Origin of the sequence: Pseudanabaena minima str. Chao 2107, from assembly GCF_051131155.1 — a bacterium.
GTDB lineage: Bacteria > Cyanobacteriota > Cyanobacteriia > Pseudanabaenales > Pseudanabaenaceae > Pseudanabaena > Pseudanabaena minima.
In genome coordinates, this window is sequence record NZ_CP159508.1 from 1,210,505 (window position 1) to 1,268,175 (window position 57,671).

46 protein-coding genes and 1 pseudogene (1 of these 47 cut by a window edge) are annotated in these 57,671 nt (G+C 43.1%); 24 read left to right on the plus strand and 23 right to left on the minus strand.

What is annotated here, in order from left to right:
- A protein-coding gene (locus ABM313_RS05250) for a thioredoxin domain-containing protein (protein ID WP_434686627.1) crosses the window boundary here: on the plus strand, positions 1-1,816 show its 3' portion. The gene continues 218 nt to the left of window position 1, outside the view; the window shows 1,816 of its 2,034 coding nt (coding positions 219-2,034); its start codon lies off the left edge, out of view; its stop codon occupies positions 1,814-1,816.
- Between the two features lie 32 nt (positions 1,817-1,848).
- Here ABM313_RS05250 and ABM313_RS05255 read toward each other — a convergent pair whose 3' ends face one another.
- The 3 genes from ABM313_RS05255 to cobS form a co-directional block, all read right to left on the minus strand.
- Positions 1,849-3,234: a cation:proton antiporter gene (locus ABM313_RS05255; protein ID WP_434686628.1), complete on the minus strand. Its 1,386-nt coding sequence runs from the start codon at positions 3,232-3,234 to the stop codon at positions 1,849-1,851.
- Between the two features lie 201 nt (positions 3,235-3,435).
- The gene (gene bicA, locus ABM313_RS05260; RefSeq protein ID WP_434686629.1) at positions 3,436-5,115 is read right to left on the minus strand and encodes a bicarbonate transporter BicA; all 1,680 of its coding nucleotides are present in this window, start codon (positions 5,113-5,115) and stop codon (positions 3,436-3,438) included.
- 212 nt (positions 5,116-5,327) lie between these two features.
- Positions 5,328-6,080: an adenosylcobinamide-GDP ribazoletransferase gene (gene cobS, locus ABM313_RS05265; protein WP_434686630.1), complete on the minus strand. Its 753-nt coding sequence runs from the start codon at positions 6,078-6,080 to the stop codon at positions 5,328-5,330.
- Between the two features lie 162 nt (positions 6,081-6,242).
- Between cobS and ABM313_RS05270 the strand changes: the two genes are divergently transcribed.
- The 4 genes from ABM313_RS05270 to ABM313_RS05285 all read left to right on the plus strand — a co-directional run bounded on the left by ABM313_RS05270 (position 6,243) and on the right by ABM313_RS05285 (position 17,746).
- Positions 6,243-7,517, plus strand: a complete 1,275-nt coding sequence (locus tag ABM313_RS05270; RefSeq protein WP_434686631.1) for a S41 family peptidase — start codon at positions 6,243-6,245, stop codon at positions 7,515-7,517.
- 278 nt (positions 7,518-7,795) lie between these two features.
- On the plus strand, positions 7,796-11,047 hold the full coding sequence (gene carB, locus ABM313_RS05275) for a carbamoyl-phosphate synthase large subunit (RefSeq protein ID WP_434686632.1): 3,252 nt from the start codon (positions 7,796-7,798) through the stop codon (positions 11,045-11,047).
- A gap of 413 nt (positions 11,048-11,460) precedes the next feature.
- Positions 11,461-15,066, plus strand: a complete 3,606-nt coding sequence (locus ABM313_RS05280) for a tetratricopeptide repeat protein (protein ID WP_434686633.1) — start codon at positions 11,461-11,463, stop codon at positions 15,064-15,066.
- Positions 15,067-15,217: 151 nt separating this feature from the next.
- Positions 15,218-17,746 (plus strand): CHAT domain-containing protein, encoded by a 2,529-nt coding sequence (locus ABM313_RS05285; RefSeq protein ID WP_434686634.1) that lies wholly within the window; start codon positions 15,218-15,220, stop codon positions 17,744-17,746.
- 154 nt (positions 17,747-17,900) lie between these two features.
- On the opposite strand, the gene ABM313_RS05290 is transcribed toward ABM313_RS05285, so the two are convergent.
- Together ABM313_RS05290 and ABM313_RS05295 are read right to left on the minus strand one after the other, a co-directional pair.
- Complete coding sequence (locus ABM313_RS05290) at positions 17,901-18,851, minus strand: methyltransferase domain-containing protein (protein ID WP_434686635.1); 951 nt, start codon at positions 18,849-18,851, stop codon at positions 17,901-17,903.
- A gap of 99 nt (positions 18,852-18,950) precedes the next feature.
- Positions 18,951-20,693 carry a carbamoyltransferase family protein gene (locus tag ABM313_RS05295; RefSeq protein ID WP_434686636.1) on the minus strand — a complete coding sequence of 581 codons (1,743 nt, stop codon included), beginning with the start codon at positions 20,691-20,693 and terminating at the stop codon, positions 18,951-18,953.
- Positions 20,694-20,961: 268 nt separating this feature from the next.
- Between ABM313_RS05295 and ABM313_RS05300 the strand changes: the two genes are divergently transcribed.
- The 4 genes from ABM313_RS05300 to ABM313_RS05315 all read left to right on the plus strand — a co-directional run bounded on the left by ABM313_RS05300 (position 20,962) and on the right by ABM313_RS05315 (position 26,020).
- Positions 20,962-21,345, plus strand: a complete 384-nt coding sequence (locus tag ABM313_RS05300; RefSeq protein ID WP_434686637.1) for a DUF3110 domain-containing protein — start codon at positions 20,962-20,964, stop codon at positions 21,343-21,345.
- A gap of 58 nt (positions 21,346-21,403) precedes the next feature.
- Positions 21,404-21,880 carry an acyl-CoA thioesterase gene (locus tag ABM313_RS05305; protein ID WP_434686638.1) on the plus strand — a complete coding sequence of 159 codons (477 nt, stop codon included), beginning with the start codon at positions 21,404-21,406 and terminating at the stop codon, positions 21,878-21,880.
- Positions 21,881-21,939: 59 nt separating this feature from the next.
- Positions 21,940-23,151, plus strand: coding sequence for a bifunctional ornithine acetyltransferase/N-acetylglutamate synthase (gene argJ, locus ABM313_RS05310; protein WP_434686640.1), 1,212 nt, complete (start codon positions 21,940-21,942; stop codon positions 23,149-23,151).
- Positions 23,152-23,224: 73 nt separating this feature from the next.
- Entirely contained in the window at positions 23,225-26,020 is a 2,796-nt protein-coding gene (locus tag ABM313_RS05315; protein WP_434686642.1) for a DEAD/DEAH box helicase family protein, read from the plus strand.
- A 178-nt stretch (positions 26,021-26,198) separates the two neighbouring features.
- Here ABM313_RS05315 and ABM313_RS05320 read toward each other — a convergent pair whose 3' ends face one another.
- On the minus strand, positions 26,199-26,441 hold the full coding sequence (locus tag ABM313_RS05320; RefSeq protein WP_434686644.1) for a hypothetical protein: 243 nt from the start codon (positions 26,439-26,441) through the stop codon (positions 26,199-26,201).
- A 101-nt stretch (positions 26,442-26,542) separates the two neighbouring features.
- On the opposite strand from ABM313_RS05320, the gene ABM313_RS05325 reads away from it, so the two are divergent.
- From ABM313_RS05325 to ABM313_RS05350, 6 genes are all read left to right on the plus strand, one after another.
- A complete protein-coding gene (locus tag ABM313_RS05325; RefSeq protein ID WP_434686645.1) occupies positions 26,543-27,841 on the plus strand; it encodes a restriction endonuclease subunit S in 1,299 nt (432 codons plus the stop codon).
- The gene (gene rhuM / locus ABM313_RS05330) at positions 27,838-28,800 is read left to right on the plus strand and encodes a RhuM family protein (protein ID WP_434686646.1); all 963 of its coding nucleotides are present in this window, start codon (positions 27,838-27,840) and stop codon (positions 28,798-28,800) included. The genes ABM313_RS05325 and rhuM overlap by 4 nt, the downstream gene beginning before the upstream one ends.
- Positions 28,801-28,937: 137 nt before the next feature.
- The gene (locus tag ABM313_RS05335) at positions 28,938-29,228 is read left to right on the plus strand and encodes a nucleotidyltransferase family protein (RefSeq protein WP_434688370.1); all 291 of its coding nucleotides are present in this window, start codon (positions 28,938-28,940) and stop codon (positions 29,226-29,228) included.
- Positions 29,225-29,515 carry a nucleotidyltransferase family protein gene (locus ABM313_RS05340; protein WP_434686647.1) on the plus strand — a complete coding sequence of 97 codons (291 nt, stop codon included), beginning with the start codon at positions 29,225-29,227 and terminating at the stop codon, positions 29,513-29,515. Before ABM313_RS05335 ends, ABM313_RS05340 begins: the two co-directional genes overlap by 4 nt.
- Positions 29,508-29,873 (plus strand): HepT-like ribonuclease domain-containing protein, encoded by a 366-nt coding sequence (locus tag ABM313_RS05345; RefSeq protein ID WP_434686649.1) that lies wholly within the window; start codon positions 29,508-29,510, stop codon positions 29,871-29,873. The genes ABM313_RS05340 and ABM313_RS05345 overlap by 8 nt, the downstream gene beginning before the upstream one ends.
- The gene (locus ABM313_RS05350) at positions 29,866-31,389 is read left to right on the plus strand and encodes a type I restriction-modification system subunit M (RefSeq protein WP_434686650.1); all 1,524 of its coding nucleotides are present in this window, start codon (positions 29,866-29,868) and stop codon (positions 31,387-31,389) included. Before ABM313_RS05345 ends, ABM313_RS05350 begins: the two co-directional genes overlap by 8 nt.
- On the opposite strand, the gene ABM313_RS05355 is transcribed toward ABM313_RS05350, so the two are convergent.
- Complete coding sequence (locus ABM313_RS05355) at positions 31,381-31,545, minus strand: hypothetical protein (protein WP_434686652.1); 165 nt, start codon at positions 31,543-31,545, stop codon at positions 31,381-31,383. The genes ABM313_RS05350 and ABM313_RS05355 overlap by 9 nt on opposite strands.
- 76 nt (positions 31,546-31,621) lie before the next feature.
- Here ABM313_RS05355 and ABM313_RS05360 point away from each other — a divergent pair, with 76 nt between their 5' ends.
- The 3 genes from ABM313_RS05360 to ABM313_RS05370 all read left to right on the plus strand — a co-directional run bounded on the left by ABM313_RS05360 (position 31,622) and on the right by ABM313_RS05370 (position 36,390).
- Positions 31,622-32,896 (plus strand): ABC exporter membrane fusion protein, encoded by a 1,275-nt coding sequence (locus ABM313_RS05360; RefSeq protein WP_434686653.1) that lies wholly within the window; start codon positions 31,622-31,624, stop codon positions 32,894-32,896.
- A 56-nt stretch (positions 32,897-32,952) separates the two neighbouring features.
- Entirely contained in the window at positions 32,953-34,338 is a 1,386-nt protein-coding gene (locus tag ABM313_RS05365; protein WP_434686655.1) for an FtsX-like permease family protein, read from the plus strand.
- Between the two features lie 141 nt (positions 34,339-34,479).
- The gene (locus ABM313_RS05370) at positions 34,480-36,390 is read left to right on the plus strand and encodes a DUF2779 domain-containing protein (protein ID WP_434686656.1); all 1,911 of its coding nucleotides are present in this window, start codon (positions 34,480-34,482) and stop codon (positions 36,388-36,390) included.
- 151 nt (positions 36,391-36,541) lie between these two features.
- Here the strand turns inward: ABM313_RS05370 and ABM313_RS05375 are convergent, their stop codons facing one another.
- The 8 genes from ABM313_RS05375 to ABM313_RS05410 form a co-directional block, all read right to left on the minus strand.
- Positions 36,542-38,179 (minus strand): hypothetical protein, encoded by a 1,638-nt coding sequence (locus tag ABM313_RS05375; RefSeq protein WP_434686658.1) that lies wholly within the window; start codon positions 38,177-38,179, stop codon positions 36,542-36,544.
- A 217-nt stretch (positions 38,180-38,396) separates the two neighbouring features.
- Positions 38,397-40,310: an SPFH domain-containing protein gene (locus ABM313_RS05380; protein WP_434688372.1), complete on the minus strand. Its 1,914-nt coding sequence runs from the start codon at positions 40,308-40,310 to the stop codon at positions 38,397-38,399.
- Between the two features lie 276 nt (positions 40,311-40,586).
- Positions 40,587-41,873, minus strand: coding sequence for an ABC transporter substrate-binding protein (locus tag ABM313_RS05385; RefSeq protein ID WP_434686660.1), 1,287 nt, complete (start codon positions 41,871-41,873; stop codon positions 40,587-40,589).
- A gap of 136 nt (positions 41,874-42,009) precedes the next feature.
- On the minus strand, positions 42,010-42,324 hold the full coding sequence (locus ABM313_RS05390; RefSeq protein ID WP_434686662.1) for a HigA family addiction module antitoxin: 315 nt from the start codon (positions 42,322-42,324) through the stop codon (positions 42,010-42,012).
- Positions 42,325-42,338: 14 nt separating this feature from the next.
- Positions 42,339-42,623 (minus strand): type II toxin-antitoxin system RelE/ParE family toxin, encoded by a 285-nt coding sequence (locus tag ABM313_RS05395; RefSeq protein WP_434686663.1) that lies wholly within the window; start codon positions 42,621-42,623, stop codon positions 42,339-42,341.
- Positions 42,624-42,752: 129 nt separating this feature from the next.
- Positions 42,753-42,968, minus strand: coding sequence for a hypothetical protein (locus tag ABM313_RS05400; protein ID WP_434686665.1), 216 nt, complete (start codon positions 42,966-42,968; stop codon positions 42,753-42,755).
- Between the two features lie 204 nt (positions 42,969-43,172).
- Positions 43,173-44,474 carry a serine/threonine protein kinase gene (locus ABM313_RS05405; protein WP_434686666.1) on the minus strand — a complete coding sequence of 434 codons (1,302 nt, stop codon included), beginning with the start codon at positions 44,472-44,474 and terminating at the stop codon, positions 43,173-43,175.
- A 47-nt stretch (positions 44,475-44,521) separates the two neighbouring features.
- Complete coding sequence (locus ABM313_RS05410) at positions 44,522-44,929, minus strand: ChuX/HutX family heme-like substrate-binding protein (protein WP_434686667.1); 408 nt, start codon at positions 44,927-44,929, stop codon at positions 44,522-44,524.
- A 218-nt stretch (positions 44,930-45,147) separates the two neighbouring features.
- On the opposite strand from ABM313_RS05410, the gene cysK reads away from it, so the two are divergent.
- The 3 genes and pseudogenes from cysK to ABM313_RS05425 form a co-directional block, all read left to right on the plus strand.
- Entirely contained in the window at positions 45,148-46,101 is a 954-nt protein-coding gene (cysK, locus tag ABM313_RS05415) for a cysteine synthase A (protein WP_434686668.1), read from the plus strand.
- Positions 46,102-46,237: 136 nt separating this feature from the next.
- Positions 46,238-46,855 (plus strand): ISAs1 family transposase, encoded by a 618-nt coding sequence (locus ABM313_RS05420; RefSeq protein ID WP_434686669.1) that lies wholly within the window; start codon positions 46,238-46,240, stop codon positions 46,853-46,855.
- Positions 46,856-46,882: 27 nt separating this feature from the next.
- A pseudogene (locus ABM313_RS05425) lies at positions 46,883-47,047 on the plus strand (IS5/IS1182 family transposase); the annotation flags it as partial.
- A 210-nt stretch (positions 47,048-47,257) separates the two neighbouring features.
- Here ABM313_RS05425 and ABM313_RS05430 read toward each other — a convergent pair.
- The 5 genes from ABM313_RS05430 to ABM313_RS05450 all read right to left on the minus strand — a co-directional run bounded on the left by ABM313_RS05430 (position 47,258) and on the right by ABM313_RS05450 (position 52,270).
- The gene (locus tag ABM313_RS05430; RefSeq protein WP_434686670.1) at positions 47,258-49,153 is read right to left on the minus strand and encodes a ribonuclease J; all 1,896 of its coding nucleotides are present in this window, start codon (positions 49,151-49,153) and stop codon (positions 47,258-47,260) included.
- Positions 49,154-49,368: 215 nt separating this feature from the next.
- Positions 49,369-50,262 (minus strand): 4-hydroxy-tetrahydrodipicolinate synthase, encoded by an 894-nt coding sequence (dapA, locus tag ABM313_RS05435; protein WP_434686671.1) that lies wholly within the window; start codon positions 50,260-50,262, stop codon positions 49,369-49,371.
- A gap of 72 nt (positions 50,263-50,334) precedes the next feature.
- Entirely contained in the window at positions 50,335-51,351 is a 1,017-nt protein-coding gene (locus ABM313_RS05440; protein ID WP_434686672.1) for an aspartate-semialdehyde dehydrogenase, read from the minus strand.
- A 138-nt stretch (positions 51,352-51,489) separates the two neighbouring features.
- On the minus strand, positions 51,490-51,762 hold the full coding sequence (locus ABM313_RS05445; RefSeq protein ID WP_094533689.1) for a DUF3143 domain-containing protein: 273 nt from the start codon (positions 51,760-51,762) through the stop codon (positions 51,490-51,492).
- Between the two features lie 34 nt (positions 51,763-51,796).
- Complete coding sequence (locus ABM313_RS05450; RefSeq protein ID WP_434686673.1) at positions 51,797-52,270, minus strand: J domain-containing protein; 474 nt, start codon at positions 52,268-52,270, stop codon at positions 51,797-51,799.
- 207 nt (positions 52,271-52,477) lie between these two features.
- Between ABM313_RS05450 and ABM313_RS05455 the strand changes: the two genes are divergently transcribed.
- Positions 52,478-53,389, plus strand: a complete 912-nt coding sequence (locus tag ABM313_RS05455; RefSeq protein ID WP_434686674.1) for a phosphatidate cytidylyltransferase — start codon at positions 52,478-52,480, stop codon at positions 53,387-53,389.
- A gap of 68 nt (positions 53,390-53,457) precedes the next feature.
- Here ABM313_RS05455 and ABM313_RS05460 read toward each other — a convergent pair whose 3' ends face one another.
- On the minus strand, positions 53,458-54,285 hold the full coding sequence (locus tag ABM313_RS05460) for a prepilin peptidase (protein ID WP_434686675.1): 828 nt from the start codon (positions 54,283-54,285) through the stop codon (positions 53,458-53,460).
- Positions 54,286-54,370: 85 nt separating this feature from the next.
- Entirely contained in the window at positions 54,371-54,769 is a 399-nt protein-coding gene (locus ABM313_RS05465) for a DUF4189 domain-containing protein (protein ID WP_434686676.1), read from the minus strand.
- 460 nt (positions 54,770-55,229) lie between these two features.
- Between ABM313_RS05465 and ABM313_RS05470 the strand changes: the two genes are divergently transcribed.
- Together ABM313_RS05470 and ABM313_RS05475 are read left to right on the plus strand one after the other, a co-directional pair.
- A complete protein-coding gene (locus tag ABM313_RS05470) occupies positions 55,230-56,057 on the plus strand; it encodes a TrmH family RNA methyltransferase (RefSeq protein WP_434686677.1) in 828 nt (275 codons plus the stop codon).
- 370 nt (positions 56,058-56,427) lie between these two features.
- Complete coding sequence (locus tag ABM313_RS05475; protein WP_434686678.1) at positions 56,428-57,072, plus strand: GAF domain-containing protein; 645 nt, start codon at positions 56,428-56,430, stop codon at positions 57,070-57,072.
- Here ABM313_RS05475 and ABM313_RS05480 read toward each other — a convergent pair.
- Positions 57,069-57,608: a hypothetical protein gene (locus tag ABM313_RS05480; protein ID WP_323262922.1), complete on the minus strand. Its 540-nt coding sequence runs from the start codon at positions 57,606-57,608 to the stop codon at positions 57,069-57,071. The genes ABM313_RS05475 and ABM313_RS05480 overlap by 4 nt on opposite strands.
- Positions 57,609-57,671: the final 63 nt, after the last annotated feature.

Below are 57,671 nucleotides of genomic sequence, written 5' to 3' on the forward strand. Positions count from 1 at the left end.
CTTTGTGGCGATTAAAGTAGATCGTGAAGAACGACCAGACTTAGACAGCATTTATATGCAAGCAGTGCAGATCATGGGGGAAAGTGGCGGCTGGCCTCTGAATTTGTTTCTTGCTCCCGATGATTTAGTTCCTTTTTATGGTGGGACATATTTCCCCATTGAGCCACGCTATGGAAGGCCAGGATTCTTGCGAGTACTCCAATCAATTCTGGAAATCTATCACGATCGCAATCAAGATATTCAAGATTATAAAGATCAGATTGTTCGGAATCTGCACCAAGTTAATAAACTGATTCCCGTACCAATTATTAGTGATGAAGTATTAGCAAATGGAATCGCTAAATGTGCTGAAGTTGTCACTAATCGCGATTATGGAACTTGTTTCCCGATGATTCCCTATGCCAATTTTTTGCTAAGGACTAGTCGCTTTGAAACTAACAGTACAGAACTTAAGGATAAAGCGCAACAGCGTGGTTTAGCTCTGGCTTTGGGCGGTATTTTTGATCATGTTGCAGGGGGATGGCATCGCTACACTGTCGATCATACTTGGACAGTCCCGCACTTTGAGAAGATGCTCTATGATAATGGCTTAATCATGGAATATCTAGCGCATCTCTGGCTATCAGGATTACATGAACCTGCGATCGCTCGTAGTTGTGAACTAACTGCCACATGGCTCCAGCGTGAAATGTTAGCAGAAGAAGGTTGCTTTTATGCTTCGCAGGATGCGGATAGTGAAGGAAGAGAAGGAAAGTTTTGGGTATGGAGCTATGCCGAACTAAAAAAGATTTTTAGTCCCTCAGAGCTTGATTTATTAACTCAAGAATTCACAATTTCCATAGCTGGTAACTTTGAAGAGACTAATGTCTTGCAACGTAAACAGACAGGGGAACTATCCCCAGAGATAGAATCTTGTTTAACCAAGCTATTTCGTCGTCGCTATGGCGAATATTCGCGTCCCACGGATGCTTTCCCTGTAGCTCGCAGTCAAGATGATATTCGGGAAATTGATTGGGAAGGGCGCGTACCGCCTGTAACTGACACTAAGGCGATTACGGCTTGGAATGCTCTGATGATTTCAGGTTTAGCCAATGCCTATCGAGCATTTCAGCAGCCGATTTATAAACAACTTGCGGTTAATGCTGCTAAGTTTATTTTGGAAAACCAATGGATTGAAGGCAGGTTGCAACGAATTAATTATGAAGGACAAGCGGCCGTAGCAGCACAATCTGAAGACTATGCTTTATTGATTAAGGCGCTTCTCGATCTGCATCAAGCAATTCCTGAGGAAGCAGATTTTTATCTACAACAGGCGATCGCCATTCAAGCCGAGTTTGATCGTGACTTCTGGGATGCTCTGTCAGGCGGCTATTTCAACACTACGAGCGAGTCTAGTCAACATTTACTACTGCGAGAGCGCAATTATCAAGATAATGCTACGCCTTCACCTAATGGAGTCGCGATCGCCAATTTGGTGCGTCTGGCAAGTGTAACTGGGAAATTAGAATATCTAGATCGTGCAGAGTTATCGCTCAAGCGCTTTGGACATGTAATTACGAATAGCCCTGTTGCCTGTCCTAGTCTATTGGCTGCCTTTGACTGGTTCCGCAATCATACGTTGGTTCGCACAAATCCTGATCACTATGCCTATCTCAGTCGTCAATATTTACCTGTAGTTATGCTACGAGTCGATAAACATTTACCAAATCCTGAAGCGATCGCTATGGTTTGTCAGGGTTTTGCTTGTCTAGAACCTGCGATGAGTGTAGAAATATGCGATCGGCAGTTATTACGAAGTACAACTAGGGTCAGGTAAAAAGAAAAGCGGCTCCTTGAGCCGCTTTTCTTTTAAGCTAATTCTGCATTAGCTGGTGGTTCTTCAGTCTTGCCAAAGGCAATTCTCAAAAATGGAGGAGCGAGGAACGTGGTCATGATCACCATGATGATAATGGCTACTTCTAGAGGCTTGTCGATCGCACCGCTAGCCGTACCAATCCCTGCAAATACAAGACCAACTTCACCACGGGGAACCATGCCTACACCGATCGCTAAGCGATTGATATTAGGTATTCCGAAAACTACCCAACCTGTGATGACTTTGCCGACGATTGCTACGGCGAGCATAAATACCGCGATTAATAAACCACTCCGATTTTCGGGAATCATCGGATTGAGGACACTGAGATCGGCTCTTGCACCGACAGTCACAAAGAACACTGGTACGAGTAAATCAGCAACAGGTTTAATCAGTTCATCTAGTTCATTGCGAGCATCGGTTTCATCAAGTACCAATCCTGCGGCAAAGGCTCCTAAAATTGCTTCTAAATGAATCGCATTACCGATAAATGCCATCACATAGGCAAAGATAAACGCAGGGATGACGATATTGCCGCGAGTTTTGAGCTTGGAAACCAAAGCCACAAAACTTTTGTTAAAAAAGCCACCTAAGAGGATGGAACCAAACAGGAAGGCGATCGCGCTAACTAATAGAATTGCAACGTTAGTAATATCTACTTCACCTGTTTTTGCCAAACTGGCGACCACGGCAAGAACGATGATTCCTAATACGTCATCAATGACAGCTGCACCAACAATGATTTGTCCTTCCTTGGATTTTAGCTGACCAATTTCTGCCAAGACCTTAGAAGTAATCCCAATACTGGTTGCTGTAAGAGCGGCTCCTGCAAAAATGGCGGGAATCGCGGCAACATGGAAAAAGTACATTAGTCCCAATGTCCCTGCTGCAAAGGGAGCCGTTACACCGATAAAAGCTACTACAAAGGCTTGGATACCAACTTCCTTAAGTTGGCGAATATCTGACTCTAACCCAATCTCAAACAGGAGGACAATTACTCCCAGTTCAGCTATTACCGAAATTACTTCACTTTGCTGGGCAAATACGCTGTTAACGGCTTCGGGTGACAATTGATTTAGCCACTGCAATAAGGACATTACTACAGAGTCTGACGCGACAAATCCACCTTCAGGAAAAATGACTAAGCGCAATGCGGATACACCGATAATTACACCAGCAACTAATTCTCCTAAAACAGGAGGTAAATCTAAGCGTCTAGCAATTTCACTGCCAACTTTGCTAGCAAGATAAACTATGACTAGGGTGAGCAATACCCCTGAAAGAATAATTGGCGCATTTTCTGACTCGGCGGTTGCCAGTAAAGGTTGCGGCATCTGAAATCCAGATAGATAATTGGCGATCGCAGTGATCGAAAACATAGGCTATTTTCCTTTATATTTTGGGGTGATCCAAGAAACCCAAGTTTCACATTATTACGGTTTAAGTTATCTGTCTCTAGTACGACTAGTTACATTTTTAAGAACGTAGAGCAGTAATTGTGGGGTTCGTTAGTGCAATGTAACGCATCAATTTAGTTATCAATGATGGATTAGCAATCGCTAACCCTTCCTCCGCTCCTATTAGACAGCCTTGCTGTAAACCAAATCAACGGCTTTGCGTAAAGCTTCAGTGCGATCGCTTTGAACATGTTCAACCGAAATCAACTCAAAAATACCAAGTTTGTCTAAACGCTTCGACACCTTTTGGCTAGCTCCGACCACATAGACCTCCAAGCCTTTATCATGGGCATCACGAATTGCATTTTCGATCGCGAGGGAAGCCGTCACACCCATTGAAGGAACATCGGTAAGATCCATTACTAAGACATCAGCTTCTCGCATGGCGTTATGTTCACGAGCGATCGCCTTTGATAGTCCAAAAATCATCGAACCACTGAGATAAAACAGCAATACGCGACCACCTGCTTTGTCTAGTAAATCCTTTTGTTCTTTGGTCAATCTTGCATCATCATCGGTATCGGAAATCAACTTCACTTCCTTAGATTGCAATTCGCTCAAGCGTTCAATCGTGAGGATATTCGCGATAAATACACCAATACCAACGGCGACAATCAAATCCACAAATACAGTCAGTAACAACACGCCATACATGATCAAAGAGCCTTTGACCGAAATTTTGTGCGATCGCTTCAAGAAGCTCCAATCAAGAATATCCAGACCAACCTTGAGGGCAATACCTGCGAGAACTGCCATCGGAATTGGCTCAGTATATTTTGCTGCGCCCAAGACAACTACTAGCAACACTAACGCACGGGTCAAACCAGAAAGCGCTGAAGTGGCTCCTGTTTGAATATTGACCACTGTTCCCATGGTTGCACCAGCACCTGGAAGACCACCGCAAATACCTGAGACGATATTGGCAATACCTTGACCAATTAATTCCTTATCAGATTTATGCTCAGTGCGAGTGATGCTATCAGCAACTACGGCGGTCAACAAAGTATCAATACATCCGAGAATCCCTAGCATGAAGCCATCAATTAGCATGATAGTGACTTCGTTCGCACCAAATACTGGTAAACGGAACTGAGGTAAACCTACGGGAATTGGACCAACATCACTGATGCGACGAATACCTTCGACACCATTAAATACTGTTACTGAGATGACCGTACCGACAATTAGAGCTATTAATTGTGGTGGAACTAATTTCTTGATTTTTTTAGGAGTTAAGAAAATAATTGCAAGGGTTACTATACTCAGAATTACTTCAGGCAAATTATCGGGAGAGGCTGCTTTAGAGATTAAATCGGGAATAGATAAGAAAGTCCCTAAAACACCACCTTTAGGGGGAGCCTGACCTAAAAATGGGGCAATTTGTAAAATCACCAAAATCACGCCAATCCCTGACATAAAGCCAGAAATAACGCTGTAGGGCATCAGGGTGATGTATTTACCGAGTTTGAAATAGCCGAATACGATTTGGCATAGTCCCGCGATCATCACCACGGTAAAAGCCATCGCCAAACCATTTTCAGGATTTTTGGCAACCAAACTTGCCACAATAGTGGTCATGACTACGGTCATTGGACCAGTTGGCTCAGAAATCAAAGTGGGCGTACCACCAAACAAAGCTGCAAAGAAGCCAACACAAACTGCACCATACAACCCTGCGATCGGTCCTGCGCCAGAGGCAACACCGAAGGCAAGCGCTAGGGGTAATGAGACGATCGCGGCAGTTAAACCACCAAACATATCGCCACGGAGATTATCAAATGTAATTTTGTTAGTTATTGCCATTGGTAAGTAGATTAACCTGAATCATGAATGAATTTTTAAAGAGTGATAGGAGTGATAGAAGTTTTTTATAGCTCTGCCATAAACTTTACAGGATGATATGCATTGATGTAAATCGATTATTTGTGGGTATATCATAGTATTTTATCTATGATGTGCCTATATTAATAATTCGGAGTGCTCGCTTAGAGATAAGTCTTCAATAATTAGAGGTTTTATAAAAAAGCGATCGCGCATAAACTTAGTGCCTCAGTCCACTCAACGATCGCCCCATAGGTATCGCCAGTCTGTCCACCAAGTTGACGATTTAGCCATGCACCGATGAGCCATGCAAAGCTAAACCCAATTACGGTTAAACCGATTCCTAAATAAAGTGAGTTGCAAAAATAGGCGATCGCGCAATTACCAACCGTTAATAAAATCGTCACTAGCCACACTTGCCAATGATGCAAATCCTCTTGATGAAATTTGCCTTTGCCAATCGCTTTGAGATAGGGATAAGCCATAATGGCGCGGAGTTGACCCCATCTTGCCCATGCCCAAACACTAGATAAAATCCACAAGCGCTGATCCTTAATGACAGCAAGCGCGATAACTTTTAAAAGTAAAATTGCAATTCCTGCGATCGCACCAAAAGCGCCAGTATTACTATCTGCCATCACCTCAAGACGACGCTGCGGATCGGTAACAGATAGCCCATCGGCAGTATCCATCGCGCCATCAAGATGTAATCCGCCTGTAATTAATAGTCCTAATAAAATCGTCAGTAGCGATCGCAGATATATAAACTCTGGGGCTGGTTTAATTAGTTCTAAGCAAAGGTCAAAAGAGGCGATCGCCGCGCCGATAAAAATGCCGATTAATGGCGCATAGAGAGCAATTCCTCGAAAGTCGAGCGTTCCCTGCGGACGCAAAGGCAAACAAGTATAAAAAATTAGTGCTGCTTGAAATTTTCGCCAATGCTGCATTTGAGAAAACCCATAAATTGAGAGAGGACGCTTTGCGCCCTCTCTCAATTTATGGGTTTTGGGTATCTTAGATACTAAAAATCGGGAAATTGGGTGTGATGAAAGCTAGATTTAGTTAGGATAGAGAAATATTTTTATTTAAAAAAGTTTGTTATAGAGAGCATGATAAAACAGCGTCGTCTTTGGTCTTGGCTCGTAATTAGTTTAGTCGCGATCGCCTTGCAGTTTTTCTGGATCGGTGGTGTAAATGCTGCGGTTACGGACTCTTTGCAAGAACAAAAATTTCTAACTAATGTTTGGCAAATCGTCAACCGTTCCTATGTTGACGCTGATTTTAATCATCAAAACTGGTACAAAGTCCGCCGCCAATTTGTCAATCGCAAATTTAATAGCCGAGAAGATACCTATCAAGCGATTCGGGAAATGCTTGCTACTCTGGACGATCCTTTTACGCGCTTGCTAGAACCTGACAAGTTTAAAAGTATGCAAACCAGCACATCGGGAGCATTAACAGGTGTAGGGCTGCAAATTGCCGTTGATGAACCTGATAACAATGTCACCGTGATTGCCCCAATCGAAGGTTCGCCTGCGGATACGGCGGGTGTGCGATCGCGCGATCGCATTGTTGCCATCGATAACATTCCTACTAAAGGCTTGAGCCTTGATGAATGTGCGACGAGAATGCGCGGTGCGATCGGCTCTGAAGTTAAGCTGAGTCTAGAGCGTCCACTAGCTGATAGTAAAGGTTTTGAGAAGCTTGATGTGGTGATTAAACGCGATCGGATTGCGGTTACACCAATCATTGCCAAGCTCAATCAAGAAGAGAATCATAAAGTTGGCTATATCCGTTTAAATCAGTTCAACGGTAATGCTTCAGCAGATATGGAAAAGACTATCAAAAAGTTTAAAGCTGAAGGAGCCGATCGCTATGTTCTCGATCTACGTGGTAATCCCGGGGGACTCTTTGATGCGGGGTTACAGATTGCTCGGATGTGGATTCCTGAAGGAACTGTCGTTTATACAGTTGATCGTCATGGCATCCAAGAGAGTTTTGAAGCTAAAGGTGAGGCGATTACCACAGATCCGTTAGTAGTTCTCACCGATGGCGGTAGCGCTAGCGCTAGTGAAATCCTCGCTGGTGCATTACAGGAGAATGATCGCGCTCAACTCGTTGGTACAAAGACCTATGGTAAAGGCTTAATTCAATCGCTGTATGAATTGGAAGATGGCGCAGGCTTGGCGGTAACGATCGCTAAGTACGAAACTCCATTACACCACAACATCCATAAGCGCGGTATTATTCCTGATGTGGAAGTTGCGCTGACAGAGCCAATTACTCGTAAGCAGCTTGGTACTAAGGAAGATCCTCAATATATTGCCGCTTTATCAGTTCTAGATGGAACATTTAAGAGCTTAATTGCGAAGTCTGCTAATTAACCCCCTTTCCCCCTTCCTTGCAAAGGTAGGGCTATTTCAAGAAATAGTTTAGAGAGATTTTAAGCAAACAAAGATAACATTGCGGGTAAATTATGGGCAAAATAGTCAATCGTCCAGATTTCCAACCCACAGACTTACCACGAGGTTTAGGAGAACAGGCAGGAGATCCAAGACTCACTAGGTAGCCAACAAACTAATTAGCATCATGTGCTACATACTAAGAGATCACCATGACGCTATAAAATGTATTGCGAGTTACCTAAGAAATACAAGATTTTATGCCCCGCCGTAATGACATCCAAAAGATTTTGCTGATTGGCGCTGGCCCAATTGTGATCGGGCAAGCCTGCGAATTCGACTATTCGGGAACCCAAGCCTGTAAAGTTTTACGGGACGAAGGCTATTACGTGATCCTAGTTAACTCCAATCCCGCTACGATCATGACCGATCCTGCTACAGCCGATCGCACTTACATTGAGCCAATTACGCCCGAAGTAGTCGCGCAGATTATCGAAAAAGAGCGTCCTGATGCCATCTTGCCGACGATGGGTGGACAAACAGCCCTAAATACGGCGGTTTCCCTCGCTAAAATGGGGGTTTTAGAAAAATATGGCGTGGAGCTAATTGGTGCAAAACTAGAAGCGATCGAAATGGCAGAGGATCGCAAGCTATTTAAGGAAGCAATGGAGCGGATCGGTGTTGCCATGTGTCCATCTGGCTTGGGGACAACTATGGAAGAATCCCGTGCGATCGCCAATGAAATTGGTTCCTATCCTTTAATTATCCGTCCTGCCTTCACAATGGGTGGTACTGGCGGCGGCATTGCCTACAACCAAGAAGAATTTGAAGAAATCTGTGCCTCTGGACTTGAAGCTAGTCCTGTATCGCAAATATTGATCGAGCGATCGCTAATTGGTTGGAAGGAGTACGAGCTAGAGGTGATGCGCGATCTCGCCGATAACGTGGTGATCATTTGTAGTATCGAAAATATTGATCCCATGGGCATCCATACAGGTGATTCGATTACGGTTGCACCTGCTCAAACCCTGACTGATAAGGAATATCAGCGTTTGCGTGACTACGCGATCAAAATCATTCGCGAAATCGGCGTAGAAACTGGCGGCTCGAATATTCAGTTCTCGATCAATCCTGAAAATGGCGATGTCGTCGTGATCGAGATGAATCCTCGCGTGTCGCGTAGTTCGGCGCTTGCATCAAAAGCTACAGGTTTCCCGATCGCTAAATTTGCGGCAAAACTTGCTGTGGGCTATACCCTTGATGAAATTTCTAATGACATCACTAAGAAAACGCCTGCGAGCTTTGAACCAACGATCGATTATGTGGTTACCAAGATTCCTCGCTTTGCCTTTGAGAAATTCCCAGGGTCAGAGGCAGTGCTAACTACACAGATGAAGTCTGTCGGTGAAGCGATGGCGATTGGGCGCACTTTCCAAGAGTCGTTTCAGAAAGCATTGCGATCACTGGAAGTTGGTCGTTTTGGGTTCGGTGGCGATCGCGAAGAAACCTTGCCTGACCTCGATAAGATCAAGTACAGTTTGCGGGTTCCTAACCCTGATCGCATTTTCTCGATCCGCGATGGATTTTTGTCAGGGCTATCTGTTCAAGCCATTTTTGAACTAACCAATATCGATCCTTGGTTCCTGCAAAAAATGCGCGAGATCACCGATGTCGAGCTTTCGATCAAGGGTCGGAAGCTAGATAGCATCAAAAAAGACGAGATGCTGGAAACCAAGCGCATAGGTTTTAGCGATCGCCAGATTGCCTATCTCACTGGCACAAACGAAGATGCTGTTCGTACTTATCGCAAATCCCTCGGCGTGATTCCCTCCTACAAGACTGTTGATACTTGTGCGGCTGAGTTTGAAGCGCTCACTCCCTATCACTACTCTACTTACGAAGAAGAATCAGAAATCCTCCCTTCCACAAAGCGCAAGGTCATGATTCTTGGTGGTGGTCCAAACCGCATTGGACAAGGGATTGAATTTGACTATTGTTGTTGTCATGCTAGCTATGCATTACGTGCCGCAGGGTTTGAGACAATCATGGTTAACTCCAATCCTGAAACCGTTTCCACGGATTACGACACTAGCGATCGCTTGTATTTTGAGCCATTAACCCGTGAAGATGTCTTAAACATCATTGAAGCGGAACAGCCTGAAGGTGTGATCATTCAGTTCGGTGGACAAACTCCACTTAAGCTTTCAGTTCCGCTACTGCGTTATCTAGAAGAGAATAACTCTAATACTAAAATTTGGGGTACTTCGCCAGATTCTATTGATATTGCTGAAGATCGTGAACGCTTTGAAGCTATCTGTCAACAACTAGGAATCCTGCAACCTAATAATGGTTTGGCGCGTTCTGAAGAAGAGGCGGTGGTAATCGCCCAACGTGTTGGCTATCCCGTCGTAGTCCGTCCTAGCTATGTTCTTGGCGGTCGTGGTATGGAAGTGGTTTACTCTGATGCTGAACTCGAAGACTATATGCGTCGGGCGATTATCATCGAGCCTGAACACCCCGTACTGATTGATCATTTCCTTGAAGGGGCGATCGAAGTGGATGTGGATGCGATCGCTGATCAACTTGGCAATGTCACCATCGGCGGCATTATGGAGCATATCGAAGAAGCAGGGATTCACTCTGGTGACTCCGCTTGTTCAATTCCTACTTTCTCTTTGCCTCCTGAAGTTCTCACCACCATTCGCACATGGACGATCAGTCTCGCCAAGTCTCTGAATGTAATTGGCTTGATGAATATCCAATATGCTGTCCAGTTGAATAATAGCAATCTCAAAGAGAGCAAGGTCTTCATCCTTGAAGCCAATCCTCGCGCCTCGCGTACTGTTCCCTATGTCAGCAAAGCAATTAACGTGCCCCTCGTTAATTATGCCTCGCGCATCATGTCAGGATCTACCCTTGCAGAACTTGGCTTAACGGAAGAGGTGATCCCCAAACATATTTCGATTAAGGAAGCTGTGCTTCCCTTTGCGAAGTTTGCAGGAACCGATACGATTTTAGGTCCTGAAATGCGATCAACTGGTGAAGTCATGGGGATCGATACTGAGTTTGGACGTGCCTTTGCCAAAGCTCAAATCGCCGCAGGAACTCATTTGCCTCTTGAGGGAACTGTATTCCTATCGGTTAACGATCGCGATAAAAGCGGCATCCCCTCGGTTGCGGAAGCCTTTGTTGAATTGGGCTTTAAAATTGTGGCTACGGAAGGAACTTATAAAATCCTGCGTCGTAACAATATTGAGTCCAAGCAAGTTCTCAAAGTCCATGAGGGTCGTCCCCACATTGGTGACTCGATGAAGAATGGTCAAATTCAATTGATTGTCAATTCTCCTAGTGGTGAAGAGGCGAAAACCGATGGCAAGATGATTCGACGCACGGCGCTTGCTTATAAGATTCCTGTAATTACCACCCTTGCTGGTGCAAAAGCAGCGATCGCGGCGATTCGTTCTCTCCAAACTGGAGCGATTTCTGTAACTGCGCTTCAGGATTACGCTTAAAGTCCTAACTAAAGAATACCCTCCGCATTGCGGCTACTCTGTACCCACAAGTCCTAAAACCCAGCTACATCAAGAATCAATCGCCCCATAGCCCCAAATTCTGGGAGAATAAGATAGTAACATTATTTCAAAGTCCCCCAGAATTGGGGGATTTAGGGGGCTTAGATAGATTGAAACGAAGATAGGGAGACTTGAATATACAGGCTAGCGATTTGCGGGGGGTATTTTTTGTTGCGCTTAGAGAATATTCACTCAGATCTTGTACCTGTTTGAGAGGGTTGAAGGACAATAGATAGGATGTTGCTAAGATCTCAGTTATCTTTTTTGTAACGAATACCATATTTCTTAGAATATCGTTTTATGCTGGCTGGTAGGCGACTATGGGCTTTGATGTAAATGTGAGGATGTCGGCGATGAATAAGGTTGTTGGTATTGCGATGTTGACTTTTTTTGCTTGTTGGCAAGTGCAGATAGTGATGAGTGAAAGCGTCCAAGCGCAAACAACTAAAGATCGCGAAGCAGAAGCAGATCGGTTATTGGATTTAGGAATTGACGCAAGACGCACCAGTCAATACCAAAATGCAATAGATTCCGATCTTAAGGCTCTTGCCATTTGCCGTGAACTCAAAGACCGTGAATGTGAAGGTCGTGCTTATAACGGATTAGGACTTGGATACTACTATTTAGGACAGTATGACAAAGCGATCGAGTTCCAACTGCAAAGATTAGCGATCGCGCGGGAAATCAAAGACCGTCTCGGTGAGGGACAGTCGCTGGGAGGTCTGGGAAACGCTTACTATTCCCTCGGCAAATATGACAAAGCGATCGAGTTCTATCTGCAATGGTTAGCGATCGCGCGGGAAATCAAAGACCGTCTCGGTGAGGGACAGTCGCTGGGAGGTCTGGGAAACGCTTACTATTCCCTCGGCAAATATGACAAAGCGATCGAGTTCCATCTGCAAGGATTAGCGATCGCGCGGGAAATCAAAGACCGTCTCGGTGAGGGACAGTCGCTGGGAGGTCTGGGAATCGATTACTATTCCCTCGGCAAATATGACAAAGCGATCGAGTTCCAACTGCAAAGCTTAGAGATCGCGCGGGAAATTAAAGACCGTCTCGGTGAGGGAAAGGCTCTGGGAAATCTGGGAGGCGTTTACTATTCCCTCGGCAAATATGACAAAGCGATCGAGTTCCATCTGCAAGGATTAGCGATCGCGCGGGAAATCAAAGACCGTCTCGGTGAGGGACAGTCGCTGGGAGGTCTGGGAAACGCTTACTATTCCCTCGGCAAATATGACAAAGCGATCGAGTTCCAACTGCAAAGCTTAGAGATCGCGCGGGAAATTAAAGACCGTCTCGGTGAGGGAAAGGCTCTGGGAAATCTGGGAGGCGTTTACTATTCCCTCGGCAAATATGACAAAGCGATCGAGTTCCAACTGCAAAGCTTAGCGATCGCGCGGGAAATCAAAGACCGTCTCGGTGAGGGACAGTCGCTGGGAGGTCTGGGAAACGCTTACGATTCCCTCGGCAAATATGACAAAGCGATCGAGTTCTATCTGCAATGGTTAGCGATCGCGCGGGAAATCAAAGACCGTAGCGGTGAGGGACAGTCGCTGCAAGGTCTGGGAAACGCTTACTATTCCCTCGGCAAATATGACAAAGCGATCGAGTTCCATCTGCAAGGATTAGTGATCGCGCGGGAAATCAAAGACCGTCTCGGTGAGGGACAGTCGCTGGGAGGTCTGGGAATCGATTACTATTCCCTCGGCAAATATGACAAAGCGATCGAGTTCCAACTGCAAAGCTTAGAGATCGCGCGGGAAATTAAAGACCGTCTCGGTGAGGGAAAGGCTCTGGGAAATCTGGGAGGCGTTTACTATTCCCTCGGCAAATATGACAAAGCGATCGAGTTCCATCTGCAAGGATTAGCGATCGCGCGGGAAATCAAAGACCGTCTCGGTGAGGGACAGTCGCTGGGAGGTCTGGGAAACGCTTACTATTCCCTCGGCAAATATGACAAAGCGATCGAGTTCTATCTGCAATGGTTAGCGATCGCGCGGGAAATCAAAGACCGTAGCGGTGAGGGACAGTCGCTGCAAGGTCTGGGAAACGCTTACTATTCCCTCGGCAAATATGACAAAGCGATCGAGTTCCAACTGCAAAGATTAGCGATCGCGCGGGAAATTAAAGACCGTCTCGGTGAGGGACAGTCGCTGGGAAATCTGGGAATCGATTACTATTCCCTCGGCAAATATGACAAAGCGATCGAGTTCCAACTGCAAAGCTTAGAGATCGCGCGGGAAATTAAAGACCGTCTCGGTGAGGGAAAGGCTCTGGGAAATCTGGGAATCGCTTACTATTCCCTCGGCAAATATGACAAAGCGATCGAGTTCCATCTGCAAGGATTAGCGATCGCACGGGAAATCAAAGACCGTCTCGGTGAGGGAAAGGCGCTGAATAATTTAGCCGTTACTTATGAGAGACTGAATCAAGATCGCGAAGCGATGATTTCTTATCAGCAAGCATTGAGCATTGCTAGAGAGATCGGCAATCGCGGAAGTGAAGGTTTAACTCTCGCAAATTTAGGAGATGTATTATCCAAAGCAAAACGCCCCGAACTAGCGATTCTCTTTTACAAACAATCGATCAACGTCCACGAAGCGATCCGTAAAGATATCCGTAAACTCGATAAAGACATCCAAAAATCCTATTTAGAAACTGTCTCTAGCAGCTATAAAAGTCTTGCCGACCTCCTAATTCAGCAAGGACGTATTATCGAAGCATTACAAGTCCTCGACCTCCTCAAAGTCCAAGAACTTGAAGACTACCTCAAAAACATCAAAGGCAGTGACAGATCGGCTCAAGGTGTCCGACTTTTAGAACCAGAGAAAGCTATTAGCGATAAGCTGTTAGCGGTTAGCTTTGAGAATAGTCCTGAAATTAACAGCCAACTAGCAAACAAAATCCAACAACTTCCCAAAACAGAAATCAACAAAGTACCCGACTATCTCCAAAAAATCCCTCAAGGAACAGCTTTACTTTATCCCTTGATTTTAAGCGATCGCCTCGAAATTATCCTCTTCTCCCCCAACACCACCCCCATCAGCCGCACCGTCAAAATCTCTCAAAAAGAACTAGAAACCCTAGTCATTGATTTTAAAGCTGCACTCCTTGACCCTAGCAACGAAGATGCCAAAGAGACTGCGACAACACTCTACAAATTGCTGATTAAACCCATAGAAGCTGAACTTGTCCAAGCCAAAGCCACAACGATCCTCTATGCACCCGATGGACAACTACGCTACATTCCCATCGCCGCACTCTATGACGGCAAACAATGGCTAGCAGAGAAATATCAAATTAGTAACCTGATCGCCTACAGCCTCTTTGATTTTGCATCAAATCCCAAAACTCAACCCAACATCCTCGCAGGAGCATTTGGTGGTAAAGCTGGCGATAAAAAGTTTGGACAAGATGGTTTACCTGCCACACTTACAGAAGTCCAAATGATCGCCAACTCATTCAATAACTCAGTCACCCTCATCGAAGATCAATTTAGTCGGCAAGCGATCGAAACCAAATTCAAAAATCATAATCTTCTTCATCTCGCCACCCATGCCGAATTTAACAAAGGTACTCCCGATCAGTCCTTCATTATCTTCGGCAATGGCGACAAAATATTTCTCAATGAGATTGCGGATTGGCAGATTCCGAATATCGATTTGATCGTCCTTAGTGCCTGTCAGACAGGCTTAGGCGACCTCGGTGATGGGGTAGAAATTTTAGGATTTGGCTATCAAGTCCAAAAAGCAGGAGCAAAAAATGCGATCGCCTCACTCTGGAAAGTTAATGACATCGGTACACAGGCTCTGATGGCAGCATTTTATAGGGAGTTACAAAAAGGTGATGTCACGGTTACTGAAGCATTACAACGAGCGCAAGTTTCTCTAATTAAATCATCGGAATTTAATCATCCAAATTATTGGTCAGCATTTTTTGCGATCGGTAATGGATTGTAGTCATTTGTTAAGTATCTCAGCATAGTTATAAAATAAACCCAAATTGCTGTTCCGCCAGCGTAGCTGGCGGAACAGCAATTTGGGTTTAAAGTTTAGATGGACTATTGTGAGGCGCAATCAAATTTTGTGATTTAGGAGAGCAGTTTTTGCCATGAATAAAAGTTTGGGCGCGATCGCATTGGTCACTCTTTTGTCTTGCTTGTCCGTACCAACATTAGGTAGCGATCGCCTATGGGCGCAAGAAGCATCTGACCGCAGAGCAGAAGCAGGTAGATTGCTAAACCAAGGATTGCAGCAGTACCGCAACAACCAGACTCAAGCGGCTCTTCAGTCATGGCAGAAGACATTGCAAATTTATCGAGAAATCAAAGACCGTGCAGGCGAAGGAAAAGTACTGAACAATTTCGGCATTGCATACTACATGCTGGGACAGTACGACAAATCAGTTAACTTTTTTCAACAGCGTTTAGCGATCGCCCGTGAACTCAATGATCGCAAAGGTGAAGCCAATGCCCTCGACAGTCTTGGACTTAACTACATCCTCCTAGGACAGTACGAAAAAGCGATCGCCTTCTACCAACAAGCAGTGGCGATCTTCCAAGAACTTAACGATCGCCAGAATGAAGGAAATGCCGTCGGAAATCTTGGCATCGCTTACCGTGAACTAGGTAAATATCAGCAAGCAATCAATTTCCATCAACAACAGTTAGCCATTACTCGCGAAATCAAAGACCGTGCAGGGGAGGGCAGAGCGCTCGGTGGGCTTGGTATTGTTTATCGGGAATTAGGTCAGTACCAAAAAGCAATTACCTTTTACGAACAGGACTTGGCGATCGCTCGTGAATTTAAAGACCTTAATAGTCAAGGCAGGGCTTTCAACAACCTTGGTATCGCCTATGGTGATTTACAGAAATACAAAGAAGCCGTTACCTTTTATCAACAGGCTCTAGAAATATTCCGCGATATCGAAAATCGCAAGGAGGAAGGAAGTACTCTCGGTAATCTTGGCATCGCGTATCGCGAACTAGGTCAGTACCAAAAAGCCCTCACCTTCCACCAGCAACAACTAGCGATCGCCTATGCCATCAAAGATCGCGTCACTGAGGGCAGAGCCGTTGGTGGGCTTGGCATTATTTACAACAAACTCAGACAGTACGACAAAGCGCTCCCCTTTTATCTGCGAGACTTAGCGATCGCGCTCGAACTTGGCGATCGGCGTGGAGAAGGAAGAGTATTCAATAACTTGGGAGTAATCTTTGCCGATCTTGACCAAACAACTTTGTCCATCCTTGCTTACAAACAATCAGTAAATATCCAAGAATCGATCCGCAAAGATCTGCGCGGACTAAGCAAAGAAGAACAGAAATCTTTTTTGGATACAGTAGCCCGCACCTATCGTCATCTTGCTAGTCTACTGCTAATGCAAGGAAGAATAATAGAAGCCTTACAAGTCCTCGATCTCCTGAAAGTGCAAGAACTCGAAGACTATCTCAAAAATGTGAAAGGGAACGATAGAACAGCCCAAGGAGTAAAACTCTTAGAACCAGAGCAAGTGATTGGTCGTCAGTTGTCACTTTTAAAGCTAGAGAATAGCGCAGAAATCAATCGTCAACTTGCTAATCAGATCCGCCAAATCCCGATATCAGAGCTAAACAAAATTCCCGACTATCTACAACAAATTCCTCAAGGCACAGTCCTACTTTATCCATTGATTTTAAGCGATCGCCTTGAGCTAATCCTTTTCTCTCCCAACTCCCCACCCCTCAACCACACTGTCAAAATATCCCAACAAAAGTTAGAAGAATTAATTAATAATTACAGAACAGGACTGATTGATACAAGTTCTGAAGATTATAAAGCGTCAGCTATTACCCTTTACAATCTACTGATCAAACCTATCGAAGCAGAACTCATCCAAACTAAAGCCCAGAAGATTCTCTACGCACCTGATGGACAAATGCGATACGTTCCCCTTGCCGCCCTCTATGATGGCAAAAAATGGCTGATTGAAAAATATCAAATCAGCTACCTCATCGCCTATAGCCTATCTGACTTTTCTCAAAAGCCTAAAGCTCAGCCCAATATCCTCGCAGGAGCATTTGGTGGGAAAGCAGGGGAGAAAAGATTTGGACAATTGGGATTACCTGCTACGCTCATAGAAGTCCAAGCGATCGCCAATTCATTTCAAAATTCCGTTACCTTGACCGAAGATCAGTTTAGTCGCCAAGCCCTCGAATCTAGGTTCAAAGACCATAATATTCTCCATCTCGCATCCCATGCCGAATTCAATACTGGCGTACCAGACAACTCCTTCATTATCTTTGGTAATGGCGATAAAATCCGCTTAAATGAAATCAGCGATTGGCAAATCCCCAATATAGATTTAGTTATACTCAGCGCTTGCCAAACTGGGATTGGCAAACTCGGTGATGGAGTCGAAGTTTTAGGATTTGGTTATCAAGTCCAAAAAGCAGGAGCAAAAAATGCGATCGCCTCACTCTGGAAAGTTGATGATGCAGGCACACAGGCTCTCATGGAAGCGTTTTACCAAGAACTCAAGAAAGGTAATATCACCCCCACCGAAGCATTACAACGCGCCCAAATATCCCTGATTAAATCTCCAAATTACAATCATCCAAATTATTGGTCAGCATTTTTTGCGATCGGCAATGGGCTGTAAGGGCAATTCGCAAATTGCCCTTACAACATGATTTAACGTCAGTTCGATGAAAGCGGAAAATGGTAAAAATCGCTAAGCGATTTTTACCATTTTCCGCCATTTACGGCGTGCTTCGCACGCCGTAAATGGCTATATCGAACTCACGTTGATTTATTTAAGCTGCTTTCGCAATTACAGTGCGATGACGTGGCGAATTCGCAGTGATACTAGGAGTTTCAAACCCTGCGGCAACTAGTTCAGAAGCTAGATCAAAGGAGAAGTATTGATCGAGATAGGGTTCTGTACTTTTGAGTAGAGTCAAAATATAGGGAGGCATCTTGACATAAATATCTGAATAGGGATTCATATCCATGAGAGTGAAGTAACCATTAGGACGCAAAACACGGCGAATTTCACGGAGAATTTGGCGAGTTGCATCTTGAGGTAACTCATGAAATAGCAGAAAACAGGATACAAAATCAAATGAACTATCAGGTAAGCCCGTATGTTCAGCAGTGGCATGAATCCATTGCACTTGTCCATTTTCGGCTAATTCAGGATGTTTGGTGCGCGTATTGTAATTAGCGATCGCTAAAAAATGTGGCGATAAATCCAAACCCGTAATTTTAGCTTGAGGATAAGCGTTATGGAGCGCGAAAGTACTCATGCCCACGCTGCAACCAATATCGAGAATATCCTGAGGCGGATTGGTAATATTTGCTTTCACAATATCAAAATAGCTCTGACGCAACCTCGCATCACCTTCAATTGGAGGCGTTTCATCCTTCCAAATCCGAGAATGAACAGCATAGGCAGCAACTTCCACTTCTGTCGCAGGCAACCAACCAAGATTCCCTTCTTCATAGGCATGGAAAGGCTTGAGGTAATATTCGGGATATTTTAAATTAGGATTTTGAACTTGAGCTAATTCTGCATCAAGATCTTGTTTTTGCAAATCAGCAGCAATTTGGAGCCAGTTTACACCCATCGACTCAGCACGTTCGATCATCATTTTGCGAGCGCGTTGTTTAGCGATGTTAAATAAAGGCGCGATCGCTAAAATGCTATTTACTAAGCGGGAGGCTAGTCCAATTTTTGGAGTAGTGGCTGAAGTGGTAGAAGTCATTTTAAACTTTTTAATTATAATCACAGCCATTATATAACTGTCGCCATTCTTGTAGGAAATATAGTGTGAAGCAGCGCGAATTGCTGCCTCACACTATTGCTAAGGACGTTCGACATAGTACGAGCCAAGTACGATCGCATCCATACTAGTACGCAAAAAACAGGCGATCGCTTCATTAGGAGTCCTGACCACTGGCTCATTTTCGTTTAAGGATGTATTTAAGAGCATGGGTACGCCTGTGCGTTGAGCAAAGGTATTAATCAAGTCCCAGTAAAGTGGATTGGTTCTATAGCTAACGCTTTGTAATCGCCCCGTCCCATCGACATGGGTCACCGCAGGGATTTGCGATCGCTTTTCGGGTTTAATCTTAAAAACCTTTTCCATGAATGGTGTCGGATCATCAATCTCAAAATATTCACCAACTTTTTCCTCAAGAATACTGGGGGCAAAAGGTCGAAATTTTTCGCGAAACTTAATTTTGAGATTAATAATATCGCGCATATCGGAACGGCGAGGGTCAGCCACCAAAGAGCGATTACCTAAGGCTCTTGCCCCAAATTCCATTCTTCCCTGAAACCAACCAATGACCTTACCATCACACATGGCATCAACAACTTTTTCTAGCATCACTTGGCGATCGCTTGGTTGATCTAATGGTAAATAATGCGATCGCAAATTATGTTTAGCGATCGCCTCCAAACATTCAGCATCACTAAATTCGGAACCCCAATAGCCATGTTCAAGCACAAAATTACGAGGATGCTTCAGAACTTGATTCCACACATAAAAAGCTGCACCAAAGCAAGTCCCGTTATCAGCAGCACCAACTGGGATATATACCTGCTTAAAGGGAGTCTTTTGCGTGATTTTCCCGTTAGCGACCGAGTTCATCGCCACACCACCAGCCAGACAAAGATGATCGCTTTTAGTGCGTTCCCATAAACGATTGAGGATATGAAAAATGATTTCTTCAGTAATAACCTGCAATGAGGTAGCAATATTTTGGTGCTTTTCGGTGAGTTCATCTTGAGGCTGGCGAGGTTTACCGAGCAATTTTTCTAATTTTTGGCTATGAAATGGTAAAACTGTGGGTATTCCTCCAGTCCAATTCATCGATATCCCATTTTTATGATGATTGAAGTAGTCAAGATTTAGTTCTAGTCCATCTCCTTGAGGGGAGATAAGTTGGCGCAACTCTTCTAAATACTCAGGCTCTCCATAGGGAGCTAGTCCCATAACTTTATACTCATCTCCATAGTTAGGAAATCCCAGATAAAGAGTAATTGCGTTATAGAGATATCCTAGAGAATGGGGGAAATAAGTTCGCTCAAAATATTGTAATTGATTCCCTTTCCCTACTCCAGAAAGAGTACTCACAAAATCCCCCATGCCATCAATAGATAGAATTGCAGCCTCTTCAAAGGGTGAAACAAAGAATGTACTCGCAAAGTGTGTGGAGTGATGCTCTAGAGTATGAATTGCAGCCTTAATCTTTTCTGGTAATACATTGCAGGCGATCGCTAAATTATCCCGAATCCCTAGGCTTTTGCTTTGCTTACCAAAGCGATCAATTAATGAACTAAGAGAAGGACGTTGCTGTAATGTAACTAGTAACTTGCGGTTGAGATTTGCTTTAGGGTTATAAGAAAGGGCAACGTGATCTAACTGCGTGACATCAACACCACCAACCTGTAGACAATAACGAATTGACTCGGATGGGAATCCTGCCCAATGTTTAATTCTTTGGAATCGCTCTTCTTCAATAGCGGCAACCATTTGACCGTCTTGGATGAGACTCGCAGAACTATCCCCATGATATGCATTGATGCCCAGAATATTCATTAATATTTCATTGGTGCGACAGTAATTGCCGCAATCATAAAGCAATTGCGTAATACCAAAACAGAAAATGGCATAGCCATTTTCTGTTTCAAAAAACCTTAGAGCATGTTTGAAAATTTTTTACCCCATCTAACTCCCCCTTTAAGCCATTTGCGGCGTGCGAAGCACGCCGCAAATGGCGAATTACTGATTTTTTAGGGTCAATATCCTAACTGTAATGTTGATTGCTATACAATATTAGAGCTTTTCTAATGGTCGAGTTTTTTCTATGCAAGTTTGGGTATTGCTGTTTAACGCCAACACCGATAACGAAGGTATCTACACTCTAGAAATTGAGGGCAATAATATTATTGTCGCCTTTGAGCAAGAGGATGATGCAATTCGTTATGCAGGTTTATTGGAAGCACAGGACTTCTTGTCGCCAACAGTAGAAAGCATTGACAGCAAAGATTTAGAAGAGTTTTGTGAAGAAGCAGGCTATGACTTAAACATCGTACCAACCGATGCTTTGTTGGTTCCACCTGAAAAAAATGTTGACAAAACCGATTGGTCGGCTGATCGCGATCAAAATCTACCCGAACTAGAGGACGAAATTGAGGTAGAAGATCCCGTAATTGCCATGATGCGTCGTCGTTTGGAGAATTTACTTTAGCGATATTAAATTTGTCGTCAATAGATTCAATATCCAGAAATTTTTGCAGGTATAAATTATGACGGCTGAACTTACTTCTAATCCTTTAAAAAACGCAATTACCAAATTTGAACCTACCTCTGAAAACGAAGGCTGGTTTAACTATCCTGTACGTGTTTATCCTCACCATACAGACTATGCAGGTGTAGTATGGCACGGCACTTACCTAACTTGGATGGAAGAGGCGCGGGTAGAATGCTTGCGAACTGTGGGCATGAGCTTTGAAGAATTAGTCTCAGCAGGTGTGGACTTGCCAGTTGCCGAGATGAATTTACGCTATCACCGTTCAGCACGGATGGGAGATGATGTCCTTGTCATGACTAGGCTTGTACCAGATAAAGTCCGTCTGAACTGGGAATATCAAATTCGTACTGAAACAGATCTATGTGTAACAGCAGTGGTGACCCTCGTACCTGTAGATTTTGAAAAACGTAAGTTGTTGCGATCGCTACCAAGTTCATTGGAAGGGGCGATCGCCAAATTAACGGGAATTTAAGTTTTGCATCTCGCTTCGCAAGATGCAAATGCATAGTAACTGAGGAAATCAATCAAATCATGGCAAATTGGCAAGTAATAGCAGGCGGTGTGACCGCAGCAAAGGGCTATAAAGCCGCAGGGATTACGGCAGGGCTAAAACCATCGGGCGCACCCGACTTGACTTTAATTGCATCAGATGTACCTGCGATCGCCGCAGGCGTATTTACCAAGTCTTGTGTCAGAGCTGCTTGTGTAGACTTCAATCGTGAAGTATTGGCAAAGGGTGGTCATGTCAGCGCCATCCTCTGTAATGCGGGACAAGCCAATGCTAGTACAGGTGCAGAAGGTTGGCAAAATGCGGTGGAATGTGCCGAACTAGTGCAGAAAGCTTTAAATACTGGTGACGGGGTTTTAGTTGCTTCCACTGGTGTGATCGGCAAGCAATTGCTAATGGACAAAATGCGCGCAGGTATTGCCAAAATTGCCCCACTGATTTCGCCCGATGGTGGTGAAGATGCCTCGCGATCGATCATGACCACGGACACTGTGCCGAAAAGTATAGCCCTAGAAACCGTAATTGATGGCAAGCCCGTGAGAATTGGTGGCATCTGTAAAGGTTCGGGAATGATCCATCCCAACATGGCGACGATGCTGGGTTTTGTGACTTGTGATGCTGGCGTGGAGACAAAGCTATGGCAAAAGATGTTATCTAGCTCCATTGATGCCAGCTTTAACCAAGTTACCGTGGATGGCGACACCAGCACCAATGACATGGTATTGGCGCTAAGCAATGGTCAGTCGGGCGTAATTATCGATAATGAAAATTCTGAAGCAGCGCAACAGGTACAGGCGATGTTGCAAGAAGTCTGTATGAGCTTGGCTAAGGCGATCGCCCGTGATGGTGAAGGGGCAACCTGCATGATCGAGGTGAATGTCACTGGTGCATCTAGTACCGTCGCCGCTCGGCAAATTGCCAAAACCATCGTCGGTTCATCCCTTGTCAAATCTGCCGTCTTTGGTAACGATCCTAACTGGGGTAGAATTGCTGCCGCCGCAGGGCGATCGGGAGTGGATTTTGATCAAGATGTGTTAAATATTCAACTGGGCGATTTTGTGATGATGAAGGACGGCACGCCACAGGAATACGATCGCAACGCTGCTAGCGACTATCTCAAAAATGACACTGTAATCATCAATGTTGGTGTCGGTGATGGTGATGGTGATGGCACAGCTTGGGGCTGTGACCTCAGCTACGATTACGTCAAGATTAACGCTGAATACACAACATAAATTCTAAAAGGTGGCGTTTCACGCCACCTTTTTTGTTTAGCTATAATTTAGGTATTATTTGCCTAAAAATGTGATGGTAAACCAAAATCCAGAACAAATCGCGAGAGATCAAATCGATGGGATGTTGATTGCGGCGGGATGGGTGGTGCAATCAAAAAATAAGATTAATCTGGCAGCTAGTAGAGGTGTGGCGGTTCGGGAATATCAGACCGATGCGGGGATTGCGGACTATGTTTTGTTTGTCGATAAGAAACCTGTAGGCATTATCGAAGCCAAGCGCGAAGAGGAGGGGGAGAAACTGAGCGCCCATGAGGAGCAGTCGAAATATTACGCCGTAAGTAAGCTGAAATATCTCAAAAATGATCCTTTACCCTTTGTGTACGAAAGCACAGGCGCATTAACTAGATTTACGGACTATCGCGATCCGAAGCCGAGAGCTAGAGCCGTATTCCATTTCCATCGTCCTGAAACCTTAGCAGAATGGATGTCGGAATCGGAAACTTTACGGGCTAGGCTGAATAAAATTCCTGAGTTAAAAGCCGATGGTTTGCGACCTGCCCAGATTAAGGCGATCGCTAATTTGGAGGCATCATTTAGAGCCAATCGTCCCAAAGCGCTGATTCAAATGGCGACAGGGGCAGGAAAGACTTTTACGGCTTGTACCTTTGTGTATCGATTGTTGAAGTTTGCTAAGGCAAAGCGAGTTTTATTCTTAGTGGATACCAAGAATTTGGGAGAACAGGCGGAACAGGAGTTTCTCAAATACCAGCCGACGGATGACAATCGCAAATTTACGGAGCTTTATAATGTACAACGGCTGAGTTCTAGCTATATTGCTTCCGATAGTCAGGTGTGTATTTCCACGATTCAGCGACTCTATTCGATTTTGCAAGGGAAAGAATTAGATGAGTCGGCGGAGCAGGAAAACCCCAATGAGTCGGCTTGGAGTTGGCAGAAAAAAGAACCTTTGCCCGTGAGCTATTCCTTTAAAAATGCGATCGAGCAGTTCGATTTCATCATCATTGATGAGTGCCATCGCTCGATTTATAACATTTGGAAGCAGGTTTTGGAATATTATGATGCGTTTTTGATTGGGCTGACGGCTACGCCCGACAAGCGCACCTTTGGCTTTTTTAATCAGAATGTGGTCAGTGAGTATACCTATGAGGAGTCGATCGCGGATGGGGTGAATGTGCCGTACAACGTCTATACGATTGAGACGGAAATCACGAAGAATGGTGCGAAACTGAAAGCGAAGGAATATATCGACAAGCGCGAAAAGCTGTCTCGGAAAAAGCGCTGGGAACAGTTAGATGAGGATGTTGAATATAAGGCGAATAAGTTAGATCGTGATGTGGTGAATCCTAATCAAATTCGCGAAATTATTCGCGAGTTCAAACGGGCGCTGAAGGAGGAGATTTTTCGCGATCGCGTCATGCCTAATGGTGAGTATGAAGTACCGAAAACATTGATTTTTGCAAAGACGGATAGCCATGCTGAGGACATTATTGCGATCGTGCGGGAGGAGTTTGGCGAGGGGAATGAGTTTTGTAAAAAGGTAACTTATCAGAGTAAGGAAGATCCCAAATCGGTGCTAAATCGCTTCCGCAATGATTTCCATCCACGCATCGCTGTAACCGTGGACATGATCGCTACGGGAACCGATGTGAAGCCCTTGGAAGTGTTGCTATTTATGCGTGATGTCAAGAGTATCAATTACTTCGAGCAGATGAAGGGGCGCGGCACAAGAACGATCGCCTTTGATGATTTGCAAAGGGTGACTAGCACGGCGAAATTTACGAAAACCCATTTTGTGATTGTCGATGCGGTCGGCGCGATGAAGTCTAAGAAAACCGATAGTCGTCCGCTAGAGCGCAAGCCCAGTGTTCCGCTTAAGGATTTATTGGGAGCCGTGACGATGGGAGCGCAGGATGAGGATTTATTCTTGACCTTGGCTAATCGGTTGATGCGATTAGATAAACAACTGACGGAACCTGAGCAGGTGAAATTTACGGAGCTTACGGGCGGTAAGAGTATTCATACTGTGGTCAAGGATCTTTTGACTGCTTACGATCCTGATGCGATCGCTGAAAGATCGGAGGCTTTGGTGAACAAGATGGCTTTAGGCGATCGCACTCCTGCCTTAGAAGAATCGGCGCTTAGACAAGCTCAATCAGAGTTAGCGGATCTTGCCTCAGCAAATTTTAATGGTGAGTTAAATACTTACCTTGAGAATGTGCGGAAGGTGCATGAGCAGATTATCGATACGATCAATCAGGACAAGATTTTAAAATCAGAGTTTGATGCTTTTTCGGTCGATAAGGCAAGCGCGATGATTCAAGACTTTACGGATTACATTGCCGCAAATCGCGATGAAATCGTGGCTTTGAGTCTCTTTTACGATCAGCCCTATCGCCGACGGGAGCTAACCTATCGGATGGTGCAGGATTTGTTAGAGAAGTTAAAAGCTGATCGTCCGATGTTAGCGCCGACCTATGTTTGGGATGCGTACAAGCAATTAGAAAATGTGCGGGTTGATAGTCCCAAAAATGAGTTGGTGGCTCTAGTTGCGCTGATTCGACGGGTGACGGGAATTGATAGTGCGCTGACTCCCTATGACAAGACGATTGATCGCAATTTCCAGAATTGGGTATTTGGTAAGCAGGCGGGCGCGTTGAAGTTTACGGAGGAGCAGATGCGCTGGTTACGGATGATGAATGAACATATCATGTCAAGTTTTCATATTGATGTGGATGATTTGGAATATACGCCTTTTGATGCGGAGGGTGGTGTCGGTAAGATGTATCAGCTTTTTGGCGATCGCATGGGTGAGATTATCGAGGAGTTAAATGAGGCGCTGGCGGCTTAGTTACTTCCTGTAAAATCACAATTAGCAATTTAGGATTACGATCGCGTTTATTGGCTAGACAAGATAATCGTGAGGCTTAGTTGTGTTAAGGCAGGCGATCGATGATTTGTTATTGATTGTTGATGTTACTGAACAAACAGAATGGAAATCCCAAATTTTATACCTTCCGTAGTTTGTTTTAAAAGTTGTAGGGGTTGAGCATTTGCGCGAATATCTCTAAACACCTCACAACAATCTTGATTTGCAAATGCTCAACCCTTTGCGCTGTAAACCGATCGCCTATTGCTGCGGGGTTGGGTTTGGGGTGAATGTTGTATAGAGATTGTGGCGATAATGCAGAGATTGAGATCCCCGACTTTTTCTTTGCGATCGCAGGTTTCTTTTGCTTGTCACCCAAAAAGTCGGGGATCTGTGCGTTCACAGGTTTTGCGCTTAAATGTTTAATCTTTTGTCTCTAAGGTGTTGATAATCTATAATCTTTAGGCAATTGTCGGGAATTTTGGGCGATAAATCAGGTTATTGATGATGAGAGAAGATTGGATTGAGGTTGAATTGGGGGATGTTGCTTCAAAAATTACAGATGGCTCTCATAATCCACCTAAAAAACAAGATGTTGGCTTACCAATGTTAAGCGCTACTAATATTCTTGATGACGAAATTGTTTTTGATAATTATCGGTTAATAGATCCTGTTGAGTTTGAATCAGAATGTAAACGAGCCAATGTTGAGCCTGAAGATATTTTATTAACTATTGTTGGAACAATTGGACGAAGTGCAGTAGTCCCTCACAATATTAAAAAATTTACTTTGCAAAGAAGTGTTGCACTAATAAAATTAGATGGGCTAAATTCAAAATATATCTCTTTTGCTTTAAGATCACCATCAATTCAATCATTTTTTAAAGAGCAATCAAAAGGTACAGCGCAAAAAGGAATCTATTTAAATACTTTAAAAAAAATTACTATCCCTCTTGCACCACTGCCTGAACAAAGGGCGATCGCAGCAAAAATCGAGCAACTATTCAGCGAACTAGACAACGGCATAGCCAATCTCAAAGCCGCCAAATCCAAACTAGAAATCTATCGCCAAGCCATCCTAAAACAAGCATTTGAAGAAAGTCTAAATTCTGTATGTTTCAACTTATCAGAAATTACAAATAAAATTCAAATCGGTCCTTTTGGATCTCAACTTCATAAAGAAGACTATGTCGAAGGAGGAATACCCTTAATTAATCCGATGCACATACAGGATGGTCAAATATATCCAAGCTCATCATATTCAATAACTATACAAAAGAGAGACAGTCTTCCTAATTATATTCTCTTGAAAGATGATGTAATTATGGGAAGAAGAGGAGAAATGGGACGATGTGGACTTATAACAAAAAAAGAAGAAGGATGGTTTTGTGGTACAGGCAGTCTTTATTTAAGACCAATTAAACAAAAGGTATATCCTATCTTTCTTTACTATTATTTGAGGAGTCCAATTATAAAAGAGTTGCTGACAGGTAAAGCTACTGGCACAACAATGATGAATTTAAACAAAACAATTATTAGTGAACTTCCTATAAACTTGCCTTCAATTGAAGAACAAATCCAAATTGTCCAAGAAATTGAAACCCGTCTATCTGTTTGCGACAAACTTAACGAAAGCATCGATCAAAGCCTAGAAAAAGCCCAAGCATTGCGACAAAGCATCCTCAAAAAAGCCTTTGAAGGCAAACTCCTCAGCCAAGACGAACTCCAAACCTGTCGCCAACAACCCGACTGGGAACCTGCTGCTAAACTATTAGAAAGAGTTAAAAACAAGAAAAGTAAATGAATAGCAAAATAGAAATATACCAAAGTCACGACAATCAAGTTCAGGTCGAAGTCACCTACGAAAACGACACATTTTGGCTTAGTTTAAACCAGATTACAGAACTCTTTGGCAGAGACAAATCTGTAATTTCCAGACACTTAAAAAACATATTCAAAGAAGGTGAACTACTAAAAGAATCAGTAGTTGCAAAAAATGCAACAACTGCCGCAGACGGCAAAATCTATCAAGTTGAGTACTTTAACCTAGACGCAATAATTTCTGTCGGTTATAGAGTTAACTCCAAACAAGGCACGCAATTTCGCCAATGGGCAACCCAACGCCTCAAAGATTACCTAGTCCAAGGCTATGCCATCAACCAAAAACGACTAGAACAAAAAAATCAAGAAATTCAACACCTCAAAGATGGCATCAAAATTTTGAGCCGTGCCATAGAAGCAAAAACTGACAACTCAAACGAATTAGAATACGAAATACTGAAAACCTTTGCCAAAGGACTCGAACTACTCGACAACTACGATCACGAAAAACTCGACCAAAAAGGCAACACCACCACAGACACCATCTATCCTGATTACGAAGAATATATCGAACTGATCACAGAAATGTATTCAGACTTTGAATCAGACATCTTCGCCAAACCCAAAGACGACAGCTTCCATAGCTCCATCAATCAAATTAAACAAAGCTTCGGTGGTGAAGACCTCTACCCCACCCTCGAAGAAAAAGCCGCAAACTTACTTTATTTTATTGTCAAAAACCACTCATTTATTGATGGCAATAAACGCATCGGTGCGGCATGTTTCCTATACTTTCTCCAACGCAATAACATCTTACTCAAAGGCAATAAACCAATTATCGATAATGAAGCCCTAGCCACACTTACCCTATTTATCGCATCCAGTAAAACCTCTGAATCAGACACCGTAAAGCATCTGATTATCAGTATATTAAACGGATAAAAATGACTAAAAAAATTCCTACTATCAGAGAATTACTCGATCAACTAGCTATTATTCAGCAATCAAATCCGATTGAAATTGAAGAAATAAAACGTAGCGATCGCCATAATCCATTTTTTGATCCAGTAAACTTAAATATGCAACTACAGCAACTCCAAGCAAACAGAGAAAATATCTTAGTGATCGCTGCCAAACATGGAGCGTTTAATGTACGAGTTTTTGGCTCAGTCGCTCGTGGTGAAGCCGATTCAAAAAGTGATATTGACCTATTAATTGACTATGACATAGAAAAAATCACACCTTGGTTTCCTGTTGGGTTAATTCGCGATTTAGAAAATTTTTTAAACACTAAAGTTGATGTAGTTACCACAGAAGGACTCAAAGCTAGAATACGCGAACAAGTCTTGCAGGAGTCAATTAACCTATGAGAAAGCAACAAGCCCTTCATCTTTTAACTATTAGTAAACCTTTGTTAAAAGAAAAATATGGAGTTACTAAAATTGCACTATTTGGCTCAACTGCTAGAGACACAGCTAATCCAAATAGCGACATAGACATTCTTATAGATTTTGATAGCCCAGCAACATCAAAACGTTATTTTGGTGTTCTATTTTATCTAGAAGATCTCCTACAACATCCCATAGATTTAATTACAGAAAATGCATTAAGACCTGAATTACGTCCCTATATTGAGAAAGAAACTATATATGTCTAATTCATCAGAACGTGATTGGCACTTTTATGTTAATGATATGATTACATTCGCTCAAAAAGTACTACGCTACACCGAAGGATACGATCAAAAAAGCTTTCTTGAAAATGAATTAAACTATGATGCAACTCTAAGGAACCTTGAACTAATTGGGGAAGCCGCCACACACATACCACCAGAAATACGTGCAGAAAATTTAGATATTCCTTGGCGACAAATTATCGCAACCCGAAACCGTATCATTCACGGATATTTAGGTATAGATAACAATATTGTTTGGGACATCATTACCGTAGAAATTCCAGAACTACTACACTTACTACAAAATCTTAAAAACCAAATTAATAACATCAATGAGTAATGAATCAAGCCTAATCTCTAAAGTTTGGAACTTCGCCAACGTCCTGCGTGACGACGGTGTGAGCTATGGCGACTACCTCGAACAAATTACATACCTGCTATTTCTCAAAATGGCAGACGAAATGTCCAAACCGCCCTACAGCAAAATCATCAAATTTCCCCACATCAAAGACGCAGAAGGCAACGAAATCGCCAACGGGGAAAAGTGCGACTGGGCAACCCTCACCAGCAACAAACGTGGTGCAGAACTCGAAAATTATTACAACCAAATGTTGCGATCGCTTGCCACCGAAAAAGGCACATTAGGGCAAATCTTCACCAAATCGCAAAACAAAATCCAAGACCCATCGAAACTGCTCAAAATCATCGACATGATCGCCAAAGAGCAATGGACAATGGTGGGAACCGATGTCAAAGGCAACATTTACGAAGGACTACTAGAGAAAAATGCCGAAGACACCAAAAGTGGTGCAGGACAATACTTCACTCCCAGAGCCTTAATCAAAGCAATGGTCGCCTGCGTCAATCCGCAACCCAGCAAAACCATTCACGATCCCGCTTGTGGTACGGGAGGATTCTTTCTCGCCGCCTATGACCACATCATCAAACACCATCGCCTCGACAAAGACCAGAAAATCTTTCTCAAAAATCGCACCTTCTCAGGCAATGAAATCGTCGCCAGTACCCGCCGCCTCTGCCTGATGAATATGTTTCTGCATAACATCGGCGAAATCGATGGCGATAGTTTTATCTCCACCAACGATGCACTTATTTCCGATGAAGGTATTCGCGTTGATTATGTCCTCGCCAATCCCCCCTTCGGCAAAAAAAGCAGTATCACCATCACCAATCAAGAAGGGGAACAGGAACGCCAAGACCTTAGCTATAACCGCCAAGACTTTTGGGCAACCACTTCCAACAAACAACTCAACTTTTTGCAGCATATCCGCACCCTGCTCAAAGTCAATGGACAAGCCGCCGTCGTCCTCCCCGACAACGTTCTCTTTGAAGGTGGCGCAGGCGAAACCGTCCGCAAAGAGCTAATGAAAACCACCGACTTACATACGATTTTGCGACTACCTACAGGCATCTTTTATGCCCAAGGAGTCAAGGCAAATGTCCTCTTTTTTGACAACAAACCCGCCGCCAAAGAGCCTTGGACAAAGGAAGTCTGGATTTATGACTACCGCACCAATGTCCAACATACCCTCAAGAAAAATCCCCTCAAACTTGAAGATCTCCAGCCTTTTATCGATTGCTACAAATCAGGCGATCGCTACCACCGCACTGAAACATGGTCAGAAGCAACCCCCGAAGGACGCTGGCGCAAATTTAGCTACGACGAAATCATGGCGCGAGACAAAACCAACCTCGATATTTTCTGGCTCAAGGACAAAAGCCTCGCCGATCTCGATAATCTCCCTGATCCTGACATTCTGGCTAATGAAATTATCGAGAACATCGAAGCAGGGCTAGCTAGTTTTCGCGAAATTATGGAGACTATTAATTTAACCTAAGCCATCCCCAAGGATTAGCGGTGCAACGCTTCGCACTGCTAATCCTTGGCGTTTTTTAATGTCTATTTTTAGACTGGCAGTAATACCAAACACAAAATGGCTATGCCATTTTGTGTTTTGGTGTAATTTAGCCTGAGCGTAGGATGTCGTATTCATAGACAAACTGCTATAGGTTGGTACACTATTGGCTAGTTTTTAATTCTGGTCTGAAGTATATAGAGGCAAAGAGCATATGCAGGTAGATGAACAGGCGGATAAACAGGTAGAAACATCTACGGAAGTCAGTAATATATCTGGAGATACACAAAGTACTTCAGCCAAAAATCAAACTATTAATATGAAGAAGGCGCTAGCACCTAAAAGTTCCAATAAATTATTAATCCCTGCGATCGCTTTGGCAATAGCCGCACTGGGAGTAAGTATTTGGTTTGTGATCGGACGTTTTAGCAGCAACCCTTCACCAACAGCATCTCCAGCAACTAATACTACTGGCAACGGTAACAAAGAACAACCAAAAGCAATCAGTGCATTGGGTCGCTTAGAGCCACAGGGAGAAGTTGTCAAAGTTGCCTCACCTTCAGCGCTAGGGACATCCCGCATTGTCAAATTAATGGTCAAAGAAGGCGATATGGTCAAGCAGGGACAAGTGATCGCCATTCTTGATAGTTATGATCGCTCAGTCGCCGCCTTACTTCAAGCTCAAAGTCAAGCCCAAGAAAGCGATCGCAATCTGGCCAGAGTTCGCGCAGGTGCTAAAAGTGGAGACATTGTCGCCCAAGAAGGTAATGTCATGTCCGCAGCCGCCAATATTAAATCCCTAGAAGCCAATGCGGCTAGAATTAAATCTGAATTGGAAATTGCTGGTCGAGACTACAATCGCTTTCTAGAAGTTTACAAAGAAGGCGCAATTTCTCAAACTGTTCTCGATACCTATCGCCTCAAGGTTGAGACTTTGCAAGGTCAATTCCTGCAAGCTCAACAGCAAATTCAGCAAGCACAATTCCAATTGCGACAATCACAAGGATTGCTAAGTAGTGTAAGGGAAGTCCGTCCTACTGATATTCAGTTTGCGGAAGCACAACTACAAACGGCGATGGTTAATGTCAAGAAAGCTGAAGTTGATCTTGATCTAGCCCAAGTTCGCGCCCCGATTGATGGGCAAGTTCTCAAAATCAATTCTAAAACTGGTGAAGTTGTCAGTCAGACAGATGGAGTAGTTGACCTCGGCAATACTAGTCAAATGTATGTGGTTGCAGAAATCTATGAAACTGATATCGGCAAAATCAAGGTTGGACAGAAAGCAACTATAGAGAGTGAAGCCTTTGAAGGTGCAATTACAGGTAAAGTCGATCGCATTGGGTTGCGGATTGCCAAAAATGATGTCTTGGGAACAGATCCTGCGGCAAAAACCGATGTACGGATTATCGAAGTCAAAATTAAGTTAGATGACAGCACCAAGGTTTCAGGGCTTACCAATTTGCAAGTCAGAGTCAAGGTAGAAGTTTAATAGGAGCGCAAAGCGCTCTTAATTAAATCTATTTTTTTTAACGCTAGATAAATTTTATGATTTTTGCTGTACCTCTTGCTTGGCTACAACTTACCTACGAAAAAAGCCGACTGCTGGTAGCGATCGCAGGGATTACCTTCGCAGTGGTCTTAATGTTTTTGCAATTAGGATTCCGTGACGCTCTATTTACTAGTGCGATTCGCTTGCAAAGTAATTTGGTGGGTGACTTAGTAATTATTAGTCCTCAATCCACTAACCTCGTGGGAATGCGGAACTTCTCACAACGTCGCCTTTATCAAGCATTGGGAATGAAGGAAGTTGCTTCAGTTAACCCAGTTTATATCGGACTTGGTGCTTGGAAAATCCAAGAAGACCCTGCGGGACAGACTCGTAACATCTTAGTATTAGGCGCAAATCCTGATGCCAAGGTTTTTAAAATGGCGGGCGCAGATGCAAATATTGATCATATCAAAACTCAAGATGTGGTTCTCTTTGATCGGGCTTCCCGTGCTGAGTTCGGTCCAATTGTGGGTGAATGTGGCACTTTATCGCTCAAAGCGAAGTTCACCGATGATGCTTTTGCCTGTAACAATCTCGTCACTCGCGAAGTTGCCAATCGCAAACTGACAATTGGAGGTTTATTTGAGCTAGGTGCATCCTTTGCTGCTGATGGTGCGGTGATTACTAGCGATACTAACTTCCTCCGCATTTTTGATAATCGCCGTTCAGGATTAATTAATGTCGGCTTGATTAATCTAAAACCTGATGCATCTCCCTACGAAGCAATGCGAAACTTTATCATGAGCCAACCCAGCGACCATGTAATTTTGCCACGTGAAAAATTGCAACCCGACGGTAAAAGAGTTCAGGTTTTGTATAAAGAAAGTATTGATGCAAATGGAAAAATGATTCGCGAAGAGAATAAAGATAAGGTGTTTGTCTATAAGACCGATCTCACGGTGGAAGACCTGAAAAAAACTCACGATGCAGCGGTCGATGATACGCGGATCTTGACCATGGAAGGCTATATTGACTTTGAGAAAGAATATTGGCAAAAAAGTACCGCGATCGGCTTTATCTTTAGTCTTGGAACCGTGATGGGATTCATTGTTGGAATTGTGATCGTTTATCAGATTCTCTATACAGATGTTTCCGATCACCTTGCGGAATATGCGACACTCAAGGCTATGGGCTATGGCAACTTGTATTTAGCCCAAGTGGTGATTCAAGAAGCTTTTGTTCTATCAATTTTGGGCTTTATTCCTGGATTAGGAATTTCCTTTGGGCTGTACAATCTCACTAAAAATGCCACGCTATTACCTCTATACATCTGGGATAAAGCAATTCCTGTGATGATCTTAACGATGGTGATGTGTGTGATTTCTGGTGCGATATCATTACGCAAAGTCCAATCTGCTGATCCTGCGGAAATTTTTGGATAGAGCGATCGCTGTTCTATATCGCTTTGTGAGCAAATGCTAACTCAAAGATTTTTTGAAAGTGCTGCAATGTAATGCTTTCAAAAAATCTTTTGTGGTTCGTTCGTTCATGCTAGATTGATACAGCGAAGTTCTTTAGGCAGTATGTCCCATCCTATTTATCTGACGAAATCCGATCTCAAGACTGCCCGCAGTTGCACAACCAAGCTTTATTACAAGAAGTTGGGCTATCCCACCATCGATCGCGTTGATGCGTATACCAGAATATTAGCCGATGGGAATTTCATCATTAGTAAGATTGCTCACCTTCTCTATCCTGAAGGCATCTACATCTCGGCAAATCTTAACTCTGATGAAAGCATCGCCAATGCTGCCCAAGAAACGATCGCTTATTTACAACAGGAGAATGTGACTCTCTTTGAGCCAGTTCTTTATGCATCCCATAAGCTAGCCCGTGCTGATATTCTTGTCAAACAAGGCGATCGCATTGAGATTATTGAAATCAGATCTAAAGGATTTGATAGTAATGCTCACGAGAACCTAGTTAAATACCGCAATCTTTCTCTCTTTCGCAATAAACGTACTGGGCATGTTGGCGGTGAGTGGAGATATATCATTGAGGACGTGGCTTACCAAGTTGGGATTTTGCAAGAGATGCTAGCTGAGCATTTACCTGACCGTATAGTGGAGATAGCCCCTTACTTACTGGTGACTGATCGCGCCAAAACTACAGCCATTGATCATCTTGCTTCCTATTTCCAAATTCAGCGTCTATCAACTCATCGTAATTCTTTTTCCAAATTTAATGGAATTAAGGTTGACTTTACAGGGGATATTCAGGAATTAGAAAAAGATCAATTTCTCACTAAAGTAAGTATTGAAACTGAAGTTACAGAACTCATCGAACCGACAATTACTTCCGCACAGAAATATTTAGGCTATTTGCTAGAGCGATCGTCTGAAATATTTGCGCCGATTAGCAAAAGCTGTAAGGGCTGTGAATACCGCGCTAGCGATCGCGATCCCCGTGATGGCTTTAGAGAATGTTGGGGCGATCTGGCTGATGTGGAAAACCATGTCCTCGAACTCTATCAAATGGGACGAATTGGCGGTCATGAGACTCCTTTGGTCAATGAAATGATTCGACAAAAGAAAGTAAGTATGTTTGATGTTCCCTTAGAAGAACTCAATGACTATACCTATAGCTATCGTCAACTCATCCAGATTGAATATACTCAAAAAAACAAAGAATGGATTTCTGAGCATCTTCCCCAAATTGTGCAGCAGGTGCAATACCCTATTCATTTTATTGATTTTGAAACTTCACGCATGGCGATCCCCTATCGTGCAGGGATGCGTCCCTATGAGCAGGTAGCCTTTCAGTGGAGTTGTCACACAATCGTCGAGCCAGAGGCAGATCCCATCCAAACGGAATGGCTGGATCTGGAAAATACTTTTCCAAATTTTCAATTTGCCGAATCGTTGATGGAATGCTTAGGCGATCGCGGCACAATCTTGACATGGGCAACCCATGAGAATAGCGTGTTGCGCGACATCTACTATCAAATGCAAGCCTATGACTATCACAATCCCCAACTACAAACATGGCTAGCGAATACAGCCAAGTTAGGCAATAAGGGTAAATCTCACCTAGTCGATATGAATGCGCTTACTCTTAAGCACTATTTCCATCCATTAATGAAAGGACGCACTTCCCTGAAATGTGTTTTACCTGCGGTCTGGAAAACTAATCCGTATTTACATAAAATCCCCTATTTTCAGGAATACTATCGAGAAGTTGATGGTGAAATCCTCAGCCCCTATGATGTTTTGCCACAATTGCAAATAGGCGATCGCATTCAAGTAGTGAATGAGGGTGCTGGCGCAATGCTTGCCTATCAAGACCTGATGTATGGCGAAAATCGCGATCAGGGAATTGACAATCAAGCAGTGCGATCACAGTGGAAAGAGTTGCTCTATCAATATTGTCGCCTTGATACGATGGCAATGGTCATCATCTGGAAGCATTGGCAAAATTTATGTGCAAACCCATAGATTTGAGTAAATTACAGCGCTTTTCACATCTTCCTAATGTTATTGGTAGGGGCAATCCCCCCGTGGTTGCCCAGATCCCTACAGGGTAGGCACAGGGGCACTACCCCTACATCCAATACATAAATGTGGAATATATGTAAAGCGCTGTAATTTAACGCTTCTTGCCAAAACGCATGAAATTAATCAAGCGCTTGGGAAAACGCATTAACCCTTTCCAAAACTTTATGAGCAAATCTTCGATCTTGAGAACGATCTCATCAAGCCAAAGCAGAAACCTAATTAGAGGATTATTGGAACGCCCCCCAATATTTGCCTTGTTTTCAATCCAAGCTCGTAGAGGGCGATCGCTGTCGGTCTCAAAACTTTGCTGTTGATAGATCAATAGTTCTTCTTCAAAAACTAAACTCCCATCAAGTTGATCTTGAGAAATTTGTGTAGTTGTGGTTTCAAAATTTTCTAACTCACCAGAAGAATGAATAGTAATTCGATCTGGAGATTTACTAAAAGCAATGGATTCATATTCCAAAGGCATCGGCCAAGGACCATTGTCATCACCAAATACATCCTCCATAGTTAGCCATGCTTTGTCGCTGGGAGTAATGTCTGAAGTTTCTTCGAGAGTTGGCGATCGCTGTTTACCAAAGAAATAGGCGATCGCTTCTGCAATTAATCTTTGTAAACGGTCTAGTTGATAGTCAACTTTGAGTGCATCAGAAAATTCGGAATCTTGATTAAGCTCTTGTTTAGAGCCACGATTGGGATAACTACTAGTTCTAGATTGAAGCTGATTAATTAATCGCTCCGCTAGCAAGTCGGGCTGAGTTCCATTAATGCTGCCCACCTTATCTTGATCACCATCTAGCGATCGCTTGCCAATGAAATAATCAATTGCGGCGGCAATCAGATCGCGCAGACGATCTAGTTTGTTACTTTCGGCTAGAGGAGCATTCTTTTTAAGTGTTTTTGCATTTGCGGAGGTGACTCGTCGCCGCCTTAACTTGGGACTGTCTGGCAATGCTTTAGCATCAGGTGATTCTGTGCCAAATATTTCTGATCTTTCTTCATTATTAGCTAGGCTGGGTTCTGGAGAAGGTGATTGATTGCCAAAAAAGTAAGCGATCGCCGCTTCAATTAAACGACGTAATTGCTCTAGTCTTCTATTTTTGCCTAGCGATACATTTTCAGCGAGTCCATTATTTTCTTTTAAAGTGTTCCGTTCGGCTTGGGCGATCTGTTGTTGCCAGATTTCGGCAAAGATGCGATTGGCATTCAGTTTGGGTTCTAGTTCTGGGTTATCAGAAGTTGCGAGGTAATCTGTTTGACGCTTAACGATCGCGGCAATATTTCGATCTAGCTGAGTTTTGGTGCGATCTAGCCAATCGAAAAACTTAGCTAATGGACGCAAAAGTAGAGGAACTTCTGGCTTGGGAAGATCAATCTTTGGCTCCAGAAATTGATTCAAAGATTGATCAATTTCTGGACTAACTTCTAGGTTATCAAATTCAGATAAAAGCCCTACAGCATCTGGCTGCGATCGCAGTTTTTCTTTAGGCTCTGCCTTACTACGCTCAAGCGCTGGAAAAATACGTTTTGCTGTAGATGCAATCAGGTACACAGGATATAGGGCTGCCTTAGCTACTTGATAAGCTAACAAGCGAGGTAACTCTTGGAGCGGTAGTCCTGCAAGCTGACGAATTTTTTGATCGAGCGATCGCCTTACACTGCGCCCAAGTTGGGCAGGTAACGAGCTATCAATCCAATTAAAAAGTCGGCTTTGAAATCTAGGCATACGTACCATCATAAAAAAGAAATGCGCGATTGCGCTTTTCTTTTTTGGATAAAGCTTTAAAAACTAGAGCCATTGCTGTTTATTTATTGGCTATATAGCAATGTAAGTTTTGCCTAGAACATAAGTGGCGGCGCGAAGCACCGCCACTCATCTTTTTCTCTTGCGTTGCTAAAGCTATAGTGACACAGCTTTGCCGCGCCACCAAAAATCTATATCCTTATGGCAATCTAGTGAGGCTATCAGATTTTGCTTCCTTTGATTCTTTATTTTGATTCCAGAGCAACATTCCTAATACACCATCAAGCAACCCACCACCGCGATCGCTACCATTGACAGCCACATCTGGCACAACCCGCACATTGCGATCGCCGATCGTTTGCATTAGTTGCAACGCTACATAGGAGTTACCACCAAGGGCATCGACCCCAGCACGATAGGCATCGGCTTTCGCTTCACCAGTGACGCGGATCGCCTCAGCTTCTCCGCTTGCCTCTTTGACTTTAGCTTTGGCTTGAAGTTCAGCAATACGGACACCTTGCTCAGCCGTGACGATTTCTCTCTGGATATCCGCAAGGGAGGTTTCTCGCACAAGCTCTTGGCGTTGGGTTTGAGAAATTCGCTGTACTTCATAGGTTTTGCGTTGTTCCTCAGCAATTTTGCGATCGGTGAGTGTTTGCATGAGCGTCTCAGGTGGTTCGATTTCACCCAGCAATGTATCAACCGCTTGCACATCGTAGGAATGCAATGCATTCCGAATAAAATCAGATGCTTCCGCTTGGCGATCGCTACGGGCAATCAAAAAGTCCAATACTGTATAGGCTTGAGCAGAATTACGGAAATAATTACCGACTGTCGGACGCAACACATGATCAACTAGATTTTGCATCGAACCGACTCGCGAAATAACCCTTGGCGCATCTAGCGCTCCAACATGAATGATTTGAGCAACTTCTAAATTAAATGCAAAACCGTCATTAGAACGTACATTCAAAGCACTTAGTTTAGAGTCATATCCATGTTGCTCAACACGAGAACTAAAATTCAGAACAATATTTGTCGTGGGAACTAGTTCTACTTTCATAATATGTGTGTTCAATGGATGTTTCCCGGGGTAAAGTGGCTCAATCCAGACCCCTTTATCACCCACATTTACTAAATGACCGTGGGTAAATAAAGCTCCACTCACATCATCTTGAGAACCACCCACGAAGGAAATTACCACACCCACATAACCAATGGGAATATCGGTCATTTTTACCTGTTCCACTTGCACAAACCAAGGATTGAGATTCCATGAACCTGATAGAATTATCTGCTCTTGTAAACCACGACGACCGCCACCATTGATGAATAACTGAGCATTTTGGAAGTTATCATGTTCAGGAATAATCGCTCCTGCGATCGCCCCTGTTTCAATGGGAATACCATCTAGAGTAGTGACAATGCCAACCTTTTCTGTAGCAACTGAACAGAGCCTTAACTCCGCAGGTGACATGCCATTTTGAGCAGCATTTGCAGAAGTAACAATTGTAAATAAAGCAGTGTTAATCCGATAGGTTCCTGCGGTTAGGATGCCGATCTGTCTTCCCTTTTCTCCACCAGCTAACAGAAATTCTCTCGCATTTTGGAAGTTGTCACAGGGGACAGTTTTGCCAAGAATGCGATCAGGTGGAATTGATTTACCATCATTGGCAATAATTAACCCAATTTCACCTTGGGGAATTACTACCACAGGCTCTTTGCGAATTCCATATTGCCAAGGATAATAGCCAAAATACCAACCTGGCGCAAGGGTATCGGCTTGATATCCTGCTTCACCATTGAGAGCAACAAGTTGTCCTGCTGGTAAATCACCCCGAAATGAAAACTTCTTAACCACGATCCCAACTTCACGTTCGCCAATCACAATCAATCCTAAAATCCAACCCACCTGTGGCAAAAAGACAAATACGACCACAACGCCGCCAATTATCCAGACCCACAATGGAAAGTTAAGATCGCCTACCTGCATCATTTGCACAGATTGCGATTTATTTTGGTTTGTATTTTGAGTTGTATTTTGCTGTGAAATTTGTTGAGCGATCGCCGATCCATTACCACTAATTACAGGTAATGTAATAGCACCTAGCATAGCGATCGCTGCACCTGAAACCAGTGATCGCCGCCAAAACTTCTTGCCAAAGCCTTGACAAATATCCTGAATATTAATTAATTTCTTCACGGGTAATACCCCACTTTCAGAACTGCTGCTAATCTAGCGCAGTTGTCATAAAATCCTCAAAATCAACTAAGAAAATTAACAACCAGACTATTAAGTAGCTCACCATAATTAAAACCTAGAGAACTGTCCCGCCCGCTGTGCGGGCGGGACAGTTCTCTAGGTTTTTAGTTTACTTATGCCTAGTTCTTAAAGAGAGTTCCAACGTTCGGCAGCAGATGCGATCGCTTTATCGCTAGATTTCTCCTTGAGCATCGCTAGTTGTAACTCTTCATAAATAATCTTACGAAGCTTCTCAATGTCTTTGGCAGGAGGAATTAAGACTTCAGATTGTGAAAGTTGTGAGGCGCTGATCACTCTGGCACGATCAAGAATAGATGCATCTTTAGAGGCTTCAGTGAAATAGCGATCGCTAGAGCTCTTAATTGTGGAAGGTAAGAGATTCTCTACTTTAGTAAAAGCAAGCTGGTTTTCAGCATTAGTTAAGTAGAGTGCGAATTTGACGGCTAGTTCTTGATTGGTGGATGTTGTTGGTACAGCGACATTCATTACAGCCGCACTCTTTTTACCAGTTGAGCCAGTAATTTGTGAGCCAATATCGGTTGTTTTAGCAGTCTCAGGAGCATTCTGAGCAACAGCTTGCAAAAATTGGGGGCCAGTTAATAAAATCGCCAATTCACCTGCTTGATAGAGTTCTACGGCTTTGCGATGTCCTTCGGTTAAGATTTCACGAGGAATTAGTTGCTTCTCAAAGAGGTTTACCCAATAGTCAAAGGCAGCTTTGCCAGCAGGATCATTAAAAGCAGCTTTGCCATTTGAATCAAGCAACTTCATGCCCATCTGTACCATCGCTTCTAAAACCTGACCACCATCCATTGTCAGCATGAAAGCATACTTACCAGTTTTTGCTTTAATCTGTTCAGAAACCTTAGTAAGTTCCTCAAATGTCTGTGGTGGTTTTGCAGGATCTAATCCAGCTTTTTCAAATAGAGAACGATTGTAAATAGTAATATCAGTGGCTACATACCAAGGTAATCCAAAGGTGACATTATCTAATTGATTGGCTTTCCAAATATTCGGGAAGTAGCTAGCTTTATCAGCTTCAGATATCGCCTTACCCATATCCACTAGCGCTTTTTTCTCGGCTAGTTTCGATGCAAATTGCGGATTTAGATTTACGACATCAGGGGCAGTTTTTGCTGCGACCGAACTCAAAATTTTAGTTTCCATCTCTCCCCAAGGAATATCCACCCATTCCACTTCGGCTGTTGGATTCACTTTCACAAATCCTGCAATTAAATCCGTCATGTATTTGTCAAACTGCGGTTTTAACTGCATTGTCCAAAAGACGATTTTGGTTTTACCTGAGGAGGTTGTGGATTGAGTCGTTTGCGATCCACAGGCTCCAAGCAAAAACAGGGTAGAAAGTCCTATAAATTTGCGGCGGTTGAGGTTTGAGAAGAGATTAGGTGTCATATCAAAATTATTAACTTAAGTTTGATTATAGAGCAAAGTAGAATGCTGTCTGGTTTGAGTTCGTCTGTAATATCGCGATCGCCACTTCATCAAAATCAAACAGCGATCGCCACTCTCATCTCCCAAAATCATCGATCTACACTTGAATTAACTGCTGATTATTTATATCTGAACGAGGTTGAATCATTTTTTGAATTTCTTCTCCAGATAACTCCTCAGCTAGGCGTAACTCATAAGCTTTTTGTAAATTAAGCCATAGTTCTGCTCCAGTGCCAAACCATCGCCCTAGACGCAATGCAGTGTCAGCAGTAATGCCTCTTTGCCCTTTGAGGATTTGCGTAATGCGATTTGTGGGGATATGAAGCGATCGCGCCAGTTCTGATGCACTAATTCCCAGTTCTTCTAGTTCATCAGCTAAGATTTCGCCAGCGTGAATTGCGGGTCTTGCCATAGTTTTTTTCTCCTTTAGTGATAATCAACAATTTCGATACTAAATGGATGATTTTCTGTTTCTTTCCACTCAAAGCAAATACGCCATTTGTCATTTATGCGGATACTGTACTGTCCTTTCCTATCTCCGCCTAATGCCTCAAAACGGTTGCTTGGTAAAGCCATTAAGGATTCTTTGTTAGGCGCAGCTTCTAGGATTTCTAGACGTTTGTATGCTTGTCTTTCAAAAGCCTGAAATTCTTTGACTCGTTCGCCAGCAGCAAATTTGGCTGTGCGTTTGTCTTTGTACTTTTGAGGCATAGGCAAGTTTTATGTGTTACGTCAAGCATAACATTAAGAACAAAACTTCATCACTTCATTAATATTAAACAGTGATCGCCTCTCTCAATACCCAAAATTGAGATCGCCACTTCGCAAAAAGTCAAAGATCTATTTTTTGCGGGACTTTGTTGATGCCTTACGCAGTGACTCACGGTATTTTTTGCCTAGTTGCATGGCTTTGTCGTAGTCTGGGCTATCGGCAAATGTTCCTGTGATTTGCTCCCACCAAGGTTTTACCATGCTAGTTGGACTTTCCACCTTGTTTTTAATCAAGTTGATTTCAGCTTCTAGGATTGCAACTCTTTCTTCTAAGGTTATTGACATTAGTGTCAGAACTCACTCATGTTGTAGTAATGATTATAACAATTGAGTCACTTGGTTAATACAGACTGTCCATCTCAACAAACAAAACATCGCGATCGCAACCTCAACATTCAAAATCACGATCACTACTCCACAAAAATCAGATTGGTATCTTAAATCTTTTAAGGATTTAAGATGTTTTACTGAAATACAACTAGAAGACAACTATTTTTTTTGATACTCAATCAAAACTTCAGCAATTTGAGGATGGTAATCATTGACACTTCGTTTGAGAAACTCTGCACAAGAAATAAATTGTTTGTAAACTTCTTCGACACTTATTTCTATTGCAATTCGCTGTGCTACCAAATTATCTAGATTTGCACCCAGCATAAATAGAACTTTTCCCATGACAAACCAGCGATGATGAGACCATCCTAAAGTGGCACTTGCTATAGCAGCAGATGATTTGACATCAAGATTGCCCAACTCAAAAATCACTTCCAATCTCCTGATAATCACATCGCAGTAGTCGAAGTTAAATGAGCCATGTGACCAATCACAATATTCTTGAGCTATTAATTGCCAAAGTTCTCTATCTATTGAGCAAAGAGTACGCAAAACTTCTTCATCAATTGCCCGACATACAACCCACAAATCAGATTCATCTTGAGTTGATTTCATAAATCTTGCAAAATCTTCCAATTGTTGAATATTCCAATTAGATAGATTTTGCAGTTTTCCTTCCCATTCTTTAGCGCTAGGGCTAGGAGTAAGACTTTGCGATTCTGATAATAGCTTGAGAAGTGTACCGCGTAGTGAAGTAATATTTTTAAATCGCTTTTTGGGTTCTATCTCTGTACATTTTTCAATTATCATGCCTACAGGATGTTGTATTGTATAACGTTGATAAGGTACACGAGGAAATCCTGCAAATAGATCATGTAGTATGCACCCAAAAGCATAAATATCTACGCTAGGTGTAGCATTACGAAAGTCTTCTGCCTGTTCTGGAGCGCAGTAGCCCATAGTTCCCCAAGATGAATCAATAGATGTCAATTTGGTAGTAGCACCTGAAACAGGAAGTACTAAACCAAAATCTGATAACTTCCAACGGTTTTCATGCAAAAGGATGTTTTGAGGCTTAAGATCGCGATGAACATAGCCGAGTGAATGAAGTTCTTCTAGCGCATTTAGAATGTCTGACAATGCTTCTAGAGGAATATTACCATTTTTACGAGATTCCTCTAGTTCTTCCGAAAGGTTTCGATCTGCAAGTGGCATAGTAAACCAAGGGGTCTCAGCATCAAGATCAGCATCGAGAACTGACATAAAATAATCACTACTTAGTGAATTTTGGACTTTGACTTCTCTTTGAAATCGCTTTTTTAACTTTGGTAGTTCAGATGCGTCTAAAATACTAGGAACAGGATCAAATACTTTTCTAGCAACAATACTACTTGTATCTAATTCAACTAGCTCAACTCGACCAAAACCACCACGACTTATTTCCCTTAGTATTTTCATGAGAATTTAATAGCTCTGGGTATTTTTACAAATCATCTCAAAAATATTTATACACTCTCAACAGGTTCTGGTTTCCAAGTTTCGCCGTACTTATCTTTGAGCGCAGACCATGCATCGACCTGACCTTCGGCATATTCCCCTGGTTTACCCCATTGTAGGAAAGCACTCATCTGCGCCTTGTCATCAGCATCAAGGAAACGAATTGCGTAGGTGGTGAAATTGCCGCGTTTGGCTTCGGCGGTTTCAAAGCGGACATCGGTGATTTTGTCCATGTTCAGGTGAAACTCGATATGCTCAGAATGCATATTCGCATACTTGCCCTTGGGGAGTTCCGCGTAAAACAACTTCTCGATATTTACCCTTGCCTCCAGAACACCCGCATCACTGGTGACGATCAGACGCACTAAGCCAAGAGTGTGACATTCTTCTAAAAAATCTTTTAAAGTAGCAGCCATAGGAGTTTATTTAATATTAATTAATAAGTTTGTGATGATGTTGTGAAAAATTCTTGCGATCGCAATATCCTTATTAAACCCGAAAAGAGTTAGTGTGTGTAGCTTTTGGGGCATAAAAGTAGCGATCGCTTCATTGCATCAAGAAATTCCAAAGACCTCAAAAATGCTCTAAAGTTGACTACAAGCTCATTTACCCGCAATCATTTAAGCTTTTATCTATGAAAATCGCCAATAACATTACTGAATTAGTCGGTCGTACCCCCCTAGTCGAATTGCAGCGTATTCCCAAGGCTGAAGGCTGTGTGGCACGAATTATCGTCAAACTAGAGGGCATGAATCCCGCCGCCTCAGTTAAGGATCGGATCGGCGTGAACATGATCCAAGAAGCCGAAGAACAGGGCTTAATTTCGCCTAATAAGACAATTTTGGTCGAGCCAACTTCAGGCAATACAGGGATTGCGCTGGCGATGGTAGCAGCCGCTAAGGGATATAAATTAATTCTGACCATGCCCGAAACCATGAGTATGGAAAGGCGATCAATGTTACGCGCCTACGGAGCCACCCTTGAATTAACACCTGGGACTGAAGGCATGGGCGGCGCAATTAGACGCGCTAAGGAAATTAGTGAAAGCACTCCTGATGCCTATATGCTGCAACAGTTCCGCAATCCTTCCAATCCAGCGATTCATCGCAAGACTACTGCTGAAGAGATTTGGGAAGATACCGATGGACAGATTGACTTCTTGATTTCGGGAGTGGGAACTGGTGGCACAATTACGGGTGTTGCTGAAGTAATCAAATCACGTAAGTCATCGTTTAAGGCGATCGCAGTTGAGCCAGCCAATAGCCAAGTCTTAGCAGGTAATCGTCCAGGTCCTCACAAAATCCAAGGTATTGGCGCAGGCTTTATTCCTGAAGTTTTGAAAACAGAATTGATTGATGAGATTATTCCTGTGTCTGATGATCAAGCGATCGCCTTTGGTAGAAGACTAGCAAGAGAAGAAGGGCTGCTATCGGGTATTTCTAGCGGTGCGGCGCTTTATGCTGCCGTGCAGATTGCCAAGCGTCCTGAAAATGCTGGCAAAATGGTAGTGATGATTCAGCCTAGTTTTGGAGAACGTTACTTGAGTACACCACTATTCCAAGATCCTGAATTGATGGCTTTAAGTTAGAATACCTCCCTAGCCCTCCCCTTGTAAAGGGCAGGGCTATTTCAAGAAAGGTCAGGAGGGAACAGAAAAAGGCTAGAGACAGATTTAAAGATGTGTTTGTAATAATTTAATCTAATCAAGTCAAACAAACCAAAAAATGAGTAACAGCCTAGTTGATTACCTGCAAGAGATAGCAGATCCACGACAGGCAAAAGGGAGTCGCGATGAATTGTGGCAAATCTTGCTGATAGTGATCATGGCAATCATGAGTGGGTCTCAGAGTATTCAAGGATGGGGAAGATTTGCGGAGAGACATCGACGAGACCTAATCCAAAGACTAGCCCTCAAACAAAAAACAGTACCATCCTACTCAACCATGAGAAGAGTAATGATGGAAATAGACTATGAACGGCTTAACAGTGCATTTAACAAATGGGCACAGAGGCAAATCATAGCCACAGGAGTAGCCATAGCAGGAGATGGCAAAAGCCTGCGAAATACAGTCAGTAATTGCGATAACAGCCAACAGAACTTTATCAGTATGGTGTCCCTATTTTCACAACAACAAGGCACAGTAGTTGCCACTGCGGTGACGGAAAACAAAAAAGAGAGTGAAATTAGCGTCATTCAACAGTTGCTATCACAGCTTAAGTTAGAAAATCATGTTTTTACGATGGATGCTTTACACTGTCAAAAAAAACAGTCGAAGCGATTGTCGCTAGCAAAAATGGTAGTGATGCAAAGTAATGTTCAAGCAAAAAGAGAGGTATTGTAATGATGAATGAAGTACCAAATAGCGCCCCGTTCTTTAGCAGAAAACGCAATGTTTCGGTTCAAAAAAATCTTTGGTGCTACTTTATGTTCTCTTAAATTTGACAATCAGGCGGTTGAGTTGTTCATCAAATGTGCTGCTCTTAATCGCATGATTCAACTTGCCAAACCTCTCTCCTCTCCTGTTAATCGTTAATTATCTATCCTAATTTCCTCAATCTTCTGTCTTCTTCTTATTCATGCAACAAAGCCTTTAAATCCATAAAATAAAGGCGGCGCGAAGCACCGCCTTTATTTATGAGTTTTTATTTGAACAAAGAGGGTAAATACCCCACCGCTCTGCGGTGTGAGTAAATTCTAGTAAAAAAGAATTTGATACCCCGTCCCCTTGCGGCGAGGGATTCATTTAGACAGTTGCCGCAGTGCGCTTACGTCTGCCAGCGCTAGCAGTGGCAGTACCTGTAGTTGTCACTTCACTATTCGCCGCAGCACCGTTACCATTACTTCCATTCTCAATCTTAGGAATTACTTTGCCACTACCTGCTTTTAAAGTCACACCCAAAGCATTGGGCTTCGCGGCGGGGACTGGTGCAGATTGTGTAGAATTTGGAGGTGTTTGCAGTAGGAACACGATTACTGGTTTGCTTTGGATTTGTTGACGCAAGACACGGGTGAGATCACGTTCAAGTTGTCCACGTAAGCCAGTCCAATCAACTTCTAAAGAACCAACGTTACGGGCAAAGTTACCCCAAGAATTAGCCAAAGAGTTCTCGATCGCCTTCGCAACTAGAGCAATAATCTGCGAATGTTCCATCGGTAGAACTACACCGCTTAGTTGAATATCAGGAGATGTGGCAAGCTTACCATCCAGCCCAACGGATACCGCGATCGAGAAGATACCTTCACCAGAAATCTGTTGGCGATCGCGTAATACATCACCTTTAACCATCCCGTCGCGAGAAGAATCGACTAGCTCAACGCCAGAAGGAACTTTATCGACGATCTTCATGTAGTTTTGGCAAACTTCGACAACATCACCATTTTCGGCAATCACGATATTTTCGCTAGGCATGCCCATTGCTTCCGCCATCTTGGCGTGTTGTCTGAGCATTCTCAATTCACCATGAGCAGGGAAGAAGAACTTCGGACGCACAAGCGCCAACATCATCTTATGTTCTTCTTGAGAACCATGCCCCGAAACGTGAATACCTTTGTCATTACCGTAAATTACATTTGCACCTAGCGCCATTAAGCGATCGATCGTCCGCACAACTGGAATTGTATTGCCAGGAATCGGATTGGCGGAGAAGATCACTGTATCGCCTTGACGTACTTCGAGTTGCTTGTGACTGCAATTAGACATGCGTGTTAATGCTGACATTGGCTCACCTTGAGAACCAGTAGTCAAAATCAGAATTTGATCATCACGATAATGACGGAGATTTTGCAAAGGTTGGAATAAATCGTCGCGGCACTTGATGTAACCGAGATTACGCGCATGGGCAATCACGTTCAGCATTGATCTGCCGACGACACCGACGACACGACCTTGCTTATCGGCAATATCCAAAATCATGTTGACGCGATGAACCGAAGAGGCAAAAGTGGTAATAATCACCCGACCTTGAGCCATCATGATGTACTTCTCAAGGTTGGGATATACAGCCCTTTCCGAAGGTGTAATGCCTGGACGTTCAGCATTAGTAGAGTCACTAATCAAAGCCAATACACCTTTTTCGCCATGTTCGGCAAGGCGAGCAAGATCAAAGAATTCACCATCAACGGGAGTATGGTCAATTTTGAAGTCACCAGAGTGAATCACCATCCCCGCAGGTGTATTAATCGCGATCGAGAAACTATCGGCGATCGAGTGCGTATTGCGAATGAATTCTACAAAAAAGTTAGTGCCGACACGGACAATATCACGGGGCATAACGCGACGTAGTTCGGTACGATTTAGAACCCCTGCTTCACGCAGTTTGTCTTCGAGCAATGCCATTGCTAAGCGAGGACCATAAATAACAGGAATTTCAAACTGCTTCAAATGGAAGGAAATTGCACCAATATGATCTTCGTGACCATGGGTGACGATCATGCCCTTAATCTTATGTTTGTTTTCACGTAAATAAGTCATATCAGGCAATACGACGTTTACTCCTGGCATCATATTGTCAGGGAAAGACAATCCCCCATCAAGGAGCATGATTTCGTCGTTATATTCAAATACCCATGTATTTTTGCCAATTTCATGGAGTCCACCGAGGGCGATAATTTTGAGAGCTGGTGTGTTAGATGTAGTCATAGGTTATCTCTTATGTAAAGGAAAAAGTAAAAGGTCAAAAGGTAAAAATTGAATATTCTGAATACTCAAAGTGATTCAATTTAATGGGGTGAAGTCAAACTCTGCGGTTATAAATACTTAGATAGAATGACTAAAAAGGTGCATTCCCCCCCAAGTTCATAATTATCAGAAGCAATAAAACTTTATGTCTCTAGATTTGAAGTTGTCAGCCACTATTAGGAAAGAATTCCAACTTTTTCTAATACAACCTTGAGCTTTGCTTCAAGTTCAGCATTACCAGAAACTAGAGGTGATCGCACTACACCTGTATCTAATCCCAATAAGCGCAAAGCTAACTTGAGAGGAATCGGATTACTAGTTAAAAATAAAGCTTTAAACAAAGGAAAAAGTTGAATATGAATTTGCAATGCTTCTTGAACTTTACCTACGGCAAAGGATTGCATCATTGTCTGAAGTTGTTTGCCAACTAGATGGGAGGCAACGCTAACCACTCCCTTTGCACCCACAGCCATTAATGGCAATGTCAGAGAGTCATCGCCTGAATAGATCGCAAAATCGGCTGGTGTGAGGGCGCGAATTTGGCTGGCTTGATCTAAATCACCTGTTGCTTCTTTAATCCCAATAATATTAGGAATCTCAGCTAATTTGGCAACAGTCTCAGGTTCTAGTTTGCAGCCTGTGCGACTAGGAACATTATAGAGAAGAATCGGAAGCTCTGGAGCAGCTTCAGCGATCGCTCGAAAATGTTGATATAAACCTTCTTGCGGAGGCTTATTGTAATACGGTGTTACTTGCAGTGTACCATCTAATCCGAGATGTGCGGCTTTTTGAGTAGCCTCGATCGCTTCAGAAGTGGAATTTGATCCTGTACCTGCCATGATCTTCGCTTTACCAGCGATCGCCTGCTGTAACACCGAAAACAATTTGTATTCCTCATCCCAACTCAGGGTTGGCGATTCGCCTGTCGTACCGCACACGACAATCGTATCAGTTCCCGTCTCAACCAAATGCATGGCAAGCTGTTCTGCTTTCACATAATCGACATTCCCTTCTCTATCGAAAGGAGTAATCATTGCTGTTAGTAAACGTCCGAAATCGATTTCATTCATAGATACTCATAAATAGAGACTTGCTAACCAAATTTTGCTAGCTAAAAATAGTGTTTTGCACTGTTTATTGGATTAGATGAGAGCCTTAGCAATCAGTAACTCAGCGATCTGGACTGCGTTTAAAGCTGCCCCTTTGCGAATTTGATCACCGCATATCCATAATTCCAAACCATTAGGGTGAGAGATGTCTTGACGAATTCGCCCTACTAACACGTCATCCTTACCACTAGCATCAATCGGCATTGGAAAATAATTTTTAGTAAAGTCTTCCACCAACTTCACACCAGCCGCCGTAGCCAGAATTTCTCTAGCCTTGTCTGGATTAAAGGGATGAGCAAACTCTAGATTAAGCGCTTCAGAATGTGCTCGCAATACGGGAACCCGTACACAGGTAGCCGTGATCCGAATATCTTGATCGCCAATGATCTTGCGAGTTTCATTCACCATTTTCATCTCTTCCTCGCAATAGGAATTTTCAGTCATTGGCGAATTATGTGGGAACAGATTAAAAGCGAGTGGGTAGGGAAGAACCTCAGGTATGGCTGGCTTACCATCGAGAATTGCTTGAGATTGCACTTTTACCTCTTCCATCGCTCTTGCACCTGCGCCACTTGCTGACTGGTACGTAGAGACGACAATGCGCTGGATTGGTTGTACTTGATGTAGTGGATATATGGCTACGGTCATCAAAATGGTCGTGCAGTTAGGATTGGCAATGATGCCTTTGTGCTGTGTAGCCGCTTCAGGATTGACCTCTGGCACAACCAGTGGGACATCGGGGTGCATCCGAAAAGCACTGGAGTTATCAATGGAAATAGCTCCTGCCTTAGCCGCGATCGGTAGCCATTTCTTAGAAATACTCCCACCTGCGGAAGCAAGCACAATATCCACATCATCAAAAGATGATTCGGTAACAGCCTCAATAATTAAATCTTGCCCTGCAAAGGAGATCGACTTACCAGCTGATCGCTCTGAAGCCAAAAGCTTCAACTTATCTAAAGGAAAATTTCTTTCTCCTAGCAAAGCCAGAAGCTCTGTACCAACTGCGCCTGTTGCTCCAAGAATGGCAACGTTATATTTCCTACTCAATGAACCTCCAAAATAAAAACATCAAATTAGGTGGAAAACTTTTGCTAAGACGATGAAGTGACTTATGTATAGTTTCGTCATTTATGTCTTGCTTGATTACATAGTAACAAACTTTCAGAATATTGCTAATTTTTTTGGCTAGGGACCCGTAAAAATTGCATCTTCAACATCTTGGCGACTGAGGGAATAGGGAAATGCGCGTTGAATTTCTTTGCCACCATAGGCATCTTGGATATAGCGCACACGGATATCTTCAACATCCATCACGATTTCTGCTTGCCATGATGATCGCGTAACGCGCCAGACATTAGGGTTGGACTGATCTTGATAACATCCCTGCTCGTCTAGCCATGCTTCAAGAGCAGGCAAGGGATGATTATAGAGTGGTGTTGTAGGAGAGGGAAGCGCCATAGCAGACGAGGTTATAAGAATTGATAGAAAATTGTTATGAGAAGTAAATCACAAAAGCTGATATAGGTGCGATCGCTTCAGGTAATAGGCGATCACCTCTTAGTAGGGCGACTAAAACAACTAACACTAAACAAGCAACTAGCGTAGCACCAATTAACAAGAGTGAAAATAGTTCACCACCAGATAATGGACGCTCACTAGGTAGACCATCATCATCTGCTGTTTGGAGATTTTTGGGTATTTGATTTTGGGATTTTACACCATTATCAAAGGTTGCGTACTGAAATCGTGAAAACTGAATACGCCGATCATAGGCACTGCGACGCTCGGCATTGCTAAGTGTGGCATAGGCTTCATTAATTTGGCGAAAGTTTTCCACTGCTTCATCTTTAGGCAATTGGGTCGTATCAGGATGATAAAGCTTGCTCAGATCGCGATAGGCTCGACGAATATCGATTTCACTTGCCCAAGGAGTGAGTCCGAGGATGGCGTAATAGGTTTTAGACATAGTGCATTCAGTCAGATTTTAAAGATATACAGATACAATCTACCGACAAAGCCTATAAACAATCTTCTCAAAAATACTAGAATTCGCAAATTTGCATAACGATTTTGTTGCTTCAACTGTTGATAGGAGTATATTTACTTCTGAGGTAGCACAATGTCTAGCTTTGTGTAAATTGCCCATATCCACTTTCTCAGTTGTGCTATTTTCATGCCTTGGACTCGCATTATCAGTGCTTTATTAGTTATTCCCCTCGTACTAGCGGCGATCGCCCTAGGTGGATGGGCGTTCACCGCAGCATTTGCATTGCTGGTGGTTTTTGGTGAGATGGAATATTTTGCATTGGTACGAGCCAAGGAAATTGTCCCAGCCAGCAAGATCACGATCTTCGTTAGTTTAGCATTGCTCATCGTTTCACAAATAAGGGTTGATCTTGCGGATGCAGTCATCCCGATCGCAGGAACATTTATTTGCTTTTATCTGTTATTTCAGCCACGCATCGCCACGATTTCTGATATTTCCGCGTCAATATTGGGATTGTTTTATGGTGGCTACCTACCTAGTTTTTGGGTGAGGATTAGGGGGATCGGCGATGGCACTATCTTTGAAGTCAGCGATCGCCTGCACCAGTTTGATTTCTTTAATCAATTACGCAATCTCGATCAGCTTTCATGGTTGAGAATTACTTTCCCCGTATCCTCTGGTGCAGTTTATGTAGTGATGGCTTTTTGCTGTATTTGGGCATCCGATGTGGGGGCTTATATATTTGGCAAAGTGTTTGGACGCACCAGACTTTCAGATATTAGTCCCAAGAAAACCGTAGAAGGGGCGATCGCAGGGTTATTGTGCTGCTGCCTAACGGCGATTATCTGGGCCTTTAGTCTGGGATGGTATGAGTGGTGGCTATCGGGTGCAATTTTGGGCTTATTAATCGGGATCGCTGGGTTACTGGGTGATCTGACAGAATCGATGATGAAACGTGATGCTGGGGTCAAAGATTCGGGGCAGATTATGCCAGGACATGGCGGCATTCTTGATCGTGCTGATAGCTATGTGTTTACTGCCCCTTTGGTGTATTACTTCCTGACTTTGATTTTGCCTCTTGTACATAAAGCTTCTTGAGCATTGGCTTTTTGCTATTTATTGCCTATTAGCTACAAGTCTTTGCTGATCAGTATAGAAGTTGAATATTAAGCTAGCCCAAACCAACCAAGATAAGTTGAAAGAATTGACTTACCAAAAAATAGTGAAATTGCGCCGCCTAAGGCTAAAAATGGACCAAATGGAATTGGCTGTTGTTTTCCTAAATCTTTGGTAAGTATGGCGATCACCCCAACAAGAGTACCGATCGCTGAAGCAATCAAAATCGTCAGCAAAACATTTTGCCAGCCTAACCACATACCAATCATTGCCGCAAGTTTTGGATCACCACCACCCATTGCTTCTTTTTGGAGGAAGACTCTACCCGCAATTCGCATAATGTCTAAAAGCCATATACCTAGAACGGCTCCACCGATACCAAATAGTAAAAGTGTAGGAAAAGCAAGGCGATCGCCACTATTAATCGAAGCTAGACTAATTTGATAGATTAAACCTAATACCAAACCTGATTGCGTTAAGGAATTAGGCAATGTCATTGTGTCAATGTCAATCATGGCAAGTGCTAGTAACCAACTGAGAAACGCGGCATAAAAACACAAAATTATGACTGGTATCGAAGTTCCGAAAGATGAAGCCACACACCAAAATAGAAATGCTGTTAGCGCTTCGATCGCAGGATAGCGCCATGACACAGGTGTATGACAATAACGACATTTTCCCCTAATCAAAAACCACCCAATAATCGGAATATTATCGCGGGACGCAAGTTGACGCAGACAATGGGGGCAACGCGAAGGCGGATGCAAAATTGATAACCCCGCAGGAACGCGATAAATTACCACGTTTAAGAAGCTACCAATACAAGCTCCGAGAACGATCGCTAAACATTGCAAAAATAGGGATTCAAGTAATAGCAAAGAGTTTGAAAAAGGTAGTTAAATAATAAAGAAAATGAGTCAAGCAATGCTTGACTCATTTTCTTTATTATTGATTTATTTGGGTTTATTTAGGCAAACATATTGTGCGTGTTACTCTACAATCTACGCCATCATAATCGCGGCAAACTTTGCGAGCAGTTGCTTCCGCTTGTCTACTGCTTGTTGACCAAGCAGTTCCTGCTGCACCGTTGCTACCCTCTGCGATCGACATGCAAGCATTACGAGTCCACACCATCACCTCACAATCTCCTGGGGCAGAGCTACTTTCACATTCTTGCAAGGCTCTATTTTCAGCAGCTGCACGAGTTCGATAATTCCAAGAATAGCCTTTGTCTTGAGTTGAAGGAGAGCGAGCGATCGCACCATAGCTATTTTGAGCTAAAGCTTCTAGCGCTCCCACAGAAATTGTTGGAATTATAACAGCCGCAGCGATTGCTAAAGAATTCCAGAAATTTTTAGACATATACAATCCTCCCAAACCATTGGTGACTCCCTATATTTTGTATAGTACCCCGCAAGTTATATTTTTCTTAACTGCGTTTAGATATTTGTAACACTTAAGATGATAATTAAAGCCCGTAAAACCTTTGTTTAGAAAGAGTTTTAACTATCTTTTAATTAGGATATTATTCTCAATAAAGTCGCAAAAGTAGCTCTTATTGAGAATATACTAATGTTTATTTGCTTAAGAACATAAACTGTACAAAAATGTAGGGATTTGGTTCCCTAATCCTCTTTCAAGATGACATTGCAACATTATGACCAAACATACTTGTTCTACGTAAAATAACTTTATATAGCGTTTATCAGTCCAGTGAAGACAGGGGGGAAACAAACCTTTGTAACTCACTTGCTTGAAAAACGCTATAGTCACGGCTATATTAAAATGTCAATGAAAGAACATTTACTCTAGGAATTAGCAATTGCTCACCAGTACCAAAAATCCATTAGTTAAGCAACTACGATCGCTTGGTGAGAGTGCTAAAGATCGGAAAGAACAAGGGCTGTTTTTAATAGAAGGAACTCATGCCCTGACAGAGGCGATCGCTACAGCTTATCCGCTTTCAATAGTTTGTTGCACCGAAAAATGGATCGCCGCCAATCCTGATTTGTATGAACAGATTGCAGGGTCTGAGGAAATCGAAAGACTAGAAATTGTCTCCGAAGAAGTACTTCAAGCGATCGCCACTACCAAAAATCCTGACGGGGCGATCGCGGCAGCTCTAATGCCATCTCGCACAACATCTCGCGAAATTGCCCACATTAATAGCTTAGGCTTAGCCTTAGAAACAATTCAAGATCCTGGAAATATTGGTGCGATCGTGCGATCGGCGGTTGCTGTGGGGATTGACGGCATGTTGGTGAGTAGTGACAGTGTAGATTTGACTAATCCCAAAATTATTCGGGCTACCGCAGGGCAATGGTTTCGTTGTGCGATGCAAACATCTACAGATATCGCTGAGGATATTCGCACATTGCAGTCTCAAGGGATAAAAGTAATTGCTACGTTAGCTAATGCGCCTAAAACCTATTGGGAATATGACTTTACGCAACCGACTTTGATTTTGCTAGGTAATGAGGGTAATGGGCTATCACCAGAATTAATTGAACTTGCCGATGCAGCGGTATCAATACCTCAAAGCGATCGCGTTGAGTCCTTAAATGTGGCTATTTGTGCGGCTCTACTGCTCTATGAAGCAAAACGTCAGCGATCCTATCCCAAATCACAAAATGGCGTAGCCATTTTGTGATTTTAAAACTCCTACTGGGTTTGGATTTTAATTACCGAAAGTGTGGCTACACTTTCGGTAATTGGTATTAGGTCAGATCAGCTAGGGCGAAATTAGGTTTGGATCATAGTAACGAAATTAGTATTGGGCAAACCAAACCCCAAAATGTAAGTGGCGGTGCAAAGCGCCGCCACTTACATTTTGGGGTAGCAACCCTGCTATAGCAACATAAGTTTTGCACCAAAAAGATGAATGGCGGCGCTTTGCGCCGCCATTCATCTTTTTGGTTTTATGCCCTAAGCAAAACTTACGTTGCCATATAAATTGCTGCAAAAAGCTCTGTAAACCCAAAAATCGGATTACACTTTTTTTTGAAGCAGCACATTGAAATATGAACCTGACAAAAATCAACTCACAAGACTCTTCAATCCCTAATCGCCTAAACGTGGTTCCTTTCCAGTCCAGTTTAGAAGAGCATTCGCTACTAATAGCGTCTCAAGCTGCAATCAAGTTACAAACAAATTTACTCAAAAGTTCGATCGCCTATGCTCAGTCCATAAGTGGTAGCCTCATCCTTAAAGCTACGCTCAAACAGACTTTGGAAATTCTCACCCAATGTACTGATGCAGGTGAAGGGAGTATTTTTTTGATTAATGAAGATGGACAGATTGAGGAGAGTATATTGGCGAGAAGCCCTGTGACAAGAGATCGCAAAGATTCCGTAATTTCTAAAGTTTTAGATGAGGGTTTAGCAGGCTGGGCTTTTCGCCATCGACAGATCGGCATCATCTATGATGCGGTTACTGACGACCGTTGGGTACAGTTGCCAGATCAGCCCTATGTTGCTCGCTCGGCTTTGGCAATTCCTTTAATCTATGGCATTGAGGCGATCGGGATTATTACACTGACGCATCCTCAGCCAAACCATTTTAATGAAGAGTTCGGCATGATGATGCAATATTGCATGGAAATTATTGCGGCAATAGTAGTTAATGCTCAATTACATGCTAAGTACCGTCCTTTAGATTTAGTCTAATGGGGAAGAGTTAAGGCTGTGTAAATCGTCCAGCTATCCATTAGGAGTAATAAAAGAGTAAACATTAGCAAAATTAGATACATCCAAGGCTGAGCCAGAGGACGCACATCTCTTGTATCAATTCCTGTGCGCTCTTCAACCTGTTTGACTAATTGCGTAAAGCCAACTACCCGCATTGGTAATAAATAAGCCTGCTCTGAGTCTTTGCTGACAAAATAATAAACAATGCCACCCTGCCCAGTAATCCTTGGTTTGAGAGCTTTGATATTTTGCCAAGGCAATGACCAACCCTTACGCAATAAACTCGGAAACCAGCGTGGGTAAACCAAACTAATCCCTTGATCATCAAGAATAACGCGATCGCTAAGCGCCCCATACAAAAACACAAACCCGATTACTAAGCCAATACTTAACCATGAGGCAGGAATCGTCGCATGGGTAAAGTTGCTCAAAAAGGGCAAAGGAGCAGTGAGCGCGGTATATAACAGTAATAAAGTAATCCGAATCAGTGGCGAAACTTTAAAAACATTGATCATATTCACTAGGGATTTTATGTTTTAGGCGATCGCAATTAACTTAACATTGTTTTTTAGGGGTAA

What these genes read in the sequence shown, in the direction of transcription:
- ABM313_RS05340 (WP_434686647.1), top strand. Translation starts at nt 29,225, where the DNA reads ATGAGAAAGCAACAAGCCCTTCATCTTTTAACTATTAGTAAACCTTTG.
- ABM313_RS05280 (WP_434686633.1), top strand. Translation starts at nt 11,461, where the DNA reads ATGAATAAGGTTGTTGGTATTGCGATGTTGACTTTTTTTGCTTGTTGG.
- ABM313_RS05395 (WP_434686663.1), bottom strand. Translation starts at nt 42,623, where the DNA reads ATGCCTCAAAAGTACAAAGACAAACGCACAGCCAAATTTGCTGCTGGC.
- ABM313_RS05315 (WP_434686642.1), top strand. Translation starts at nt 23,225, where the DNA reads ATGGTAAACCAAAATCCAGAACAAATCGCGAGAGATCAAATCGATGGG.
- ABM313_RS05295 (WP_434686636.1), bottom strand. Translation starts at nt 20,693, where the DNA reads ATGAATATTCTGGGCATCAATGCATATCATGGGGATAGTTCTGCGAGT.
- ABM313_RS05285 (WP_434686634.1), top strand. Translation starts at nt 15,218, where the DNA reads ATGAATAAAAGTTTGGGCGCGATCGCATTGGTCACTCTTTTGTCTTGC.
- ABM313_RS05450 (WP_434686673.1), bottom strand. Translation starts at nt 52,270, where the DNA reads ATGTCTAAAACCTATTACGCCATCCTCGGACTCACTCCTTGGGCAAGT.
- ABM313_RS05410 (WP_434686667.1), bottom strand. Translation starts at nt 44,929, where the DNA reads ATGGCTGCTACTTTAAAAGATTTTTTAGAAGAATGTCACACTCTTGGC.
- ABM313_RS05380 (WP_434688372.1), bottom strand. Translation starts at nt 40,310, where the DNA reads ATGCTAGGTGCTATTACATTACCTGTAATTAGTGGTAATGGATCGGCG.
- ABM313_RS05390 (WP_434686662.1), bottom strand. Translation starts at nt 42,324, where the DNA reads ATGGCAAGACCCGCAATTCACGCTGGCGAAATCTTAGCTGATGAACTA.
- ABM313_RS05475 (WP_434686678.1), top strand. Translation starts at nt 56,428, where the DNA reads ATGAACCTGACAAAAATCAACTCACAAGACTCTTCAATCCCTAATCGC.
- ABM313_RS05290 (WP_434686635.1), bottom strand. Translation starts at nt 18,851, where the DNA reads ATGACTTCTACCACTTCAGCCACTACTCCAAAAATTGGACTAGCCTCC.
- ABM313_RS05355 (WP_434686652.1), bottom strand. Translation starts at nt 31,545, where the DNA reads ATGAATACGACATCCTACGCTCAGGCTAAATTACACCAAAACACAAAA.
- ABM313_RS05335 (WP_434688370.1), top strand. Translation starts at nt 28,938, where the DNA reads ATGCAACTACAGCAACTCCAAGCAAACAGAGAAAATATCTTAGTGATC.
- ABM313_RS05465 (WP_434686676.1), bottom strand. Translation starts at nt 54,769, where the DNA reads ATGTCTAAAAATTTCTGGAATTCTTTAGCAATCGCTGCGGCTGTTATA.
- ABM313_RS05385 (WP_434686660.1), bottom strand. Translation starts at nt 41,873, where the DNA reads ATGACACCTAATCTCTTCTCAAACCTCAACCGCCGCAAATTTATAGGA.
- carB (WP_434686632.1), top strand. Translation starts at nt 7,796, where the DNA reads ATGCCCCGCCGTAATGACATCCAAAAGATTTTGCTGATTGGCGCTGGC.
- ABM313_RS05305 (WP_434686638.1), top strand. Translation starts at nt 21,404, where the DNA reads ATGACGGCTGAACTTACTTCTAATCCTTTAAAAAACGCAATTACCAAA.
- bicA (WP_434686629.1), bottom strand. Translation starts at nt 5,115, where the DNA reads ATGGCAATAACTAACAAAATTACATTTGATAATCTCCGTGGCGATATG.
- rhuM (WP_434686646.1), top strand. Translation starts at nt 27,838, where the DNA reads ATGAATAGCAAAATAGAAATATACCAAAGTCACGACAATCAAGTTCAG.
- argJ (WP_434686640.1), top strand. Translation starts at nt 21,940, where the DNA reads ATGGCAAATTGGCAAGTAATAGCAGGCGGTGTGACCGCAGCAAAGGGC.
- ABM313_RS05270 (WP_434686631.1), top strand. Translation starts at nt 6,243, where the DNA reads ATGATAAAACAGCGTCGTCTTTGGTCTTGGCTCGTAATTAGTTTAGTC.
- ABM313_RS05350 (WP_434686650.1), top strand. Translation starts at nt 29,866, where the DNA reads ATGAGTAATGAATCAAGCCTAATCTCTAAAGTTTGGAACTTCGCCAAC.
- ABM313_RS05300 (WP_434686637.1), top strand. Translation starts at nt 20,962, where the DNA reads ATGCAAGTTTGGGTATTGCTGTTTAACGCCAACACCGATAACGAAGGT.
- ABM313_RS05405 (WP_434686666.1), bottom strand. Translation starts at nt 44,474, where the DNA reads ATGAAAATACTAAGGGAAATAAGTCGTGGTGGTTTTGGTCGAGTTGAG.
- ABM313_RS05325 (WP_434686645.1), top strand. Translation starts at nt 26,543, where the DNA reads ATGATGAGAGAAGATTGGATTGAGGTTGAATTGGGGGATGTTGCTTCA.
- ABM313_RS05375 (WP_434686658.1), bottom strand. Translation starts at nt 38,179, where the DNA reads ATGCCTAGATTTCAAAGCCGACTTTTTAATTGGATTGATAGCTCGTTA.
- dapA (WP_434686671.1), bottom strand. Translation starts at nt 50,262, where the DNA reads ATGAATGAAATCGATTTCGGACGTTTACTAACAGCAATGATTACTCCT.
- ABM313_RS05400 (WP_434686665.1), bottom strand. Translation starts at nt 42,968, where the DNA reads ATGTCAATAACCTTAGAAGAAAGAGTTGCAATCCTAGAAGCTGAAATC.
- cysK (WP_434686668.1), top strand. Translation starts at nt 45,148, where the DNA reads ATGAAAATCGCCAATAACATTACTGAATTAGTCGGTCGTACCCCCCTA.
- ABM313_RS05370 (WP_434686656.1), top strand. Translation starts at nt 34,480, where the DNA reads ATGTCCCATCCTATTTATCTGACGAAATCCGATCTCAAGACTGCCCGC.
- cobS (WP_434686630.1), bottom strand. Translation starts at nt 6,080, where the DNA reads ATGCAGCATTGGCGAAAATTTCAAGCAGCACTAATTTTTTATACTTGT.
- ABM313_RS05455 (WP_434686674.1), top strand. Translation starts at nt 52,478, where the DNA reads ATGCCTTGGACTCGCATTATCAGTGCTTTATTAGTTATTCCCCTCGTA.
- ABM313_RS05445 (WP_094533689.1), bottom strand. Translation starts at nt 51,762, where the DNA reads ATGGCGCTTCCCTCTCCTACAACACCACTCTATAATCATCCCTTGCCT.
- ABM313_RS05480 (WP_323262922.1), bottom strand. Translation starts at nt 57,608, where the DNA reads ATGATCAATGTTTTTAAAGTTTCGCCACTGATTCGGATTACTTTATTA.
- ABM313_RS05360 (WP_434686653.1), top strand. Translation starts at nt 31,622, where the DNA reads ATGCAGGTAGATGAACAGGCGGATAAACAGGTAGAAACATCTACGGAA.
- ABM313_RS05430 (WP_434686670.1), bottom strand. Translation starts at nt 49,153, where the DNA reads ATGACTACATCTAACACACCAGCTCTCAAAATTATCGCCCTCGGTGGA.
- ABM313_RS05255 (WP_434686628.1), bottom strand. Translation starts at nt 3,234, where the DNA reads ATGTTTTCGATCACTGCGATCGCCAATTATCTATCTGGATTTCAGATG.
- ABM313_RS05420 (WP_434686669.1), top strand. Translation starts at nt 46,238, where the DNA reads ATGAGTAACAGCCTAGTTGATTACCTGCAAGAGATAGCAGATCCACGA.
- ABM313_RS05365 (WP_434686655.1), top strand. Translation starts at nt 32,953, where the DNA reads ATGATTTTTGCTGTACCTCTTGCTTGGCTACAACTTACCTACGAAAAA.
- ABM313_RS05345 (WP_434686649.1), top strand. Translation starts at nt 29,508, where the DNA reads ATGTCTAATTCATCAGAACGTGATTGGCACTTTTATGTTAATGATATG.